This window comes from Mesorhizobium sp. L103C105A0 (assembly GCF_000502215.1).
GTDB lineage: Bacteria > Pseudomonadota > Alphaproteobacteria > Rhizobiales > Rhizobiaceae > Mesorhizobium.
This window is the reverse complement of the sequence record NZ_AYXF01000011.1, coordinates 1-54,413: the sequence shown is the minus strand read 5'-3', so window position 1 is coordinate 54,413 and position 54,413 is coordinate 1. Positions and strand designations below refer to the sequence as shown.

The window sequence follows — 54,413 nt, the reverse complement described above, 5'->3', positions numbered from 1 at the left end:
CGATCGCTGGAGCCTGATCATCCTGCGCGACATGATTTTTGGCGGCAAACGCCACTTTCGCGAACTGCTCAACGGCTCGATCGAGGGCATCGCTTCCAACATCCTGGCCGACCGGCTGAAGCGGCTGATGGAACTCGCCATGCTGACCAAGGCCGACGACCCCTCGCACAAGCAGAAGGCGATCTACAGCCTGACCGAGATGGCCATCACGCTGGTGCCGATCATGGCGCATCTCGGCGCTTGGGGCCGCGTCTGGCTGCCGGTGAGCGAGGAGCTTTCGATCCGCGCCGAACTGCTGGAGAAAGGCGGGCCGCCAATGTGGGAGCAGTTCATGGACGAGTTGCGCCACGACCATCTGGGCACGCCTGTCGCCACACCCGCGGGGCCTTCCGTCCGCGCTACATTGCAGGCCGGATATGAGGCGGTGGTCGCCCGCAAGGCGTCGAGCGGCATCGAGGCCCCGGCCGCTTGACCAACTTATTTCCCCATTATCAGGTCGGCTCTGCTATCAAGGGGCTGAAAAACATAATTTATGGGATTGGATAACGCTCTTGGTCGAGAACTCTAAGGATACTGCCCGCGCCCGGGCAGATATGCGTTTCAAGAAGCAGGAAGAGGCAGCCACGGTGCGGCAAAAGGCGATGGCGGAGTATGTCGCCGAGGCCGACGCCCGCCAGGCCAAGACCAACAAGCTCCGGGCATTGCGCCTTGCCAAGGAAGCGGAAGACCTCGCCAACGCACCCGCCGCTCCGGTCAAGAAAGCGGCCCGAGCCAAGAAAAAATAACGCGGTCTCTTCATCGACGCGCCATCTGGATGCCGGCGGATCGTATCCGCCATGTGCCACGATCAGCAATGCCCGCCATTTCCGCTTTCCCGCACGAAGCAATTTCAACCGCAACCGGGATTTCGCATCCCGCATGTCAGGTCGATGATTGACGCGTTTTGATCAGGAGACAGCCATGACCGCACTGACCCTCGAAAAAGCCAAGCACATCATCGACGCCGCCTTCGCCAAGGGCGCCGAGATGAAGCTCAAACCGCTCGGCGTTTCCGTGCTGGATGCCGGCGCGCATCTCGTCGCCTTCCAGCGTCAGGACGGCGCCTCGTTCCTGCGCCCGCAAATGTCGGCCGGCAAGGCCTATGGGGCGCTGGCCATCGGCATGGGTTCGCGCCGTGTCGAGGCTTTCGCCAAGGAGCGGCCGCATCTCGTCGCCGGCATTTCCGACGTCTCGGGTGGACGCGTATTGCCGGTCGTCGGCGGCGTGCTGATCCGCGACAAGGCAGGCGCCGTCATCGGCGCCGTCGGAATTTCGGGAGATACGTCGGACAATGACGAAGCCGCCGCCATCGCCGGCATCGAAGCGGCGGGCTTCACCGCCGATCCGGGCTGAGGGGGAGCTTCGTCATCCCAGGGCGAAGCAGGAGCGAAACTCCGTCGCGAAGACCCCGGGATCCATGCCGCGACCTTTGCCGCAAGTGTAAGCGGAGCAGAATTCTGAACCGTTGCAACGCCTTAGCTTCACGGAATGGATCCCAGGGTCTGCGCCGCGTCGCTTCGCTCCTGCTTCGCCCCAGGATGACGACCAGAAAGAGCAGCCACGCCAATCGCGAACGGATGCGACCATCCAACGAAGGCGGCTAGTTCAAATTTATGTCTCTACTCGCCGACCGCATCGACACCGAAAACCCGGCCAGCACATCGAACAGGGCGATCACCATCAGCGTGAAGAAGACGGAGTGCGCCGCGCCCTTCACCAGCAGGAACTCGACCAGGAACGCCACGAAGACCAGCGTCGACAACAGATGGTCCATGATCGAGGCGTTCGTGGTGCGCACCGACTTCACCATTTCGAGGAACAGGAAGATCAGCCCGATCACCACCATCAGGTCGCCGAGCGTCATCGAGAACACCCCGCCCGACATCATGCTGAACGAGAAGATCTCGGTCGCCCACGGATCGTCGCCGCTGCCGAATATTCCGAGGAGTCCGAGATTGTAGGCCACGAAGGGCACGATCAGCAGCGGGATGGCACCGAACATCAGGCGTCTCCTCTAGCAATTCCAGGAAAGCGGTTTCCCAAGGAATTGCCTAAACAATGGGGCACCTTCTGTAGAATGCCCCGCAGGCACGCCGTCAAGATTTTTCGCTAGCGCCCGCAAACACGGAAAAAGACCGCGCGAAACAACCCTGTCAGCCACAGTTGCCCCGGCTGACCACCGACACGCCGGGATTCAGCGCTTGAACTGGCCTGTCCGCACGGCGGCGCCGATAGCGTTGAGGATGAAAAGGCCGGCGGTCATCGAGGTGATCTCGTTGACGTCGCGCGCCGGCGCGATCTCGACGATGTCGATGCCGACGACACGTCCCTTGGCGAACAGCCCCTTGATCAGTTCGATCGTCTGCCGGTAGCTGATGCCGCCAGGCGCCGGCCCTTCGACCGCCGGCATGACAGCGGGATCGAGACCGTCGGCATCGATGGTCAGGTAATAGCGGCCACGGTCCGGGATGCGCTTGAGCAGCGCCGCCGTACCGATATCCTGCCATTCATTGGCGGTGACGATGTTGGAGCCGTAGGCGCGGGCCGCCTCGACCTCCTCGAGCCGGGCGCTGCCCTGGCCGCGGATGCCGAGCTGGAAAATCCCGGCTATATGCGCCATCTCCGAAGCGCGGCGGATGGGGCTGGAATAGCCTTCCCTGACCCCGTTGACATTGTCGCGCCAGTCGAGATGGGCATCGATCTGAACCAGGGTGATCGGCCCTTCGCCGTCAAGCGCCCGCAGGATCGGGATCGGAATGCCGTGATCGCCGCCAATGGTGATCGGCAAGGCGCCGGCGACGCGGATCTTGCGGATTGCCGTTTCGGCCAACCTGTAGTGGCTGCCGGCGGCATCGCCGGGGACATCGCCGACATCGACCACCTTGACGTCCTGCCCGTCGAACAGGGTTCCGCCAATGTTGAAATCATAGCGGTCGAGCCCGAGGCTGATGCGCTGCGAGGCGCGCCGCACCGCGGTCGGCGCGTTGGTCTGGTCGTTGACCAGCTCGTCGATCGTGTAGGGACTGCCGTAAGGCATGCCGATGATGGCGACATCCGCCTTCAGCGCATCGAGGTCCTCGACCAGCGGGAAGTTCATGAAGGTCTGGAAGATATCGCGGGGTGCTGTGGTGAGCTTGGTCATGCGGTCCCTCTGAAGCCGGTCGATCATCGCGCGGAAGCGCCGCGACAAGGCATGCGGACTCAATACAGCACCGCCGCCGCAGCTTGTATCGCCACGGACGCCCGGTCTTTGGCATAGTTGGTGGCGCGGCGCACCAAACGCAAAAAAACCGGCCAATGGCCGGTTCTTTTGGTATTCAAACCCTTCGAAAGCTGGTCTCAGCTTTCCTTGGGCGTCAGCACCTGGCGACCGCGATACATGCCGGTCTTCAGGTCGATATGGTGCGGGCGGCGCATTTCGCCGGAATTTTTGTCCTCGACATAGGTCGGGGCCTTGAGAGCGTCGGCCGAGCGGCGCATGCCGCGCTTGGACGGAGAGGTTTTTCGTTTCGGAACGGCCATGGATATGCTCCACTACATGGTCAAAATGCCCCGATAGCCCTCGTGAAAGGGCCGCGTCAGGGCCATAATCTGAGAAAGTCGGGTGCCTATACACGCCCTGCGCCGTTTTGGCCAGCACCGTGGCGATTTTTTTTGAGCCGGCAGCGGTTCGACCTAATCAAGACAACCGACATACGCGCCCGAACGGCCGGCGCGGCGTTCGATCAGCGACGCCAGGCGCCGCAGACCCGGACCGGGCTTGGCCGGATTGCGGGCGATCGGATTGGGCAGCGAGACGGCGAGCAGGGCCGCCTGCCGCCGCGACAGCTGTTTGGCCGAAACGCCGAAATGATGCTGCGCCGCCGCCTCGATGCCGTAAATGCCCGGCCCCCATTCGGCGATGTTGAGATAGATTTCCATGATCCGCCGTTTCGACATCACCGCGTCGAAATAGACGGCCAGCGGCAGTTCGACCACCTTGCGCACCGAGCCCAGCGGCCGCGACCACAGGAAAAGGTTCTTCACCGTCTGCATGGTGATGGTCGAGGCGCCGCGCGTCGCCTCGCCGGCCAGCGCATCGTCGACGACGCCGCGCAATTCGCCGAGATCGATGCCGCGATGGAAGCAGAATTGCCCGTCCTCCGACATGATCACCGAATTGGCCAGCACCGGGGACACATCGTCGATCGATACCCAGCGCCGGTCGTAGCCGGAGAAGGTCGCGAGGTCTTTGACCATCAAGGTCGATATCGGATGCACGAAGGACGGCAGATAGAGGAAGGTCAGCCCAACGGGTATCGCCGCCAACACGGCGGCGACGACCAGGCAACGCCGGGCGAGGCGCTTCAGACCGGCGCGGTTCACGCGCCTCGGTCGCGCCATCTCAAACCCCTCGGTTTCATGATCGACGATCGGTTCCGTCAAGCCGCCCCACCCGCGCCATTCTCCCGCCTCCGGCATAATGGCGCGAGGCTTCTTGCGCAACGTCTGAGTGTCGGCTACCGCTCCCGGCCATGACGAAAGACGAGCAATTGGCCTTTGAGGCCGCACTTCTGGGGCGGGCGGCGGCGATCGAGGCCGGGCTCAGGCTGCTGCTCGACGGCCGCACGCTTGCCGGCGAGATCGCCCGGCCGGAGCGTCTGATGGCGGCCATGCGCCATGGCGTGCTGAACGGCGGCAAGCGGCTGCGCCCCTTCCTGGTCATGGAAAGTGCCGCCCTTTTCGGCGCCGATGGCGAGGCGTCGCTTCGCGTGGCGACAGCGCTCGAATGCGTGCATTGCTATTCGCTGATCCATGACGATCTGCCTGCTATGGACGACGACGATCTGCGCCGCGGCCAGCCGACCGTGCACAAGGCCTTCGATGAAGCCACCGCTATCCTTGCCGGCGATGCGCTTCTGACGCTTGCCTTCGATGTCCTCGCCGATGAGGCGACGGCGCTGCCGGCGGATCGCAGGGCGGCACTGGTGCTGGCGCTGGCGCGCGCGGCTGGCACCGGGGGCATGGTTGGCGGGCAGACGCTCGACCTCGAAGCCGAGCGCAACAGGCCGGACGAGGCCGGCATCATCCGGCTGCAGGCGATGAAAACCGGCGCGCTGATCCGCTACGCCTGCGAAGCCGGCGCAATCATTGCCGGCGCTGCACCGCAGGACCGCGACCGGCTGGCCGAATTCGGCTCGGCGGTCGGGCTTGCCTTCCAGCTTGCCGACGACCTGCTCGACCTGACCGCCGATGCCAGCCAGATGGGCAAGGCGACCGGCAAGGACGCAGCCGCCGGCAAGGCGACGCTGGTCGCGCTGCATGGCGCGAACTGGGCGCGCAGCCAGCTCCATGGGCTGGTCAAGCAGGCCCATGAATTGCTTGAGCCTTACGGTGAACAGGCAGCCTTGCTGAAGGCAGCGGCAAGCTTCGTGGCAATCCGCAACAACTGAGGTTTGGGCAATCGGATGCCGAACCGTTTTCGGAATTTGTCGGCCTTGCGCTGCCTTGCTTGGTGTCTCTCAAATGCCCCAAAGCAACTGGGCGCGCTATCTGACCTTGACGACGACCTTGCCCTTGGCGCGTCCTGTTTCGACGTAAGCCAGCGCCTCATTGGTCGCTTCAAAAGGAAAGACCCTGTCGACGACCGGGCGAATCGCCCCATCTTCGATGAGGGACGTGATTTTGCTCAGCTGCTCACCTTGCGCCGACATGAACAGGAACGAAAATCCCACGCCCCGGCGCTTGGCTTTGGTCCTGATACCACGGCTCAGCAGCCGCAGCAGCAGCCTTAGCACCACGTTCAGTCCCTGTTTCCAGGCAAATTCGGGATCCGGAGGACCGGAAATCGAGATGAGCTTCCCACCCGGTTTCAGCACAGTCAGGGATTTCTCAAGCGTCTTGGCGTCCTGGCTGTTCAGGACGACGTCGTAGCCCGACAGGATTTTCTCGAAGTCGTCCTTCCTGTAGTCGACGACGACATCGGCGCCGAGATCCCTGACCAGATCGTTGCTTGCCGCGCCCGCTGTTGTCGCAACGATCGCGCCGAGGTGCTTTGCCAACTGGATGGCGAATGTCCCCACGCCGCCGGAGCCAGCCTGGATGAAGATCTTCTGGCCTGTCTTCAGACCCGCCCTCTCGATGAGAGCCTGCCAGGCGGTCAGACCGACCAGCGGGATCGAGGCCGCCTCTTCCATGCTGAGGTTCGCCGGCTTCAGCGCCACGTCGGCTTCATCGATTGCGATGAATTCGGCGAATGTGCCGATCCGGCCATCGCGCGGTCGCGCATAGACGGCGTCGCCGGGTTTGAATCTGCGGACTTTCGAGCCCACCCTGGCAACCCTCCCGGCCACGTCGTGACCGAGGATGAAGGGCCGGCGATAGGGAAGGATGAGTTTGAATTCGCCGGTTCTGATTTTGGAATCCAGCAGGTTCACCCCGGCGGCATGGACCTCGACCAGGACGTCATTGTCCAGCAGCTCCGGCTCCGGCATCTCGGCCAGCCGCAAAATGCCTTTCTTGCTATATTTATCGACAACGAATGCCTTCATGGCAGTGACTTTCTGAAAGTGTCTGTTGGCCTGCTGTCTGTGCGTGAAATTCTCCGTCCCACCGTTGTTCAGACCGGCAGGCGGAACTGCTTGCGCAAGGTCTTGTCGAACATCCCCGCGGGGGCGAAGCGGCGCAGCAGGCTGACCTGGCGCGCTGCCTTCCCTGCGGTATAGCGCCGTCGCGGACGGGCGTCCGTCGCTGCCTTGACGACCACATCCGCCACCACTTCCGGCCGATCGGCTTTGGGCATCACATCGGCAAGCAGCGCCTTGAGACCGGCGCGCGCCTGATCGTAGTCCTTCAACAGGGAATCCGGCTCGATGCCGTTCTGGTCGAAGACGGTGCGCACGAATGCCGGCTCGATGACCGAGACGCGAATGTTGAAGGCGCGAACCTCATGATCGAGCGATTCCGAATAGCCCTCCAGCGCGTGCTTGACCGCCGAGTAGTGCGCTGAGTATGGCGCGGGCACCAATCCTAGAATCGAGCCGATGTTGACGATGCGCCCTTGGCCGCGGCGCCGCATCGACGGCAACACCGCATTGGTCATGCGCATGACGCCGAACAGATTGACGTCGAACAGAGCCTGCACCTGTGCGACCGAAGATTCCTCGGCGCCGCCAAGCAGGCCGACACCGGCATTGTTCACCAGCAGATCGATACGACCGGTCTGGGCCAGCACGGTTGCAACGAGGGCGCTGACGGACTCCCCGTCGGTCACGTCGCAGGTCAGCATGGACACTTTAGCCGGGCCGTTGCCGGCCTTGCTGCGGCTTGTCCCGAAGACGGTATACCCCGCCCGCGCCAAGGCCTCGGCACTGGCGCGGCCGATGCCCGAAGAGGCTCCGGTCACGACTGCGGTTCTTTCCGAAAGGGTACTCATTTGATACTCCACAGACATGAGGGCTAGCTTTTTGCCGTTGATTGAATTATGATCATAATATCACATTACACCCATAATGCAATAGCAGAAAGGAAGAGCGCCATGCGCTACGAAAAGGGCCGAAAGGACGCCTCCCGCGATCGCATCGTCGAGGTCGCAGCCCAGCGTTTTCGCGGTGACGGCATCGCCGCGTCCGGACTGGCAGCCATTATGGGCGACGCCGGGCTGACGAACGGAGCCTTCTATCCGCATTTCCAATCCAAGGCGGAGCTTGTGCGTGAAAGCCTGGTAGCGGCGCTAGAGAGCCAAGTGCAGCAACTGCAAGAGGTATTGGCCGCCGGTGGTCCGGAGATGGGGATAGCGGCTTATCTGTCAGCCGGGCACCGGGACAATCCGGGAACGGGCTGCGCCAACGCCGCGCTGCTCCCGGAACTCGCGCGTCAGCCGCTCGAAACGCGCCAAGTCTACACCGAACGCTTGCTGGTTCTGGTGCGCCAGTTGTCTGCAGCGCTTCCGCAGGCCAGGGATCCGGAAGGCGTTGCCATGGGCGTCTTTGCGACCCTCATCGGCGCGCTTCAACTGGCCCGCGCGGTGGCAGGGACCGAATTGTCGGATCGCTTCCTTGCGGCAGGAGCAGATGCCGCGCGCAGGCTGATCCAGCCACGTGACGGGGAGAAGGCATCCTAATTTAGAGATAGAGCAGAAGCGGCAAAGAGCCCGACATCCTCATCATGGCGGGCCGCATTACAAGAAGGATCCGCTTTGCCTAAAAGTTGTCAGCCACTGCCAGCACGAGGCCATCTCAACCTGCATCAGGGAATGACCGCATTAGGGGCCGGAAGCGACTGGCAGCTTCAAGGCTCGGAATCGGACGGCCACCGCGACGAAGTCGTAAGGGATAAGTTGCGACGGAGGAATCGATTGGATGCCCGAAAATTGTGCTGATGAGGGAGGGATAACTCACTTTGCCAAGTTAGAGCGGCGTGTTTTCGCCCTTCCGTCACGCCTTGAGACGGAGTGCCTCCACAAGAAGAGCGAACGCTGCAGTGTGCTGGCGTCGGCTGGGATAATAGAGGTGATAGCCCGGGAAGGGTTGGCACCAGTCTTCCAGCACCCGGATCAGGCGTCCGTCTGCGATGAACGGAGCGACCTGGCTTTCAAAGGTGTATGCTAATCCGATCCCGTCGAGGGCCGCAGCCTCCAGCATTTCCCCGTCATTGATAATGAGTGGGCCATTCATCCTGACTTCAAGTTCCTCACCGCCTTTTTCGAACTCCCAGGCAAAGAGCCCGCCGCCGGTCTTCTGACGGTAGCTGATGCCTTTGTGTTCCCCAAGTTCGCGCGGTGTCTTTGGAACCGTTCGGGTTGCAAAATACGACGGTGATCCAACCACCGCCATACGCAGGTCCGGGCCGATCCTTACTGCCACCATGTCCTTCTGGACCTGCTCGCCGATCCGGATACCGGCGTCGAATTTGCTTGCAACGATGTCAACCAGACCTTCGTCCAGGCTCAATTCTACTTCGATATCCGGATACTCCAGAAGGAGTCTGGCGATGACGGGCCACAGTACTGATTTGGCAGCATACCGGAATGTCGTCAGGCGAATGAGGCCAGTGGGCTTGTCGCGCAGGGCGGCGACGGCGGCGATCTCGCTTTCGATGTGATCGAAGGCCGGTCGCAGGCTTCGCAGCAAGCGCTCTCCAGCTACCGTCACGGACAGGCTGCGGGTGGTGCGTGAGATCAGCCGGACTCCCATGCGCTGTTCCAGCGTTCTGACAGCGTAGCTGAGCGCCGACTGCGATAGACCAAGCTTTGCTGCGGCGCGCGTGAAGCTGCCCGCCTCTGCTACGGCGATGAAGACTGCCAGGTCGCTGAAATCTCCGCGCCTCATTTATCAATCCCATTTCTAACTTCATGCAGATTATAGAGGCTAATCGTATCGAGTCCTATTCCCTATGTCACCTGGCCGACAACGAAACGCTGAGACGGACGTGCCAAGCCAACGCGCCATAAACTGAAAGATACCGACCAGGAAGGATACGACTATGAGTAGAGTATGGATGATCACCGGCGCAGGGCGAGGCATGGGCCTCGACTTTGCCAAAGCGGTCCTGGCCATCGGCGATAAGGTCGTTGCGACGGGTCGTAACCCAGATCGGGTCGCCAAGGCGATCGGGCAGTCGGACAATCTTCTGGTCGTCACGTTGGACGTGACCAAGCCGGCCGACGCCGACGCCGCGGTGAAGGCAACCCTGGACCGCTTTGGTCGCCTCGACGTGCTCGTCAACAATGCCGCGGGCTTCTATGCCGGCTATTTCGAGGACCTGACTCCGGCCCATATCGAACTTCAGCTCGCGTCCACCCTGACCGGCGCCATGAACGTCACCCGCGCAGTCCTGCCGGTCATGCGCGCGCAGGGTTCTGGCAAGGTCATTGCCATCTCATCGACGGCCGGCCTGGTCGGCTTTGAGTTCTGTTCTGCATACGCCGCGGCAAAGTTCGGCGTTGATGGCTGGATCGAAGCCGAGGTGGCGCCGTTCGGCATTGAAACGATGATCGTGAACCCCGGGTTTTTCCGCACGGAGCTGCTGACGGACGAATCCACTCAATATGCTCCGTCATTCGTCAGCGATTACAGCGAACGTCGCGCCCAGCAGATAACGGGCTGGAAAGCCGCGAACGGCCAGCAAGTCGGCGACCCCGCCAAACTCGCGCAGGTGTTGATCACTCTGGTCGACAAGCCGGAGCTGCCCCGTCGATTCATCGCCGGTGCCGATGCTCTTGCAATGGTCAGGCAGAAACTCGCTCTGCTGCAGGAGCAGGTCGATGCCCATGAGGAGCTAGCCGGCTCACTGGCCTTCGACAGCTGAACGTCGCATCCAGCACTGCCGTCGTCGCAGGTCTATTTATGAGCGCCATCGATAGGCTCATGCGAATTCTGGGGGCTAATCCGAATGTCGCGCCCGTGCTCTCCTGAGGGTTGACCGTTGGGCAACCGGCCAACGACCGAACTTCGGAATGGACGTTCCCTTTCCCACTGATGCCGCCAGGCGTCGTCGGTCCGATTAGCTTCGCGTCCTATATCCCGCCCGCCACTCGAGGAGACGACATGCCAGAGCCCCGACAGCTAGCCTTGGACATCAACAGCCGGCGCCACCAGTTCAATCTTGATGTACGCGTGACTCTGCTGGATGCACTACGCGAGCATGCCAACCTGCCCGGCACGAAAAAAGGCTGTGATCATGGGCAGTGCGGCGCCTGTACCGTCCACGTCGACGGCGAGCGGGTATTGAGCTGCCTGACGCTGGCGGCCCAGGTCGAAGGCCGTCAGGTCACGACGATCGAGGGCCTCCAGGCTGCCGACGGCGTGATGCACGCAGTCCAGACCGCGTTCATCGAGCACGATGCATTCCAGTGCGGCTATTGCACCCCCGGTCAGATCATGTCGGCCGTTGCATGCATTCGTGAGGGCCACGCCGATACGGACGAGGACATCCGCGAATACATGAGCGGCAACATCTGCCGGTGCGGCGCTTACCCCCATATCGTCGCCGCGGTGCGCGATGCCGCCAGCCGCCTGAAGAAGGAGGCAGCACTATGAGACCTTTCGAGTATCTCCGCGCCAAAGATGCCGCGAGGGCGCTTGCCGAGGCTACCAAGCCAGAGACAAGATTTCTCGCCGGTGGGACCACGCTTCTTGACCTCATGAAGCTGAATGTCGAGCGTCCTGCGCGGGTGGTCGACATCACGCGCCTTCCCGGCCTGGACACGATCGAGGTATCGGCGGATGCCATTCGCATCGGTGCGCTCGCCAAGATGAGCAAGGTCGCCGACCACGCCGATATCAAGCAGGCTGCGCCGGTGCTTTCCGAAAGCCTGTGGCGCGCTGCCTCGGCACAGCTGCGCAACATGGCGTCCATCGGTGGAAACTTGATGCAGCGAACCCGTTGCACCTACTTCCGGGACCCCGGGCGCTTATTCGAACTGCAACAAGCGCAATCCAGGTTCCGGATGCGCTGCCCTTGGCGGCGTCAACCGCAACCACGCGGTGCTCGGCACGAGTGACGCGTGCATAGCAATCTACCCCGGAGATTTTGCGGTTTCCCTGGTGGCATTCGACGCCACGGTCATCATCCGGGGAGCTTCCGAACGCAAAATTCCCGCCGACGAATTCTTCCTGCTCCCTGGCGATACCGCACACCTTGAGCATAATCTGTCGCCCGGAGAGATGATCGTCGGGATCGAGATCCCGCGTTCGGCAGCCCTGGAACGCTCGCATTATCTCAAGGTCCGGGATCGCGCGTCGTACGAGTTCGCCGCGGCCAGCGCCGCTGTCGGAATCGAATTGGAAGCCGATGGCAAGACAATTCGCGAAGTACGCATTGCGGTCGGCGGCCTCGCCACCAAACCCTGGCGCCTGCGCGCCGTCGAAAATTTGCTCAAGGGAAAGACGCTCGACGAGGCGACGCTTCGTACTGCCGCGGCAGCCGCCGTCGACGGCGCGAAGTCGAGCGGACACAACGCATTCAAGATCGAGCTGGCACCGAAGGTTGTGGCACGCGCCCTGATGACGGTAGGAGATATCGTATGACACACGGTAACGCGTTCGAACTCAACCGCCGCACCGTCTTGAAGCTCGGCGCCGGCGTAGCCGCTGTCGCTGGCGCCGCTGTCGATCTCTCGTCAAAAGCCGTTGCGGCTGAGACCGTCCCCGCCAAGGCGCCAGCTCTCGGTGCCAGGCTTTCCCGCGCCGAAGGCCCGTTGAAAGTAACCGGGCAGGCTCGCTATGCGATCGAGCAGAAGCTGGAGAACCTGGCCTATGGCGTTACCGTCCAATCGACGCGGCCGGCAGGGCGTATCGTCAGTATCGATACGTCGGCCGCCAAGGCTCTACCGGGTGTCCTGGATGTCTACACCGCGCAGAATTCCCTGAAGCTCAACAAGCCGACCGTCTACAGCAAGGGCGGCGGAGCGACCGAGGAATTTACCCCAATTCAAGACGATGTGGTCCGTTTCAACGGCATGCATATCGCGCTCGTGGTCGGAGAAACCTTTGAGCAGGCAACGGAAGCGGCAAGTCTTCTCAAGATCGAATATGAGGACGGCGACCCTATTCTCGACATCAACGATCCCAAGGCAAAAGTGCAGCCCATCGATGAGATGGGTGCCGCGTGGGGCGATGCGGCGACAGCGTTGGCCAATGCCGAGGTCAAGGTAGACGTCACTTACACGACGTCACGCGAATGCAATGTGCCGATGGAGCCGCATGCGTGCATCGCTTCCTGGGACAACGGGAAAATCACCGTCTGGGAGCCCAGCCAGTGGGTTGGCGGGGCACGGAGCGTCGTGTCGGAATGGCTCGGCATCGACATCGAGAATGTACGGGTGATCTCGCCCTACGTCGGCGGTGGGTTCGGGTCCAAGATCGGGGCACATCCGCATGTGGGGCTGGCTTGCGCGGCCTCGCGGAAGCTGGGCAGGCCGATCAAGGTTTCTCTCACGCGGCCGCAGACGTTTACCGGCCTTGGCGGTCGGCCGGCGACACGGCAGACGCTCTCAATCGGAGCCTCTAAGGGCGGAAAGATAAGCTCGATCGTCCATGAGAGCTGGAACGAGACGGCGATTGACGAGGTCCATATCGAGGCTTGCAACAATGTGACGAAAATCATGTATGCGACGCCGAACTTCTCGTCACGTCTCAACGTCGTGCCGGTCAATACGGTCCAGCCCGGCTGGAAACGGGGCCCCGGCGAAAACCCCAGTGCCTATGCTGTGGAAAGCGCGATCGACGAGCTGGCGTACGCGCTCAGCATGGATCCGGTCACGCTGCGCCTTGCCAACTGGGCGGAGACGGATCCCAGCAATGGGATGAAGTGGAGCACTCGACAGTTACGCGAAGCCTATGCCGTGGGCGCGGAAGCCTTCGGCTGGTGGAACCGGAACCCGGCCCCTCGCTCGATGCGCGAAGGCCGCGAGTTGATCGGTTATGGAATGGCCGCCGGGTCATACCCCATGATCCGTACCGCGAGCGAAGCCAAGATCGTACTCCATGCCAGTGGACAGATCGAAGTCCTCAGCGCGGGCACCGACATGGGAACGGGGACCTATACCATTCTCGCCCAGACAGCGGCTGACGCATTGGGCGTTCCTGTTGAGACAGTCGCGGTGCGGCTGGGCGATACCCTCCTCCCCAGATCGGCGCTCGCAGGCGGTTCCCAGCAGGCCAACAACCTGACGGGAGCGGTGGACAAGGCGGCCAGGAATGCACGGGACGCCTTGCTGGCGCTTGCCGCATCCGATCCGAGGTCGCCGCTGGCAGCCTCGAAGGCGACTGACCTCACGTTCGAAAACGGCTCGGTGCAACCGACCCGACGGCCGAACGGCGGTATCGGCATCGCGGAACTCTTGAAGGCAGTGGGCAAAGACAAACTGGAAATCGAGGGTAACACCTTTGCTCCCGGCGCCACCGAGGAGATGAAGAACGGAGCTGACCGCAGTTTTGCACAGTTGAAGGGCGCTGTGGAAGGAGGCGTCTCGGCCCATAGCTGGTGTGCGCATTTCGTGGAAGTTCGGATCGATGAGGATTTTGGCACGATCCGCGTCAAGCGCATGGTCTCGGCATTCGATAGCGGCAGGATCTTCAATCCGAAGCTTGCGGAAAGCCAGTGGATCGGCGGTATGGTCATGGGTCTCGGGCAGGCTCTCCTGGAAGAAGGTTACGTCGACCAGCGAGACGGGCGCACCATCAACGCGAATTTTGCCGACTATGCCGTCCCGGTTAACGCCGATGTGCCCGACATCCAGGTGATTTCGGTTGGAATTCCGGACATGCAGGCAACCGCTCTTGGCGGCAAAGGCGTCGGCGAGATCGGTGTCGTAGGGGTCGCACCTGCGATCGGTAATGCCGTTTTCCACGCGACCGGCAAACGCATTCGAAGCCTTCCGATCACGCTGGAAAAGCTCGTTTGAGTTCGGTCGATGCGCCCTGGTGACCCTCAGGCTCGCAAATAGGCGAGCATGCAAAAACAACGATTCTAAACCCAAGGCAAAACTGGGTCGCTAATCCNCCCTCAGGCTCGCAAATAGGCGAGCATGCAAAAACAACGATTCTAAACCCAAGGCAAAACTGGGTCGCTAATCCCTGGTCGCCGCCTGTTGTAACGTCACCAAGCAACGCCGGGAAAGTGTGCAACGGTTTTCCCGGCGCGTTCAATCGTCTTTGATCAGCACGATCTTCGCCGGATCGAAATCGATCCCGACCATCGTCCCTTCCGCCACGGCGGGTGTGACATCAGGCGATGTCGCGAACAGTTCGACCGCCGGATCGCTGATCGCGATGCGGTATTCCATGTGGTCGCCGAGATACGAGCTCTTGACCACCCGGCCCTTCATGGTGCCCGCTGGCTGGCCGGGCAAGATGCGCACGGCATTCGGGCGCACAGCGAGCATCGCCGGTCCCGGAGCGTTACCGCGACCCGGCATGTCGAGCAGCAAGGGTCCGACCTTGACCCTCGCTCTGGTCGCATTGCTGGAAAGCACCTCGACGTCGAGCAGATTGGCGTCGCCCATGAAATCGGCGATGAAACGGTTGGTCGGCTCGTTGTAGAGGTCGCGCGGCGTACCGTCCTGGGCGACGCGAGCGGCGTTCATGACGATGATGCGGTCGGAGACGGCGAGCGCCTCTTCCTGGTCATGCGTGACATAGACCATGGTCAGCGCCAGATCTTGCTGCAGGCCGCGGATTTCGTCGCGCACCCGCCGGCGCAGCTTGGCGTCGAGATTGGACAGCGGCTCGTCGAACAGCAGCACCTTCGGCTCCAGCACGATGGCGCGCGCCACCGCGACGCGCTGCTGCTGGCCGCCGGACAATTCGCTCGGCTGGCGCTTCTCGTAGCCGGACAGGCCGACAAGCGACAGCTTTTCGGCGGCGCGCTCGGCTGCCTGCGCCTTGCCAAGCCCCATAGCCCGCAGGCCGTAGCTGACATTCTCCATCACGTTCATATGCGGAAACAGCGCATAGGACTGGAAAACCATGGAGACATCTCGCTCGGCGGCGGACAGCAAGGTGACATCCTTGTCGTCGATCAGGATGCGCCCGGTGCTGGTCTGTTCCAGCCCGGCGATCAGCCTGAGCGTCGTGGTCTTGCCGCAACCCGAGGGCCCGAGCAGCGTCACCAGGCTGGCCGGCGCGATGTCGAAGCTGACGTTGTCGACGGCGGTCACCGCGCCATATTTCTTGGTGACGCCCTCGAACCGCACCGCTGGCCTGTCCGTCGCAACCGGGGCAGCAGTCTTCGCCGTCTGATCCACGCCGCTTCTCCCCATCAGATTGCTGCCACAACGGCTTCCGGACCAGGCCGGCGCCGGCCGAGCCGGCGTTCGCCGACCAGCAGCTGGATGCCGATGAGGATGACCATCATGACAACGATCATCACCGCCGAATAGACAATCGCGATGCCGTATTCGCCGACATCTGCGCGCCCGACAATGTAGACCGTGGCGAGATTGAACCGGCCGCTCGCCAGGAAGATGACGGCGCTGACCGCCGTCACCGCGCGCACGAAACTGTAGATCATCGCGGTCACGATGGCCGGCTTCAGGATCGGCAGGATCACCCGCCGCAAGGTGGCGAAGGATCGCGCCCCAAGCGTCAGCGATGCCTCGTCCAGGCTCTTGTCGATCTGTCCGAGATTGGCGAGCCCGGCACGGATCGCCACCGGCATGTTGCGGAAGATGAAGGAGATCACGATGATCAGCCCGGTGCCGGTCAATTGCACCGGCGGCACGTTGAAGGCAAGGATATAGCTGACGCCGATCACCGTGCCGGGAATCGCGAAACTCATCATGGCCAGGAACTCGAACATGGTGCGCCCGGCGAAACGCTGCCGGTCGAGCAGATAGGCCGTCAGGATGCCGAGCGCCGCAGTGAACGGCATCGCCACCAGCGCCAGGCCGATGGTCATCAGCAGCGACGGCCAGGCCGAGCCGCTGAAAAACCAGCCATTGACGCCTTTCTCGATCGAAAAGGCGGTGAGGAAATATTCGAGCGTCGGCGTGTTGTCGCGCCCGATCGATTGCACGAAACCGCCGCCCAGGATGATGCCGTAGACCACGATGGTCAGAACCAGCCACGGAACGACGGCGGCGTAGCAGCCGATCCGCAAGGCCTTGGGCAGCGTCGCCGGTACGCCGCCATCGCCCTTGCCTGCGACGGTGACGTAGCTGCGGCTGCCGATCCAGCGGCGCTGGATGACGAAGGCTGCCAGCGTGAACATCAACAGCACGATCGCCAGCACCGCCGCGCGGCCCTGGTCGTGCGCCGCGCCGACCACTGCAAAGAAGATGTCGGTCGACAGCACGTTGAAATTGCCTCCCAGCACCAGCGGATTGGCGAAATCGGCCATGCTCTCGATGAACGAGATCAGGAAGGCGCTGGCCAGGCCCGGCCGGATCAACGGCCAGGTGACGGTGCGAAACGTCCGCCAGCGACTGGCGCGCAAGGTCTGCGACGCTTCCTCCATGCTTGGGCTGACCCCTTGCAGCACGCCGACCAGAACCAGGAAGGCGATCGGCGTGAAGGCCAGCACCTGCGCGATGGTGATGCCGGCCATGCCATAGATCCAGCGACTGCGCGGAATGCCGAGATGCACCGACATGAGGTTGGTGACGATGCCGGCGCGGCCGAAAAGCAGGATCAGCGCCAGGCCGATGACAAAGGGCGGCGTGATGATCGGCAGGATGGACAGGCCGCGCAGCAGCCATTTGGCCGGCAGCTTGGTGCGAAGCGCAATCAGCGCCAGGGCCAGGCCGAGCGCCGTGCAGAAAAAGCCGACGAGGACTGCGATCGCCACCGTGTTCCACGCCACGCCGCAGGAGCCCTCGCCATAGAGGCAGCGCAGGCTCCATATGTTGGCGCTGAAGATCTTTTCGAAGAACAGCGCCGGCACGACATTGCCGTCATTGTCCTTGATGGCCGAGGTGAGGATCGACAGCAGCGGATAGGCGACGAACAGGATCAGCGAAGCAATCACGATTGAGAGCGAGCCGACGACGAAACGGTCGCCCTTGCACCAGCCGCGCGCGGCGAGCGCCTCGGCGATGAACATCAGCATCGCCACGGCATAGAGCGCAGCGCCCCAGCCGAGCCCCGGCTGTATCGGTCCCGGCGTGCCGGCGATCTGGGTAAGCAAGCCAAATCCCCAGCCCGAATGGATGATGGAAAAGCCTTCGATGGCCAGCCACAGCAGGCCCGCCGCGCCTGCAACCGCAAGGCTCTTGGGGTTGTTGCGCGCCACCAGCCAGCTCGCCAGCAGAAGCGGCAGGACAAGCGGCAACAGCCAGGGCCGGCCACCAAGCGCCAGGATGATGGCCGGCGTCGCATCCGCCGGCTGTGCCAGCCAGTCGAACGACAAGAAGCCGCCTTCGACCTTGTACCAAGGCAAGAGAACGAAGCTCGCCCACGCGGCCATCACCCAGGCGAGCGCGCTGCGTCCAGGAGCGGAACTGACCATGGAACCGGCCGCGGCCATTCAATGTCTTTCTGTGCCAAAGGATGGTGCGCCGGCTGCCGCGAGGGGCAGCCGGCGATCAGATGCTAGAGTGAGCGCAAAAGAACGCGCTCAGCCGCCATTGCGGACCTCATCGGTGAACTTCTTCAACAGCCGCTTGCGTTCGGCCGACGAGCCGTATTTGGCGAAGTCGTAGTCGATCAGCTTGATCTTCGAGAGGTCCGGCGCCTCGGGCGGCACCGGCGTGGCGGTGTTCGACGGGATCTGGAAGCTGCCGTTCGGCGCCGCGAGCTTCTGCGCGTCCGGGCTCAGCGCCCAGTCGTAGAATTTCTGCGCCTCTTCGGCATGCTTGGCGCCCGTCACGATGCTCATCGAACCGATCTCGAAGCCGGTGCCTTCGCAAGGCGACACCACCTTCACGGCAGGGTTCTGTTTCGCGGCATTGATCACGTCGTGCTGGAAGGAGATGCCGATCAGCGTCTCGCCCTTGCCGACGGCGAGCGCCGGCGCGGCCCCTGCCTTGGTGTATTCGGCGATGTTCTTGTTGAGCTGCTTGAGATAGTCGAATGCCTTGTCCTCGCCCATCAGCTGGACGATGGTGGCAAGCATGGTCCAGGCCGTGCCCGATGAATTCGGGTCGGCCATCTCGATTTCGCCCTGGAATTCCGGCTTGACCAGATCGGCCCAGCACGCCGGCGCGGTCAGCCCGCGCTGCTTCAGATCTTCCTCATTATAGCCGTAGCCGAGTGCACCGAGATAAATGCCGACCGTGCGGTTCTTCGACCTGTCGGCCTGCTTCAGCGCCCAGTCGCGCAAGTTTGCCAGCTGCGGCGACTTGTATTCCTGGGTGAGGCCCTCTTCCGCCGCCTGCAGATGCGGGTCGCCGGTGCCGCCCCACCAGATATCGGCTTGTGGATTGTCCTTCTCGGCCCGGAGGCGGGCGTAGATTTCGCCGGCGCTCATGCGGGTCATGTCGACGCTGACGCCCGTCTCCTTCTGGTAGGTGGTCGCCATCGCCCGGCACCAGGCCTCGTCGACGGCGCAATACATTGTGAGGCTGCGATCGGCCGCCTGGGCGGCACTCGCCAATCCGAACAAGGCCAGCGCCGCGCCAAGGCCAAGCCAGGCGGCGCGCAAGCCTTGCTTACTGTCAAATGTCTTCATCGATATTCCTCCCTGTCTTCTCACTGGAAACGATCTACCCGTCGTCGAGCGGCACTCCGATCACCTGGGACAATGTCGCCGCAACGCCGGGTGCTGCCGCTAGCACGGGATTGCCCTTCGCCATTCCGTCGCCGTCGAGGAACCGGTTCACACGGCCGCCGGCCTCCTCCACCAGCAGCAATCCGGCCAGGCAGTCCCACGAATTGATGTGCAGCTCGGCATAGGCATCCGAGCGGCCGTCGGCCACATAGGCCAGCCCAAGCGCTCCGGAGCCGGAGCGCCGCACATTGGCGCCGAGTGCCCAGACAAGGCTCACCTTGTCCAGATAGTCGCGATTGGGAATCCTGGGCGACCAGCCGAACTCGACAAAGGCGCGGTCGAACGCTTGCGTCGGCGACACATGGATCGGCGCGCCATTGCGCGTCGCGCCTTGCCCGCGACGGGCAAAGTACGTTTCGCCGACGGCCGGATTGGCAATGCCGCCGATCTCGCTGCGGCCGTCCTCGACGAAAGCTATCGAAATGCAGAAATGCGGAATACCGCGCATGAAATTGGCGGTGCCGTCGATCGGGTCGACGACCCACATGCGGGCAGAGCCGATGCCGCCGCCTTCCTCGCCCAAAAACCCGTCCTGCGGAAAAGCCTCTGCGAGCGTCGCGCGGATGTGCTCCTCGACCTTGCCGTCGGTTTCAGTGAGAAAATCCTGCGGGCCTTTCATCGCCACCGGCTGGACGGCGCCCTGCCTGGCATAGCCTTCCATCGCCAGTTGCCCGGCCGTGACAAGCAGTTTCCGGCAGACCTCGGCACGCCTGTCCATCTCGGCCTCGGACAGCCGGTCCGCCTTCGGATGCGCCGCCGCCCTGCTCATGCAGCCGGTCCGGACAATCGCGCCCTCAATGCCGTCTTCGGCGAAATGGACAGGGTATTCCTCCGATGCCACTCTTGAGCCGGCTTGTATTGCACGGCTGTGCAAAGCTGTTGCATTCGGCCATGCCTGTCAAGTGCGGTGGGTGGCAATGGCAGAAGAGTTGCATTACATTGCACGGGCGTGCAAAGAATCACGAAAACAGCAGCGAGAGCGTTGGCTTGAAGGTTCCGAGAATCCGCACCGGTTTTTCCAGCGCCCAGCAGGTTGCCGACCTCGCCGGGGTTTCGCGCTCGGCCGTGTCACGTACCTTCACGCCCGGCGCTTCCGTTTCCGGGGAAACCCGCGAGCGGGTGATGCTGGCGGCCGAGCAACTCGGCTATCACGTCAACCATCTGGCTCGCGGCCTGATGCGGGCCTCGACCGGCATTGTCTGCCTCATCGTTGCCGATGGCGACACGCCCTATCATGCCCGCCTGCAGAAGGCGCTGACCCAACATCTGCGGGACGCCGGCAAAATGGCCATGGTGTTCAACACCTCCGGCCCCAGCCACCATGTCGACCAGGCGCTGCGCAACACGCTGAACTATCGCGCCGATGCGAGCATCGTTCTGTCCGGCTCGCCGCCGCAGTTGCTGATCCGCACCTGTCTTGAGAACGGCCAGCGGCTGGTGCTGATCAATCGCGATGACCGCTTCGACGGCCCGCACAATATCGGTGTCGACAACGCTGCAGCCGCAGAGGCAGCGCTGCATGCCTTCATCCGGGCCGGCTGTACCCGCCCCGCTCTGGTGACCTCGGCTGCCGGCACGCCCAGCCTGCTCTCCCGCGAAACCGCCTTCCTTACCGCCGCGCAGAAGGAAGGGCTGGAGGTGACCGTGTGGCGCGAGGGCCGCACCGGCTATGCCACCGGAGCCGATGGCGCTAGGCGACTCTTTTCCGGCCGGCAGCGGCCGGATGCGGCGTTCTGCGTGACCGACCTGATTGCGTGCGGCTTTCTCGATGCGGCCCGCCACGAGTTCGGCATCAACGTACCCCGCGATCTCTGCGTCATCGGCTTTGACGACATTGAACAGGCCGACTGGGCCTCTTACCGGCTGACGACGTTCTCGCCGCCGATCGAGGAGATCGCCAGGCGCGCCGTGCGGCTCGCGACCGGCGCGCGGGAGGAGGCTGGCAGCCGCCTGATCTGCCATGCGCCCATGGTCTGGCGCAGCACGGTGAGGCCGGGCCAGGGCTGATGCGAAACATGTGTCGGTCAAGACGGGAAACGTACTGATGTCCAAGAAAAAGGCCAGGAAGACCCGCCAGGCGGCAAGACCGGTGGAGATAGCTGTAGGCCCCGAAATCCGGAGCATGATGCGCAAGTTCGGCCTGACCGAGGAAGAAGCACTGCGCATGATGCGCGAATGCGATGCCACCCTCTATGGCGCCAACTCCGGGCACGTGCAGCCAGGATCTTGACGGCCCGCCAGGCGCGAACGGAATTTTAATGTAAATCAAGCGTAATCCCGACCGTTAAAATGATGCGTATGTGTTGGGGTTGCGCATGCCGGAATATTCTTTCTTCATCCGCTCGATCCGGATCCGCTACATCTCGGGATTGCTCATCTTTGCGCTGGCTTCCACCGCGGTGATGTTTGCGCTCAATCGCGTCAATTCCTTCCGCCACGACATCGACGCGCTGAGCAGCAATCTCGTCGTCTTCACCCGCGACCTGCGCAACGCCTCCAGCTTTGCCGAAACCGCCAGCACGACCTGGCGCACCGAAACCCGTGACGGCCTTGCCGCCGCCGCGCGCGGCCATTCGCAACGCCTGACCAGCGAGATCGAAACACTGTCCGCGGAGTTGGCCGCGATCAAGCCGAGCCTGTCGGCCAAAACGCTGGACGAACTCTCGTCGGCCGCCGTCAACGGCGACCTGTTCTGGTCGTCGCGCGACATCGTGCGCAACTTCAACCTGATGTCGGCGGCGCAACAGACCGACGAATGGAGTTCGCGCGAAATCCTCAACCAGAACGACCTGTTCGTCCAGCCGATGCTGGTGCGTGTGCGTACCGCCATGGATGGCGAACGCCATCTGGCCGACGCCTCCAGCGACAGGCTGCTGTTGTGGGCAAGCGGCCTTCTGTTCGCGGTTCTTGCCATCGTTGCCCTCTGGATCTTCCGGCCGATGGAAAAGGCGATCCGCCGCGCCTTCACCGAATCCGCCGCATCCTTGTTCAAGGCCGAAGCGGCCGACCGCGCCAAATCGGAATTCCTGGCCAATATGAGCCATGAGATCCGCACGCCGATGAATGGCGTGCTGGGCATGGCCGAACTGCTCGCCAAGACCGAGCTTAACGCGCGCCAGAAGACCTTCACCGAAGTCATCGTCAAGTCCGGCAATGCGCTGCTCACCATCATCAACGACATCCTCGATTTCTCCAAGATCAATGCCGGTCAGCTGACGCTCGATCCTGCACCCTTCCGGCTTGCCGAAGCGGTCGAGGACGTGGCCACACTGGTGTCGGCGCGCGTCGCCGAAAAGAACCTCGAGCTGATCGTGCGTGTCGACCCGCGCCTGCCTGCCCATGTCGTCGGCGATGCCGGACGGTTTCGTCAGATCGTCACCAATCTGCTCGGCAATGCGGTGAAGTTCACCGAGAAGGGCCATGTGCTGATCGATGTCGGCGGCGAGGTGGTCGACGGCATCGTCCAGCTCAAGGTCCGCGTCGAGGACACAGGCATCGGCATTCCTGCCGAGAAGCTCGAGAACGTGTTCGAGAAATTCGCGCAGGTCGACGGCTCGTCGACGCGCCGCCATGAAGGCACCGGCCTCGGCCTTGCCATCGCCGCCCGCCTCATCGACCTGATGGGCGGCAAGATCGGCGTCGAAAGCGAGATCGGCCGCGGCTCGGTGTTCTGGTTCGCCGTGCCGCTGCCGGCGCATCAGCAGGACACGCGCAACGAGATCGTGCCGGTCGATGTCACCGGCGCCCGCGTGCTGGTCATCGACGACAACCCGGTCAACCGCGAGATCTTGCTGGAGCAGCTCAGAAGCTGGAGCTTCGACTGCGCGGCCGCCGAAAGCGGCGCCGTCGGCCTCGCCTTTCTAGACCGGGCCAGCCAACTCGGTGCTGCGGTCGACTGCATCATCCTCGACTACCAGATGCCCGGCATGAACGGCGCCGATGTCGCCAAGGCGATTTCCGCCGACAGCCGTCTCTCCGCCATCCCGGTGGTGCTGCTGACCTCCGTCGACCAGGTCGATTTCGGCAAGATGGTCATCGATTTCGGCATCGCCGCGCATCTCACCAAGCCGGCGCGCTCGGCCATCCTGCTCGGCACCGTCATCTCGGCCATCCAGAAAGCGCGGGCCCAGATCGGCAAGGCCCAGTTCGTTCGCGAGCCGGTTGTCACGCAGGCCGCACCCACACCGCCTGCCTTCACCGTCATTCGCGGCCCGGTGATGCCCGTGGCCGCGACACTGGAATTGACTGTCACGGCAAACGGCCCGATCGATATTCTTATCGCCGAGGACAATGACGTGAACCAGCTGGTGTTCGGCCAGATCCTCAATGGGCTTGGCCTCAGCTACCGCATCGCCAGCAATGGCCGCACGGCCGTCGAGATGTACCGGGCGCTGCGGCCGAAGCTGATCCTCATGGACGTCTCCATGCCGGAGATGAACGGCTACGAGGCGACCCGCGCCATCCGGGCGGCGGAGGCAGCGAGTGGCAATCACACACCAATCATCGGCGTCACCGCGCACGCACTGAAGGGCGACCGCGACAAATGTATCGAGTCCGGAATGGACGACTATTTGCCCAAGCCGGTGTCGCCCGACCGTCTCGGCAGCAAGATCGGCACCTGGCTCAGCGAGACGGTGGCGGTAAAGAGGGCTTGATCAAATCGCCGCGTCCAGACGATAGCGGCTCATCCAGTCGAGGCTAATCTCGTCCGAGAGCTTGGCGACGCCAGGCTTTATGTCGGCGGCATTCGGCGCCGGAACACCCAGGGCCTTGCAGATGGATGCCAATGCCGCTGGCGGATCGGCTGACAGGCGCTTATAGCCGATTCGCAGCGGGACGATCCCCTGCTCCGCGAACCAGACGTTCCAGGCCGCGTCATAGGCTTCGAGTTCGGCAAGCTCGCGCTGGATCCGCTTGAAATCGTAGCGGGGTTCCTGCGGCGGTGCGACCCGTTCGATCTCGGTTCCGTCGGGCGCGATGTGCCAAAGCCCGGTCTGCTCGGCCTTGATCAGCGACACCGCCTGCGCCAGCTTGTTTTCGCGCGAAAGATGGATGTAGAGGACCCGCCCGAAGGCCTTTTCAAAGCGTGCTTTGTCCGATGGCAGGTCTGGGTAGATCCGGTCGAGGATGGCCGAGAGTTCACCCAGGTTCTCCCGCATCAGGCGCAAGCCGAAGACGGCTGTTCCGCCCTTTCCCGCGCTGATTGCCGCCTTGAGGTAGGCGACATCGAAGTCATGCGCGCTCATCGTATCGGGATGCGGCAATTTCCACTCTTCTGCCCATTCCGCCTTGTCCTGCCGCCGGTAGAACGAGTGCGGATCGCCGGCTGTTTTCGTCGAGGCCAGAAGGCCGCACAGCAAGGTGCTTCCGGTTCTCGGCGTGCCGCAGATTATGTAGCCGTCACGCATCTCGGGGCTCTGTCGCTTGTCATGGATTGGGCTAACCTCGCCAGGCGCGGTGACACGCGCGCTTCGCGAAGGACTCCAGTCTAGCCGCGCCGGAAGGGGTAGAGGAATTGCTGCCAGTATCCGTTCGGAACGGGATGTCCGTGAATGCCGTAGCCGTTCGGCCAGCGCCCTTCGGGCATATGGTGGGTACCGAACAGCCGGTCGAGCAGCGGGAAATGGATGGCGAAGTTTACGTCGATCGCTTCTTTCTCGAGGCCGTGATGCCAGTGGTGGTAACGCGGCGACACCAGCACCTTTTCGACTGGACCGAAACTGGTTCCGATGTTGGAATGGATGAAAGACGAATAGACGTAGACGATCAATATATACGTCTGGATAGCCGATTCATCGAACCCCAGCACGAACATCGGGGTGGCCGTCAGGCTGCGCAGCACGATGATTTCCAGGAAATGCATGCGCGCACCGGCAATCCAGTCCATCGACTTGGCGGAATGGTGCACGGCATGGAACTTCCACAGCCAGGGAATGCGATGGAAGGCCCGATGCACCCAATACTGGGCAAGGTCGGTCAGGAACATCACCGCCAGCAACTGCACCAGCCACGGCAAGTCGTGGACCCAGGCGCGCACCGAACCAAGGGCGCCCTGTGCATTGACGAAGTTGGACGGCGCCAAGGTCAGGTAGGTCAAAATCTGCACCAGCAGCGATGAGACCAGATAGTAGAACAGGTCCTCGCGCCATTCGTCGCGGAACACGGTCTGATCCTTGTTGCGCGCGAAAAGACGTTCGAGCGGAACGAACAGCACACCCATGAACAGAGCGTTCAGGATGAAGAAATCAAGCCCGAAGAACACCCCTTCGATGTGCAGTTGATGGCGCACCGGAAGCATGCCGACCAGCGACGCCAGCAGCACAGTGAACATCGCTGCCGCGCCGAGCGTCTTTTGCCTGCGCAGCGTCATGCTGAGGATCGCCAGGATATAGCCGGAGATGAGGACGAAATAGAGCACCGGCTTGAAGAACAGCATCTGGTGGATGGGGGCCAGATCCGGCATCGATGTAAGCGACGGGTAGCGCAGCACGATGACCATCAGCAGGGCGGTGACCCCGGCAAGCAAGCCAATCGAGCCGGACAGCCAGCCAGAACCGAACGGCCGTTTGGCGCGAGGCGTTTCAAGTTCACCGACGACGCGTCTAAGGAAATTTGTCACCGGCATGATGTTCCCCCGTTAACGGCCTTCAAAAGGTCTCGCCGGAAATTTCCACCCGTCTTACTACAGCAGGGCTCATAAATATTTAATCGACACGACTTTGCAGGCCAGAGACAGCTATCGGCTTTTGGGGCAATTGGTAAAAGCTGCGATCGTGTCAAAGACACCAGGCCACTATAGTCGGAACCTTTCCTGGATGCGAAGGGCGCATTCGAGCGGCGTCAGCCGGCTGGTGTCGACTTCGAGGTCGTAGTCCGTGCCTTTGTGGACGCGTCCATATTGCCAGCGCGCCAGGCCAGGCAGCCTGTCGGCGCGCGCGGCCTCGCGCGCTTCCAGCACCTCCAGCGGCGCCATGACGCCGACCAGATGCAGGTCAAAGCTCGACAGCAACTTGCGGTGCTCCGCTATCTCGTCATTGAAGATCACGTCGTCGACAATGAGATTGTTGCCTTGCCCGGCCATGGCGGCGATGGCATGGCGCATGCCGCGCATGGCTCGCGCGCCGACCGGCCCGCTCCTGATCACCACCGACGGCTTGCCGTCTTCCAGCACGGTCTCAAAGGAAAACCCGTCGGCATGATCCTGCAGCGCCGGCGGCAGCATGTCGATGAAAGCATCCATCTGGACATGCAGGAAGGGCTCGGTGGCGATTGTTTGCAGCGCCCTGGCGATCGAGCTTTTGCCGGCGCTGCCGACGCCATTAAGCAGGACGATTTTGGCCGTCATGTCGCCCCCTATCGGTTGCGCACGACGATACAGGCGCCGCCGACGCTTTGCAGTTTCTGGCAGATGACGTTGGCGGCGGCACGGTCGTCGACGCCGATCCTGACGGCGTAGATGCCGCGTCGGCCGATCGGCGTGCGCACCCGGCTGACCACCGGGTCACGACCGGAAAGCAGCGCCGGAAACCGGCTCCTGACCCTCAGCCACTGATTGATCGCAGCTCCCCTGCGGAAATTGCCGGCCACCTGGACGCCCCATGGCTTCACATTGATCGAGGCCATCGCCACGGTTCTGGACATGATCACCGGCAGCTTGCGGCAGGCGACGGGAAAGCTGGTTTTCGCGTCGAGCGGCTCGATCGTTCCGGCGTAGGCGCTGTCGGAGAACTTGTCGGCCGGTTCGCCCATGATGTCGAAGACGTAGCTCTCGGTCTCCATGGGCAAGAAGCCGCCCGAACCCAGCCAGCGCGAAACGCGGCTCTCGCCGGCATTGTAGGCAGCCGCCGCCAGGCCGAGATTGCCGAAGCCGGTCTTCATTTCGGCGAGATATTTCGCCGAAGCCGGGATCGCCTGGTCGATGTCGAAAGGATCGGCCAGCCCGCGCATCTTGGCGGTGCTCGGCATGAACTGGGCGATGCCTTCGGCACCGACCGGGCTCACCGCATTGGGGTCGAAGCGGCTTTCCTTCCAGATCAGCCGGGCGAAGTAATCCTTCGGCAGGCCGTTCCGCTCGGCATGCGTCTCGATCAGGTCACAGACACGGCCGATCAATCGTTTCGCCGCCGAGCGCGATTGCGGTGGATCGGCGAGCGCCTGTCCGGCACCCAGCCCGCAGAGCAGGATCACACCGGCTTTGAGCAGCCCCCGCATGGCTTATTCGGCCGCAGCCTTGCCGTGCTGGCCAAACCGCTGCTCGATATAGTCGGCAACCATTTTTTCGAAATCGGCGGCGATCGACGGACCGCGCAGCGTCGCCGACTTCTTGCCATCGACGAAGACGGGCGCGGTCGGCGTCTCGCCGGTGCCGGGCAGCGAGATGCCGATATCGGCGTGCTTGGATTCGCCGGGGCCGTTGACGATGCAGCCCATCACCGCGACCTTGAGGTTCTCGACGCCGGGATATTTCTCCCGCCAGACCGGCATGTTCTTGCGCAAATCGGCCTGGATGTTCTGGGCGAGTTCCTGGAACACGGTGGATGTCGTGCGGCCGCAGCCGGGGCAAGCGGCGACGATCGGCACGAACTGACGGAAGCCCATGGTCTGCAGCAGTTCCTGCGAGACCTGCACCTCGCGAGTGCGATCGCCATTCGGCTCCGGCGTCAGCGAGATGCGGATGGTGTCGCCAATGCCTTGCTGCAAGAGGATGCCCATGGCCGCCGACGAGGCGACGATGCCCTTGGAGCCCATGCCGGCTTCGGTGAGGCCGAGATGCAGCGCATGGTTGGAACGCGTGGCAAGCTCGGTGTAGACGGCGATCAAATCCTGCACGCCGCTGACCTTGGCCGACAGGATGATCTTTTCGCGGGCGAGGCCTATCTCTTCAGCCATTTCGGCCGACAGGATCGCCGACTGCACGATCGCCTCGCGGGTTACTTCCTGCGCCGTCAGCGGGAAGCCTTGGCGCTGGTTCTCGTCCATCAGCCGGGTGAGCAACTCCTGATCGAGCGACCCCCAATTGACGCCGATGCGCACCGGCTTGTCATGCCTGATCGCCATTTCGACGATCGCCGCGAACTGGCGGTCCCTCTTGTCCTTGAAGCCGACATTGCCGGGATTGATGCGGTATTTGGCCAGCGCCTCGGCGCAGTCCGGATGGTCGGCCAGCAGCTTGTGGCCGATATAGTGGAAGTCGCCGACCAGCGGCACATTGATGCCGAGCCGCTCGAGCCGTTCGCGGATGCGCGGCACGGCGGCGGCGCTCTCGTCACGATCGACGGTGATGCGCACGATCTCGGAGCCGGCGCGATGCAAAGCCGCAACCTGCGCGACGGTCTGGTCGATATCGGCCGTGTCGGTGTTGGTCATCGACTGCACGACGACCGGCGCGCCGCCGCCGACGACCACGCCGCCGACATCGACGCCGACCGATGTCCGGCGCCCAAAGGGGGAGGAAAAATACCCGGTCATGCCGGCAGCCTCTTGATCACCCGAGCGACACACGTCCACGTCGACGCACGCTCAATCAGCTATCAGCGCATAGCGCTGAGGTTCGGGCATGAGGTGGAGGAGCAAAGATGGCTTGTCAATGGCGACAGACAAGCAGAGCCGCCAAATCGCAGCAGCGCGGCGACCCCACAGACGGGTTTCGCCGGCCAACAGTATCGGAATCAGTAGCAAAAACAGGCCTCCGGCGGCATGTCGCCACCGGAGCGATAGTCACGCGCCAAGGCGGCGGGTCTAATCCTGGAAGGGCGTCAGTGTCTCGTCGGTTTCGCCTTCAGTTTTTCAATCTCGTCCTTGAGTGCCAGCTTGCGTCGCTTCAGATTCACGATTTCGAGGTCGTCGACCGATGGATGGTTCATCGCATCGTCGATCTCGCGTTCGATATCACCGTGTTTCCGCTGCAACTCATCAAGATGGGATGCAAGAGACATGATTGGTTCTCCCTTTCATGGTTTCCTCGATTGCAGCCGTCAAAGGCACGTCCACCGCAGGTCGCATCTGTGACGGCACCATGACAGTCTGCCACCATCCGGCTGCGATGTCGAATGCTGCGTGGTAGCATTCCACGACAATGTGATATGTGATATTGGCTGCGCGCCGGCGGCAATTGATGCCGCCCCCGCCCAATCATGCCCATTGCCGGGCGCCGCAGACATGCAGACGGTAGAGAATGTCCGACCAGGAAAAGGCCGATGTCCGCCTCGAATTTTCCCGCCTGAAGCAGGAGCATGCCGATTTCGACGCGGCCATCAATGCGATGATCGCCATGGGCTGCGACCCCTTGCAGATCCAGCGCATGAAGAAGAAGAAGCTTTTCCTCAAGGACCGGCTGATGGCGCTGGAAGACAAGATCATTCCGGACATCATCGCTTAGCCGACGGCCTCGGGGCCTAACTGCTCACCCCGCTATCGACAGCCGCGCCGCGCGATGGCGCAGCAACGTCAGCAATTCGTCGGTCTTCTCCGCTGAAGTGTCGATCGGCACCACCAGGCACATCGTCGCCTCGACCTTGCCGGCGGCCGCGAAGACAGGGGCGGCCAGGCATTTGGTGTAGGCGTCGACCAGCCCCGAAGTGATGCAATAGCCGGTCGTTCTGGCCGTCGCGATATCGGCAATGAAGTCGTCGAACTGCAGCCTGCGGCCGTCGGGCAGCAAAAGGTCGTCTTCCGAGACCATGTCCTGGATGGCGGCCCTTTCCAATCCGGCCAGAAGCAGCCGCCCCGATGCCGTCCATGGCAGCGGGATCTGCAGGCCAGTGGCCGAGCTGATGCGGAACGGCCTGGTGCCGGGGCTGGAATGGACGATGGTATAGCGCCCGCTTTGCAGCATGCACAATTCGGAGGTCTCGCCGGTCTCGCGCGACAGATTGTCGACCTCCTGCCGGCCCCGCCTAAGCAGGTCGTTGCCCCTGACATAGTCCATCCCATAGAGGTAGAGCTTCTTGCCGAAATAGACCCGGTTGCCGTCGCCCTCCATCTCCAGGAGACCCGCATCGACCAGCGAACGCACCAGCGTATAGGTGGTGGAGCGCGGCGCATTCACCCCCTTGGCTAGATCGCCAATGCCGATGGCGCGCTGGGTAACATGCAGGAAGTCCAGGATCTCCAGCACCCGGTTGAGGCCCTTCTCGCGCGAGCCGGAGGTCTTGTCGGGCGTCGGGCTCTCGGCTGGACCAAGCTCCGCCCGATCCGTGAGTCCATTGCTGTCTTGCATAACTGATTCCTGATGTTAGTATCTGTCTTGTACAGGATACATGTGTCTATTGTAAGAGACAATTCAGGTCGGCGACACGTGTGTCTGTAAGGGGAACTCAAACAACAGGAGGTCGCAGTGAACGACGCATCCAAGCGAGATTTTCTGAAACTGGGCATGGCCGGGCTTGCAACGGCGGGCGTGATGACCGCTGTCAGCGCCGAAAAGGCGGCGGCACAAGCCGCATCCGACAGCGTTCTGCGCACCGCGCTTGACCGCGGCAAGCTGATCGTCGGCACCGGCAGCACCAACGCGCCATGGCATTTCGAAAACGATGCCGGCGAGCTGGTCGGCATGGACATCACCATGGGCCGCATCCTGGCCAAGGGTCTGTTCGACGATCCGAGCAAGGTCGAGTTCGTCATGCAGGATCCGGCGCAGCGCATCCCCAATGTCACCACCAACAAGGTCGACATTACCATCCAGTTCATGACCATGACCGCGCAGCGCTCGCAGCTGATCCACTTCTCCAGGCCATACTATGTCGAGGGCGTCGCCCTGCTGACGCTGCCGACGGCGGAAAACAAGACCTTCGACAAGCTGCTCGCCGGCGGTTCGGCGACGCGCATCTCGATCCTGCAGAATGTCGATGCCGAAAGCTCGGTCCATTACGCCCTGCCGGAGGCGCAGGTGCTGCAGATCGACACCCAGGCCAATGTGCTGCAGGCACTGGAATCGAAACGCGCCGATGCCGCCGCTGTCGATCTTTCAACCGTGCGCTGGCTGGCCTCGCGCAACCCCGACAAATATTTCGATGCCGGCAAGAGCTGGTACTCGATGCTCTACGGCGCGGCGGTCAGGCAGGGCGACCTGGACTGGCTGACCTTCGTCAACCAGACCTTCACCATCGCCATGTTCGGCCATGAGACCGCACTCTACGACGCCGCCTTCAAGGACTATTTCGGCCAGGAGCCGCCGGCCCGCCATCCCGGTTTCCCGGTTGTCTGACAAGCGCTGGCGGAAGGGTTAGCCCTTCCGCCTTCTAGTTCGCATCGCCTTGGTTATTGCGGGAGACGCATGGGCTATACGCTCAACTTCAACCTGATCTGGCGCCATTTCGACAAGCTGTGGGGCGGCCTTCTGCTCAGCCTCGAGCTTGCCGTGATTTCGATTGCCATCGGCGTCGTCATCGGCCTGGTGCTGGCGGTCTGGTATGTCTCGGCCGGACGCGTGGTGCGCGCCATCATTGCGGCTTACGTCGAATTCATCCGCAACGTGCCGCTGATCCTGCTCGTCTATCTTGTCTTCTACGGCCTGCCGACGGTGATCGACGTCGCCTACGACGCGCCGACCTCGTTCGTGCTGACGCTGTCGGTCTATAGCGGCGCCTATCTGGTCGAGGTGTTCCGCTCCGGCCTGGAAGCCGTGCCGCGCGGCCAGCTCGATGCCGGCAAAGCCATCGGCCTGACGCCCTGGCAGCGGCTGGTTCATGTGCGCCTGCCGACCATGCTGCGCATCACGCTGCCGGCGCTGTCCAACACCTTCATCTCGCTGTTCAAGGACACGTCGATCGCCTCGGTGATCTCGGTGCCCGAGCTCACCTTCGGCGCCCAGTGGATCAACTTCAACACCTTCCGCATCGTCGAGGTCTATCTGGTGACGACGGCGATGTATCTGGTGACCGGTTACACCCTGCTCTTCGGGCTGCGGCTGGTCGAACGCCGGTTCAGGGCTGCGCGCTGACATGCTGAGCCAGATCCTCTACGCCGTACCGTTCCTCGCCCAGGGCTTCGCCATCACCTTGTGGGTGTCGCTGCTGGTCGTGGTGCTGTCGCTGATTGCCGGCGTCGCGCTCGGCGTCGGCCTGGTCTACGGCCCGGCGCCGGTGCGCTGGGCCGTGCGCATCTTCTCCGACACCATCCGCGGCATCCCGATCCTGGTGCTGATGTTCTTCGTCTATTACGGCCTGCCGGCCATCGGCCTGCATCTGCAATCCTTCTCGGCGGCGGTGTTGGCGCTCACCTTGTTCAAGACCGCGCAGGTCATTGAGTATCTCCGCGGCGCCGTCGGCTCCATTCCCAAAGGGCAGTCCGAGGCGGCGATGGCGATTGGGCTGACTTTTCGCCAGCGGCTCACCTACGTCATCTTTCCGCAGGCCTTCCGGCGCTTCCTGCCGCCCTGGATCAACGGCGTCACCGATGCGGTCAAGGGCAGCGCCCTGGTCTCGCTGCTCGGCATCACCGACCTGATGCAGGCGATCAACCAGGTCATCGGCCGCACCTATGAGGCGATGCCGCTCTACATCCTCGGCGCCTTGATCTATTTCGCCGTCAACTATGCGCTTTCCTACGCCAGCCGGCGGCTGGAACGGCGCTTTGCCTTCATCCGGGACTAGCACGATGGCCACAAGCTCGAACGACAATGCTGCCCTTCTCGACATTGCCGGGGTCTCGAAAGCCTTTGGTTCGGTCGAGGTGCTTCGCTCGGTCAGCCTCAAGGTGGACAGGGGCGAGGTGGTCACCGTCATCGGCCCTTCCGGCAGCGGCAAAACCACCCTGCTGCGCTGCGTCAACTTTCTCGAAAGCTACGACTCAGGCTCGATCCGCATCGACGGCAAGGAGGTCGGTTTTCGTGAGGCCGGCGCGCGCCAGCGGCGCAGCGAGCGCGACCTTGCCAAGCGCAGCGAGCGCGACCTTGCCAATATGCGCGCCGAAACCGGCATGGTGTTCCAGAGCTTCAACCTGTTTCCGCACCTCACCGCCGCCGGCAACATCATGCTCGGCCTCACCAAGGTGCGCGGCAAGAGCAAGGCCGAGGCGCGCCAGATCGCCGAGCATTGGCTGAGCCGCGTCGGCCTCGCCCACAAGGCCGACAGCCTGCCGGCGGAACTCTCCGGGGGCCAGCAGCAGCGCGTCGGCATAGCGCGGGCAGTCGCCATGGAGCCGAAGATCCTGCTGCTCGACGAGATCACCTCCGCGCTCGATCCCGAATTGGTCGGCGAGGTGCTGGCCGTTGTGCGCAGCCTGGCCGAAGACGGCATGACAATGGTGATGGTCACGCACGAGATGGCCTTTGCCCGCGACGCTTCGAGCCGCATTGTCTTCATGGCCGATGGCGGTGTCAGCGCTGTTGGCCCGCCGAAGGAGATCCTTGCCGAAGAGACCACCAATGAGCGCCTGCGCTCTTTCCTGGCGCGGTTCCGCGCCTCGCATTTCTGACATGGGCGGCCCAAAGCAATTCCAGGAAAAGTGTAAGCGGTTTTCCCGGGAAAAGCGCGAAGCGCTTTCCCTTGGGAATTGCGTAAAACAACAGGCCGGCCCAAGGAGAATTCTTCCATGACGCCTTACATCCGGCTCGCCGAGCTCGGCCTGACGCTGCCCGAGCCGCCGACGCCGATCGCCAATTTCGTCACCCATGCGGAAAGCGGCCGGCTGATCTTTCTTTCGGGTCAAGGGCCGCTGCGCGCCGACGGCACGCTGTGCACCGGCAAGGTCGGCGAGGACGTCACCGTCGAGCAGGCCTATGAGCATGCCCGCCTCACCGGCCTCAACCTGCTCGCCGTCATGCACGCCGCCGCCGGCGATCTCGGCCGCATCGTGCGCGTCGTCAAATTGCTCGGCTTCGTCAATGCGACGCCGACCTTCAGCGACCACCCGAAAGTGGTCAATGGCTGCTCGGACCTGTTCGCCAGCGTCTTCGACAAGATCGGCGGCCATGCCCGCTCGGCGATCGGGGTCGGCTCGCTGCCTGGAAACATCACCGTCGAAATCGAAGCGGTCGTCGAGATCGCCGCCTGACCGTCAAGGGATTGCTGAACATGAAAACCTATTCCGACACCGGCTCCAACACCACGATCCGTGAACGGCTGGGACTGCGGCCGATCATCAACGTCTCCGGCACGATGACGACGCTCGGCGCCTCGATCATCGTTCCCGAGGCGATCAGCGCCATGGCCGAGATCGCCTCGCAATGGGTGGAGATGGACGATCTGCAGCGCGCCGCAAGCGTGATCACCGCCCGCCTCACCGGCGGCGAGGCCGGCTTCATCACCGCCTGCTGCGCCTCAGGCATCACAATGGCGATCGCCGGGGCGATGACCGGCACCAATTTGCTGGCGATCGAACGGCTGCCCGACGATACCGAAGGGCTGAAGTCCGAAGTCGTCATCCAGCTCGGCCATATCGTCAATTACGGCGCACCGATCGACCAGTCGATCCGCGTCGCCGGCGCCAAGGTCATTCCGGCCGGCACGGTCAGCGTCACGCAGGATTATCATGTGCGCGAGGCTATCAACGAGCGCACGGCGGCGGCGCTCTACGTCGTGGCGCACCACACCGTGCAATACGGCATGCTTTCCATTGAGGAATTCTGCGATATCTGCCACGCCAGGGGCGTGCCGGTGATCGTCGACGCGGCTTCCGAATATGACCTGCGCAGCTTCCTGGCGCGCGGCGCCGACATCGTCGTCTACAGCGGCCACAAATTCCTTTCGGGGCCGACCAGCGGCATCGTCGCCGGCCGCAAGGATCTCGTCCGCGCCGCCTATCTGCAAAACCGTGGCGTCGCCCGCGCCATGAAGGTCGGCAAGGAAAGCATCGCCGGCACGATGGCGGCGCTCGAAGCCTGGGAAAAGCGCGACCATGCCGGCATCCGCCGACGCGAGGAAGCGGCGCTCCATCTGTGGAGGGATTCGCTGCAGGGAATACCCGGCATCGTCGCAAACATCATTCCCGACCCGACCGCCAATCCGCTCGACCGGCTGCAGATCTTCGTCTCCCCCGAAAGCCGCTTCAGTGCCGCCGGCCTCGCCTCGGCATTGGCGGCCGGATCGCCGCCCATCATCGTGCGCAACCACGAAGTCGAGCGTGGCCATTTCTTCCTCGACCCGTGCAACCTGCACCCAGGCGAGGCCGAGATCGTCGCCGAACGCCTCCGCGCCGTGCTCACCGCGGCCGACAGGCCGGCGGATGCGATGAGACAGCCGCGAAAGGATTCATCCGGCGCCCTGCGCTGGCCGGACTAGGCTGCGGCGGCCGCCATCCTTGCGGGCCAGCCCGAATTCCGCTAAGGCGCGCCTTTACCGCCGGGAGCATGCGCTTGACCGACCACCGCGCCGACGTCGCCATCATCATGGGCAGCCAGTCCGACTGGGCGACGATGCGCCACGCCGCCGAAACGCTGGAGGCGCTGGGCATTCCGCACAAGCGGCTGATCGTCTCCGCCCACCGCACCCCGGACCGCCTCTATGATTTCGCCAAAGGCGCCAAGGCGGCCGGCTACAAGGTGATCATCGCCGGCGCCGGCGGCGCCGCCCACCTGCCCGGCATGACGGCGGCGATGACGCCGCTGCCGGTGTTCGGCGTGCCGGTCGAATCGAAGGCGCTGTCCGGCCAGGATTCGCTGCTCTCCATCGTCCAGATGCCGGCCGGCATTCCGGTCGGCACGCTTGCCATCGGCAAGGCGGGTGCGGCCAACGCGGCCCTTCTGGCGGCCGCCGTGCTGGCGCTGCACGACGAAAAACTTGCCGCCCGCCTGGATGCCTGGCGCACCGCCCAAACCGCCAGGGTCGCCACCGAACCGACGGACGCGCCGTGAGCCTGCCCGCCGGATCGAGCATCGGCATCATCGGCGGCGGCCAGCTCGGCCGCACGCTGGCTGTTGCCGCAGCGCGCCTCGGCTACCGCACAATTATCCTCGAACCGCAGGCCGATTGCCCGGCGGCTCAGGTCGCCAACCGCCAGATCACCGCCGCCTATGACGATGCGGACGCCCTTGCCGAACTGGCGGCAGTCAGCGCCGTCGTCACCTACGAATTCGAGAATGTGCCGGTAGCGGCTGCCGGCGCGCTCGCCGCCAAGGTCCCGGTCTATCCGCCGCCCAGGGCGCTGGAAGTCGCCCAGGACCGGGTGGCGGAGAAGCTATTCCTGAACGGCATCGGCATCAGGACAGCGGATTTCCGCTCCGTCGACAATGACGACGAGCTGACGGCGGCGCTGAGAGAGTTCGGTGGCAGCGGCATCTTGAAAACCCGCCGCATGGGCTATGACGGCAAGGGCCAGCGCGTCTTCCGCAACATGGAGACGGGCGGCTTTGCCGGCACATGCGAGACCATGGGCAATGTGCCGCTGATCCTCGAATCCTTCGTCGCTTTCGAGCGCGAAATCTCGGTCATCGCCGCGCGCGGGTTGGACGGCGCGGTCGCCGCCTACGATCCGGCTGAGAACGTCCACCGCGACGGCATCCTGCATACCTCGACCCTGCCGGCCCAGATCAGGCTGGAGACGGCGGCGACGGCACAGGGGTCGGCAGCGAAAATCCTGGCGGCCCTCGACTATGTCGGCGTCATCGGCGTCGAGTTCTTCGTTCTTGCCGATGGCACGCTGCTGGCCAACGAAATGGCGCCGCGCGTGCACAATTCCGGCCACTGGACGGAAGCCGCCTGCATCGTTTCGCAATTCGAGCAGCATATCCGCGCCATTGCCGGCCTGCCGCTGGGCAACCCTGGCCGGCATTCAAACTGCATCATGGAAAACCTGATCGGCGACGATGTGCTGCGCGTACCCGCTTTGCTCGCCGAGCCCGATCTGATGCTGCATCTCTACGGCAAGGCGGAAGCGCGCCCAGGCCGCAAGATGGGCCATTTCACCCGCATCAGCCGCCGTAGCTAAGCCATTCCGGCACTTTGCGCGAGGGCGTGGATCGAGCCCTATTGCAGCTCGTCGTTCAGATCCCCGTCCTCGTCGGGGCTGGCGCAACTCGCATCGCCTTCCCTACAATTGGCGCCCGCGGTGAGCTGTTTGATGCGCTGGTCCGTCAGTTCGGTCAGGCATTGTGAAACCTCCATCGGATGGATGGAGCCGCCCTCGCTGTCTCTCGTCGTATAGGCGCATTCGGCGTCGCGGAAGGCGATCCAGGCGCGTTGCGCGACCTGCAGCAGCTTCCTGCCCTTGTCGTCGTTGCGACCGACGAGATCCTTGTAGGCCTGGTTGAGCTTGGCATCGGCGGCCCGATAGTCCTCGCCGGCGCAGATGTTCATCATCTGCTGGCTGTCGTCGTTGCGGTCGCATTCCTGCGCCTGCGCGATGGAGGCGGCTGCCAGAACGGCAAGGCTCGCGGACACAAACAACAGGCGCATAGAGGTCTCCAAATCGGCTTGCGGGTGCCGCACCATTCCAGCCCGCCTTCGGCCGCGCAATGGCGTGGAGCCGAGATGGCGGATATTTGATGGCCAAAGCCATTCTCGGCCTCTATCCAGCACGCTTGCGGTTGACACGGGCAAGGCTCCTCGTTTATGAGCCACCGCAAGTTCAAAGGCGCGCTTTTCAGGCGCGCCTTAATAATTCGGCCCGGACAGGGCCCAGACCGACGGGCAAGACCATGAAGATCAAGAATTCGCTCAAGGCGCTGAAGGCGCGTCACCGCGACAACCAGCTGGTTCGCCGCAAGGGCCGCGTCTACATCATCAACAAGACCGCTCCACGCTACAAGGCGCGCCAGGGCTGAGTGTTCGGCCGGAGGCTCGTTGCCTCCGTCCATATGATGGTAATTGCCTGGTTCCAGGCACTTTCACGCTAATTTCAGTTTGACGATCCGCCGTCCGGGGTTAGATTCCGGCGATGCGGATTCTTTTTGCATTTTTGGCCACCCTGTTTCTTTTCGGCGTCGCTCCGGCGTCGGCGGACGATCCGCCGGCAAAGCCGCCGGTTGCCCTGACCAGGGAAGCCAGGCTCGACCAACTGTTTGCCGAGCTGAAGCGCGAGCGCAACGAAAAGGCGGCCGAGCGCATCGCCGGGCGCATCTGGGGCGAATGGTTCCAGTCCGGCAGCGCCTCGATCGACCTGATGATGCAATGGTCGCAAAAGGCGATGGACGACCAGAAGTTCGACGTCGCCCTCGACTTCCTCGACCAGGTCGTCATCCTTCAGCCAAAATATGCCGAAGGCTGGAACCGGCGCGCCACCGTCCATTACATGATGAAGAATTTCGGGAAATCGATGTCCGACATCGACCAGACGCTGCAGCTGGAACCACGCCATTTCGGCGCGCTTTCCGGCCTGGCCCAGATCATGGCCGCCACCGGCCACAAGCAATCGGCGCTCGAAGCCTGGCAGAAGGTGCTTACCATCTATCCGATGATGCGCAGCGCCCAGGACCAGGTCGCGGCAATTTCGGAAGAGCTTGCCGGCGAAGGAATTTGATTAGGCAGTAGGAATTAGGGATTAGTCAGTAGTCAGTAGTCAGTAGTCAGTAGAGAAGATTGGTCGAGACGCCACCTCCCTACTCCCTACTCCCTACTCCCTACTCCCTACTCCCCACTCCCTACTCCCTACTCCCTAGAACTTATCCCCCTCCACCCCCGTATCTCCGCGCATGAACCTCATTTACGCCGCCTGTGCTTTGCTCCTCGCGCTCGTCTTTGCCCTGGCCGGCGTCACCCGCGCCGGCGCGTGGCTGATCGAGTGGCGAAACCCGCCGGCCGGCGAATTTGCCGACATCGGCGGCACCCGCATCCACTATGTCCACGTGCCGGCGCCTCAAAATGCCGAGCTGCCGGCCATCGTCTTCATCCACGGCGCCAGCGCCAATCTCAGGGATCAGATGCTGCCGATCAGGCCTTTGCTCGAAGGCCGCGCCGAGATGGTCTTCCTCGACCGGCCGGGCTTCGGCTGGTCGGCACGCGGCCCCGGCAATGAGAGCCCGTCGGCGCAGGCCGACACCATCGCCAGGCTGATGGACCGTCTCGGCATCCACAATGCGATCATGGTCGGCCATTCGTTTGGCGGCGTGATCACCGCCGCCTTTGGCCGCGAACACCCGGAGAAGACGCTCGGGCTGGTCTTTCTGTCGCCGGTCAGCCACCCCTGGCCGGGCGGCGCGACCGCCTGGTACTACAACCTGACCGCCACCCCCATCATCGGCTGGCTGTTCTCGGAGACATTGACCTATCCGGCAGGCACGCTGCAGATGGACAGCGCCACGGCCTGCGTGTTTTCTCCCAACAAGGTGCCGGAAGGCTATGTCGGCAATGCCTCGATTCCGCTGGTGCTGCGTCCCGGCGCTTTCCGCGCCAACGCCATCGATGTCGCCGGCCTCTACGACTATACGCTGAAGGCCGCGCCGCATTACCGCGACATCACAGCGCCGACCATTGTCATCTCGGGCGACCGCGACAAGGTGGTCTATGCCTCGATCCATTCCGTCGGCCTGGTCAGGGACATCCCCGGCGCCGAGCTGATCTGGGTCCACAATCTCGGCCACAAGCCGGACTGGATCGCCCCCGATCTCGTCATCGGCGCCATCGAAAAGGTCGCCGGCAAGGTCGTCGACCTGCAGGCAATGGCAAAAACCGTGGAAGCACGCATCGCCGGCGATGCGTACAATGAGGGGCGATGCCCCGACATCACCGTGCCCGACGCGGAACTGGCCCCGACCTGATCGCAATGTATGTCCTGAAACACGGCATCAAGGGAAACCCGGAGAAGCGATGGGCGTTGCCGGACCGCATCTTCTTCGGCTATGGCGCGTGCGCCATTCTTGCCGGCGCCTTTCTCGAGCGTGCTCCTCTGGACGGCTTTTACGGCGAACGGATCATTCCTGGCGAGGGCTTTTCCGGGAACCATATTTACGCGACGAACGGCGTGATCGCGTTCGACTACCACGGCTATTCCGCCCGCGAGCGGCTTTTGGAACACCACAAGAGGGGCTGGGCGTCGCGCAATCCCGGGTGGCACTGCACGATCGCCACGGTCGATTTCGATCTGCTCGACACAGTCGACCTCAACCGGCGAAAGAGGCTGGGGCCGGACCAGTATCTGCACGACCCCGTTCCCCGGGCACGCCGCTTCCTTCAGCGCATCGATCACGCCGAAGGTGCGGCAAGAGCGCTGCGAACTGTGATGAGTTGAAGCCTCTGTCAACCTATGTTGCGGGTGGCCTGCACGTCCGACCCGACATAGGCGATGCGCAGCATGTTGGTCGAACCCGGCGTCCTCAGCGGCACGCCCGCCGTGATGATGACGCGGTCGCCCGGCTGACCGAACCCCTCTTCGAAAGCGATGCGGCAGGCGCGGTCGACCATGTCGTCGAGGTCGCTGGCGTCGGGCGAGACGACGCAATGCGTGCCCCACAAAAGCGACAGCCGCCGCGCCGTGTTGAGGATCGGCGACAGGGCGATGATCGGCACTTGCGGCCGCTCGCGCGCGGCGCGCAGGCCGGTGGTGCCCGACGCCGTATAGGTGATGATCGCCGACAGTTTCAGCGTCTCGGCAATCTCTCGGGCCGCGAGCGAAATGGCGTCGGCACCGGTTGCTTCCGGTTCCGAGCGCTGCGCGTTGATGATGCCGGCATAGGTCGGGTCGGTTTCGACCTTGGTGGCGATGCGGTTCATCATCGCCACCGCCTCGACCGGATAGGCGCCGGCAGCGGATTCGGCTGAAAGCATGATGGCGTCGGCGCCCTCGAACACGGCGATCGACACGTCGGAGACCTCGGCGCGGGTCGGCACCGGCGCGGTGATCATCGATTCCAGCATCTGCGTGGCGACCACCACCGGCTTGCCGGCCCGGCGCGCGGCGCGCGTGATCTGCTTTTGGATGCCGGGCACCGCTTCCAGCGGCATTTCCACACCGAGATCGCCGCGGGCGACCATCAGCGCGTCGGAGAGTTCGATGATTTCGGCCAGCCGGGCTACCGCCTGCGGCTTTTCGATCTTGGCCATGATAAGCGCCCGGCCGCGCGCGATCTTGCGGGCTTCCGCCAAATCCTCCGGCCGCTGCACGAAGGACAGCGCCACCCAGTCGACGCTTTCCGCCAGCACCGCATCGAGGTCCTTACGGTCCTTTTCGGTCAGCGCACCGACCGGCAGGTCGGTGTCGGGCAGGCTGACGCCCTTCTTGTCGGAAATGGTGGTACCGGCGACGACCGCGCAGGTGATAGACTTGCCGTCGCTCTTCACCGCCCTGAGCTCCAGCTTGCCGTCATCGATCAAGAGACGGTGGCCGGCCTCGACCGAGCTCAGGATTTCGGGATGCGGCAGGTAGACCCGGGTCGACGTGCCGGGCTCGGGATTGTTGTCGAGGTTGAAGGTCTGGCCCGGCGTCAGAACCTCCTTGCCGTTGGCGAACTTGCCGACGCGCAGCTTCGGTCCCTGCAAATCGGCCAGGATGCCGATCGGACGGCCAACTTTCTCCTCGACCGCGCGGATGCGGCCGACCAGCGTGCGCATCAACTCGTGATCGGTGTGGCTCATATTGATGCGGAAGACATCGGCGCCGGCTTCGAACAGCTTCTGCAGCATCTCCTCGGACGAGGAGGCAGGACCGATGGTGGCGAGGATCTTGACCTTGCGGCTACGTCTCATTGACTGTTTGTTCCCGGGGCGGCTGGAGCGCCTCCCGTTGTGGACTCATCGGTCAGCTGGACCATCCAGCTTGCCTGCTCGCCCGTGTCATATTCCTGGAATCCGGCGCGCTGGAAGCCCCGGGCGACGCAATCGGTAACGCCGGCAATCTTGAATTCTTTTTCGGCCACGCACATGTTGATCGGGCCATCCCAGCGCCCGCCGCGCTCGGCGTCTTCTGCATAAAGATAGTAAAACCTCGATGACAGCGGACCTTCGATCAGCGTCTTGCAGCTCGATCCTTCGATGTGCCACCACCCCTCGGTGATCCAGCCTGCCTTGGCGCGGTAGCCGATGCCGACGCCGACCAGGTTCTGCGTGGCGTTGCAGACGCGGAAATCGGCGCGGGCAGGCGAGGCCGCGACCAGCGCGGTGAGCCCTAGCGTCAGGGTCAGGAGCGGCACGGCAAAGGCGGTGCACGCACGCGGCCTGCCGGCGGAACCCATCCCGAAACCCCTCAATAACGTCATCTGCATCTCTCAACGCCCCTTTTCGGAAAAGTCCGGGCGCATGTCAACGCGCCGTTCTGTCCAATTCCAATCGATTTAGAAAGGCCCCCGACACGCGATCTGCCGCGCGTCACAGGATTTTCGCAGAAACCGTGGCCAAACAACGGCATTGCGCAACAGTCCTCTTCGTGGGAATGACGATACCACCCTCCCCGGAAGCCAGCGAACAGACCTTTCCAGCCAATGACCCGATCCACAGTTTTTGCGCCTTTCGATATGGTCGAAGGCGACCGCAAGCGAGGCATCGTGCTTGTCGCTGACCATGCCCGCCGCGACCTGCCGGAGGAGTATGGCAGTCTAGGCCTGCCGGCGGCGGAACTCGATCGCCATATCGCCTACGACATCGGTGTCGAGACGGTGACGCGCGAACTGGCGGCAGCGCTCGACGTGCCGGCGGTGATTGCCAATTTTTCGCGGCTGCTGATCGATCCCAATCGCGGCGAGGACGACCCGACGCTGATCCGCCAGCTCTATGACGGCACTGTCGTGCCGGGAAACTATCCCATGGCACCGGCCGAACGCGAAAGGCGGCTCGACGGCTTCTACCGGCCTTATCAGGACGCGGTCGGCGCCATGATCGCGTCGGTGGCGCACGCCTCAGGCAAAGCGCCGTTCATCTTCTCCGTACACTCCTTCACCCCTGTCATGCAGGGCTTCATCCGCCCTTGGCATGTCGGCATATTGTGGGACCTCGACGACCGCGTGGCGCGGCCGCTGATCGACATGCTGGCGCAGGATAAAAACCTCGTCGTCGGCGACAATGAACCCTATGACGGCGCGTTGCGTGGCGACACCATGTTCAAGCACGCCATCGTCAACGGCTTTGCCCATGCGCTGATCGAGATCCGCCAGGACCTGATATCAGACAGCAAGGGGGCGCTGGCCTGGGCGCAACGGCTGGCGCCGATCGTTGACGCCATCGACCGCCGTCCCGATATACATCAGGTGAAGATGTTCGGCTCGCGCACCGGGCCGCTGTGAGGATCCAAGGCAATGACCGAACTCAGCGATGACCAGAAACGCGATTTCGAGGCCGCGGCCTTCCGCCGGCTGGTCGAGCATCTGCGCGAGCGCAGCGATGTGCAAAACATCGACCTGATGAACCTCGCCGGCTTCTGCCGCAACTGCCTGTCGAACTGGTACCGCGAAGCGGCCGAGGCTGAGGGCGTCGATCTCGGCAAGGACCAGTCGCGCGAAATCGTCTACGGCATGCCCTATGCGCAATGGCAGGCGCTGAACCAGACCGAGGCTTCGGACGCCAAGAAGGCGGAATTCGAGGCGAGGCGGCCGAGGGATCATTGACGATTGGCTAGGCCCTACGCGACTTCGTCATCCTAGGGTGGAGCAGTCGCGAAGCGACGTCGCGGAAACCGTAGGATGACGAAGAGAAAGGCGCTTGACGAGAAATTGAATCGATCTAATTTGCCGCGCAAAGCCATTCCTTGACCGGATTCGAACCATGGACGCGCAAGACACCATGCAGAGCGCCATTCGCGGGCGATGGGCCGTAGCCGCGATCTTCCTCGCCAACGGCTTCGTGACCGGCAGCTGGGCGCCGCAGATTCCGGTGTTCCTGACCCGGCTCGACATCTCGAAATTCACCCTCGGTCTGCTGATCCTTCTGTTCGGCGTCGGCGCGGTCGCGGCCATGAGCTGGTGCGGCCATCTGATCTCCAGGCATGGCTCGCGCACCGTGTTGCGCTGGTTCGGCCTGTGCGGCAGCCTCGGCCTGCTGGTCGTGGCGCTGACGCCCAACGTGCCGCTGGCGTCGATCGCCATGATCATCTTCGGCGGCTCGATCGGCGGCATGGATGTCGCCATGAACGCCAATGCGGTGGTGGTCGAGCGCCGGCTCTCCCGCGCCATCATGTCGTCGTCGCACGGCTTCTGGAGCCTCGGCGGTTTCGCCGGCGGCGGTCTGGGCGGTTACGCCATCCAGACTTACGGCCACCTCGCCCATGCGGCTGTAGTCACGGTCATTGCTTTTGCCGTCATTGCCGTGGCGGTCGGCTACCTCATCGCCGAGGACAAGCCGCAGGTCGCCGAGCATCATAAATTAACGCTGCCGGCCAACCCGCTGGTCTATCTTGTCGGGCTGATGGCGCTGCTGACGATGATTTCCGAGGGCGCCGTGCTCGACTGGGCAGCGCTTTATCTCCGGCAGGAGCTCGGCGCCGACCTCGCCATCGCCGGCCTTGCCTACGCCGCCTTCTCCGGCGTCATGGCTGTCATGCGCTTTTTCGGCGACGGCGTGCGCAACCGCTTCGGCGCGGTGGCGACGCTGCGCGGCTCGGCGGTGGTCGCCGCCGCCGGCATGCTGGTCGCCGGCCTGTCGCCTTCGCCCTGGATCGCCATCGCGGCTTTTGCTCTCTGCGGCTTCGGCATCGCCAATATGGTGCCGATCATCTTCTCGGCCGGCGGCAACCAGGAAGGCATGTCGTCGGGCACCGGCATGAGCGTCGTCACCACCATGGGCTATTCCGGCATATTGGTGGCGCCGTCGGCGATCGGCTTCGTCGCCGAGCATTCCAGCTTCGGGCCGATCTTCGTCGCCATGTCGGGGCTGTTGATCGTCGTGCTTTTGATGGCCGGGCTCGCTCACCGCGCCGAATTCGCGGCCGCCCCCGCCGAATAGCGCTTCAGCTCCTCGTAGAGGAAATCCGCTACGCGGCGGATGCGCACGCTGGTGCGCACGTCGCGATGCATGGCCAGCCACACCGGCAGGCTGGGCAGTGGCAGGCCGGGCAGCAGTTTCTCCAGCGACGGGTCGCTGTCGGCCAGCGGCTCCTGGCCAAGACCGACGCCGTTTCCCGCCCGCAGCGCTTCCCACAGAACGATCTGGTTGTCGGCCCTGAAGCGGAAGCTGCTTCGGGTGACGGGGATGCCGGCTTGGGTAAAGCCCCGGATCATCTCGTCGCTGCGGTCGAAGCCGATCAGCGGGTGGTCGAGAAGATCGGCGGGCTTGAGCGGGCGGCCGTGCTGGTCGAGATAGGATTTCGCCGCGCAGCAGCAGAGCTTGATATCGCAGACCTTGCGCGCCGTCAGCTCGTTCTGCGCCGGCTTGACGATGCGGATGGCGATGTCGGCATCCCTTCGCAGCAGGTTCTCGACCTGGTTCGAGGCGACGATCTCGACCTCGATGCCGGGCTCCTCGATGCCGAGCCGCGCCGTCATCTTCGGCAGCACATAGGCCGCCACCACCTCGCTGGCGGCAATGCGCACCGTGCCTTCGATCGCCTCGACCGAGCCCAATGCCAATAGTGCGAACGCGCTCGCCTGCTCGCTCACCGCTCTGCCGCGTTCGAACAGCGTGGCGCCTGCTTCCGTCAGCGCATAGCCGCGCCGCCCGCGCCGGAACAAGGTGACGCCCAACGCCTGTTCGAGCTCACCGATGTGACGCCCGAGCGTCGGTTGGCTGGCCGACAGTTTGCGCGCCGCGGCCGACAGGCTGCCGGTCTCCGCCACGGTGACGAAACTCTTGATCAGGTTCCAGTCGATGTCTTCCATTCATTTATGAATAACAAAGCTGCATTGATAGTCAATTTTCATTCGCATATGGAGGCATCATATTCGCCGTGCAAACACCAACACGGAGAAGAAAAATGACCAAGATCGCAATTCTGGGGGCCAATGGCCGGCTCGGCCGCGTGGTTGGCAAAGCCTTCATCGACGCCGGTTTCGACGTCCGCGCCGTCACCCGCAGCGGCAAGGTCCCAGCCGAACTCAAGGGCGCCACCGCCGTCGCCGGCGATGCGCTCGACCGCGAGGCGCTGATCCGCGCCACGCAAGGCGTCGACATCATCTTCAACGGCCTCAACCCGATCTACACCGACTGGGGCAAGTGTCTGCCAATGGCGGAGAACGTCATGGCCGCCTGCCATGCCAATGGCGCGCTGCATCTTTTCCCCGGCACTGTCTACAATTACGGCTCGCCGATGCCTGAGGTGGTCACCGAAGACACGCCATTCCGTCCGACCACCGAGAAGGGCCGCATCCGCTGCGCCATGGAAGCGCTGTTTCGCCGCGAGGCCGATGCCGGCCGCGTCCGCACCATCATCCTGCGCGCCGGCGATTTCTTCGGCGGCACCGGCAGCGGATCATGGTTCGACCTCGTCGTCGCCGCCAAGATGAGCAAGGGCGTCTACACCGCGCCTGGCCCTGCCAACCTCGTGCACGAATGGGCCTATTTGCCGGACTTCGCCATCGGCTTCGTCGGCCTGGCGCGCAATCAGGGCAAGCTCGGCTTCTTTGAGGCGCTCAACTTCCCCGGCCACGCCGTCACCGACATGGACATCAAGGCCGCGGCCGAGAAGGCGCTTGGCCGGCCGCTGAAACTGACCTTCATGCCGTGGTGGGTGCTGCGCGCCGGCAGCCCGTTCGTGGCGATGTGGCGCGAGATCGTCTCGATGTCCTATCTGCGCTTCGAACCGCACCGGCTCGTGTCCGACCGGCTGGCAAGCATCATCGGCGAAGTCCCGCACACGCCGCTGGACGAGGCCGTGGCCGAGGCATTGAAGGACATCGGCATCAGCCTCGACAATGCAAAAGACGCCGCTTAAATGCATGTCGCCCAGAAGTGTGCGCGGTTCTGGGACAACGACATGCATCAAAACAAAGACTTTAGACAAAAATCTCTCTCGCGGTGCTGGCCCAATCGCTGGAAATCAGCAACCGGATGGTCATTATGAGGAGACTGTTTATAACGGTCGGCGAGATCACCATCACCAAGGGGAGACGATGCGTTACATACGTCCGCTTTCAATCGAAGACGCCGTTGGCCTGCTGGCCGACGCTTCCGGCACATCAGCCATTCTCGCTGGAGGCAGTGACCTCCTCGTTCGGATGAAGGGCGGGTTTGTCGATCCCGACCTGATCGTCGACATCAAGGCGATCGAGGGCTTGAGCGAGATCAGGGAGACGGCCGACGGCTTCAGCATCGGCGCCACCGTCCCCTGCGCCGTCCTGGGCGAGAGCTCGGTTCTGAAGAAGGCCTGGCCCGGTGTCGTCGAAGCGTCGAAGCTGATCGGCTCGAAACAGGTCCAGGGCCGCTGCACCATCGTTGGCAATCTGTGCAACGCATCGCCGGCCGCCGACAGCGTCCCGGCCTTGGTGGCCGCCGCCGCCAAGGCCGTGGTTGCCGGCCCCTCGGGCAAGCGCACCATTCCTGTCGAGGCCGTGCCGATCGGGCCCGGCAAGACCTCGCTCACCAAGGGTGAGATCGTCGAGGCGATCCTGCTCGGCAAGCGGGAGCCGCGTTCGGGCGACGCCTATCTCAGGTTCATTCCGCGCACCGAGATGGACATCGCCGTGGTCAGCGCCGGCGTGAAGCTGTCGCTCGACGAGCATGGCGTCATCACGGCCGCGCGCGTCGCGCTGGGCGCCGCGGCCCCGACCGTGCTTCTGGTGGAAGAAGCAGCCGAGGCTCTCATCGGCAGGAAGCTGGACGAGGCGGCACTTGAGCGGCTCGCCAAGATCTGCGCTGGGGCCTGCCGCCCCATCGACGACAAGCGCGGCACCATCGAGTTCAGACGAAAAGTTGCGGGCGTGCTGGCCGGACGGGCCGCGACGACCGCCTACGCACGCGCAGGAGGCAAATGATGGCCGGTGTAGCAGTTTCAACGACAATCAACGGCGATCACGTCGAATACCTTTGCCAGCCCGACGAGACGTTGCTCGACGTCCTGCGCGATCGGCTCGGGCTGACCGGCGCCAAGGAAGGCTGCGGCACCGGCGACTGCGGCGCCTGCTCGATCATTCTCGACAATCGGCTGGTCTGCTCCTGCCTTGTGCTTGGCGCTGAAGCCGAAGGCCGGCATATCGAAACCGTCGAGGGCATGGCGCATGGCGATCAGTTGCATCCGCTGCAGCAGAAATTCCTCGAGCATGCAGCCTTGCAATGCGGCATCTGCACGCCGGGCTTCCTGATCGCGGCGAAGGACCTTTTGGCCAAGAACCCCGATCCGACCGAGGAAGAAATCCGCTTCGGCCTCGCCGGAAACCTCTGCCGCTGCACCGGCTACGACAAGATCGTGCGCGCGGTCCAGGATGCGGCCAATGTGATGAAGGGAGCGCACGCATGAACTTCGATCCACGCTTTTCGGGCCGCAAATTCTCCTCCGTCGGCACGCGGCCTATCCGTCCCGACGGCGTCGACAAGGTGACGGGACGCGCCCGTTACGGCGCCGACTTCAACATGGCGGGACAGCTGGTCGGGCGTGTCCTGCGCAGCCCGCATGCGCATGCCAGGATCCTCAAGATCGACACTTCGAAAGCGGAAAAGCTGGCCGGCGTGAAAGCGGTGATCACCGCCGCCGACCTGCCCGACCTCACCGATGGCGACGCCGCCATGTATGACGTCCTCGACAATTGCATGGCGCGCGGCAAGGCGCTCTATGACGGCCACGCCGTGGCCGCGGTCGCCGCCGTCGATGCCCGCACGGCCAGGCAGGCGCTGAAGCTCATCGAGGTCGAATACGAGCTGTTGCCGCATGTGACCGATGTCGACGAGGCGATGAAGCACACCGCCCCCTTGATCAACGACACGATCTTCACCGAGGGTCTCGAGGAAAAGCCGGCAAAGCCGTCCAACGTCACCAAGCGCAGCCAGTTTGGCCATGGCGATGTCCATCAGGGCTTTGGCCACGCCGATGTCATTGTCGAGCGCTCCTTCAAGACCGAGCAGACGCATCAGGGCTATATCGAGCCGCATGCCTGCGTGGCGAGCGTCTCGTCGGACGGCACCGCCGACCTCTGGGTCTGCACGCAGGGCCATTTCGTCTACCGCCAGCATTGTGCGCAACTGCTCGGGCTGGAAGCCTCGAAGCTGCGCGTCACCTCCTCGGAGATCGGCGGCGGCTTCGGCGGCAAGACCCATGTCTGGGCCGAGCCGGTGGCGCTGGCGCTGTCGCGCAAGGCCGGTCGGCCGGTCAAGCTCGTCATGACCCGCGACGAGGTGTTCCGCGCCTCGGGTCCGACCAGCGCCACCTCGATCGACGTGAAGATCGGCGCCCGCAAGGACGGCACCATCACTGCCGCCGAAGCGACGCTGCGCTACACCAGCGGTCCCTATGCCGGCACCTGGGCCGAGATCGGCGCCATGACGGCCTTCGCCTGCTACAAGCTCGATAACGTCCAGACCGTCGGCTTCGAAGTGCTGGTCAACCGGCCGAAGACCGCGGCCTATCGCGCGCCCTCCGCGCCGATGGCGGCGTTCGCGGTGGAAAGTGCAGTCGACGAGCTGGCCAAGGAACTCGGCATGGACCCGGTCGAGTTCCGCATCAAGAACGCCGCGCAGGAAGGCACCCGCTCCTCCTACGGTCCGGTCTACGGCCCGATCGGCATCGGCCCGACGCTGGAGGCGGCCAAGCACCATCCGCACATGAAGGCGCCGCTGAGCAAGAACCAGGGCCGCGGCATGGCCTGCGGCTTCTGGTTCAATTTCGGCGGCCAGACCTGCGTGGACCTGAACATCGGCATGGACGGCTCGGTGTCGCTGGCCGTCGGCACGGTGGACGTCGGCGGTTCGCGCGCGTCGCTGTCGCTGGTGGCGGCGGAGGAGCTCGGCATCGACTATGCCCAGCTCAAGGCGGTGGTCGCCGACACCTCCTCGCTCGGCTACAACGACATGACCGACGGCAGCCGCGGCACCTTCTCGTCCTCGATGGCGACCATCTCGGCCGCCCGCAACGCCATCAAGATCCTGCGTGAGCGCGCCGCCCAGACGTGGGACATCCCCGTCGACGACGTGGTCTGGGAAAACGGCCACGCCATCGCCAAGGGCGAGAAGTACGGCAATCTTGCAGCCCTCTCGCTGAAGGAGATCGCCGCCGCGTCCGGCAAGACCGGCGGGCCGATCGCCGGCCACAGCGAGCTCGTCGCCGACGGCGCCGGCGTCTCCTTCGCCACCCATATATGCGACATCGAGGTCGACCCCGATACCGGCTCGACCAGGGTGATCCGCTACACGGTGATCCAGGATGCCGGCAAGGCGGTGCACCCCACCTATGTCGAGGGCCAGTACCAGGGCGGCGCCGCGCAAGGCATCGGCTGGGCGCTCAACGAGGAGTACATCTACGGAAAGGACGGGCGTCTCCAGAACGCCGGCTTCCTCGACTACCGCATCCCGGTCTGCTCGGACCTGCCGATGATCGACACGCAGATCCTCGAGATACCCAATCCCAACCACCCCTATGGCGTGCGCGGCGTCGGCGAAACCTCGATCGTGCCGCCGCTGGCGGCGATCGCCAACGCGGTCTCCAACGCCGCCGGCGTGCGCATGACCCACATCCCGATGTCGCCGCCACGGGTTCTCGCCGCGATCGAGGCGGAACGGGGAGGCTAGGGCAAAAATGAGGTTCTTGCCCTAATGGTCGAAGTCACGCTCTGGGGCGCGCTGGGCCAGCTCGCCGGCGGCCAGAGCAAGATCGAGGTCGAGGCCAAGGACATAAGGGAGCTGTTCAGGAAGCTGGCTGAACAGTATCCCGGCATCGAGCCCTGGATCGAGAAGGGCATTGCGGTGGCGATCGACGGTACGATCTATCGCGATACCTGGTCGAAGGAACTGCCACAGGGAGCGGAGATTTTCCTGCTGCCGCGGTTGGCTGGGGGGTGAAGTGGGGTGTCGCCCTACGTCCCAGAGCGGACCGGCATCCTCGGTCTGCGAACTTCAAGTGCAATGTCGGTCCTCGCCTAGATGCCAGTTTTGCTGACCGCGTCTTATCGGCGGCGGGTTGGCCAACAATCCAGAGAACCTGATTCGCTGGATTACTATCGGCAAGGGACATCAGTCCGCACACGGCTCTGAAGTGACTCGAGCGGGTCACCGTTTGACGGACAACACCGGCCCCTTTCTGGAGAGGCCGGCTATCGTTGATCCAGGATCATCAAGCTAGGTTTGGCGCTGAGACGTATCGGAAATTCGTTCGCGCACGGCATGCTCGGTCTTGTCTGCTGTGGACTTCACGATCTCGCCGAGCTGATCGGCTATCGTGTCTGCTTCCATATCTTGCCGGCCAGCTTCCTGCTTGATGGTCTCATAGGCGTCGGCGGCGACCTGCTTGGCCTCATCGAGGCCCCTGTCGAGCAAAGTTTCGGCGGAATCGCGAAGCTTGTCGCCATAGGCGCCTAGTTGCTCGTCCTCCGTTGCGGTATGGGGCAGCATTGCACCTATGGCGGCGCCGATGGCGAGACCGACGGCCGCTACGGCCAAGGGTTGATCCTCCAACAGATCTTGCGCGGAGCGGCTGGCTTTCGCCGCCATGTCCCCAGCCGTCGAGCTTGCATTGGCAGCGCTTCCCGTCAGACTCGCCGCAGCGGCTCTTGCGGTGCTCGATATGGTGTCGCCGGCGCTGGCAGCGCTCGAGGAGAGCGATTCCGCGGCATNGGCATCGGAGAGCGTGCCGCCCAAGCCGCCGCGCTCCCCTGCTACATCATGTTGTCCGGGCGCTGAAGGCAATCGGTAGTCATCCGAACGTTGGATGGTGTTTGAGGTACCGCTGCCGAACATCAGCCAGGCCAGACCTGCGCCCACCATGGTGACCGGCAAAGGATTGTCTCGGACCTGCGTTCTGAGATTGCTGAGCATGGCCGCGCTCTCCCCTCCCGAGAACAGCCCGGTGAACTCATCCAGCAATTGTCCAGGCGTCATCTTGCCTCGAATGGATTCGGCGGTCTCCATCACCCGAGCGCGAGCCGCCTCGGCCTCGCGTTCAAGTTCGGCTGCGGATTTCTCGTTCATCTCACCTGTTCCTTAATCGCGCTCGCGTCGCGCTTGAGCTGTCCCTGGGTCCGGTCGGGGGTAAGTTCCGAAGGCGCCATGCTGGCCGTCCCGGTCCGCAGCAGGATGACGCCGAGGACCGCCACGACCACACCGACCAGCAGGGAAGACCACCCCGCGCCAAGCCCTGCCCGCGTCAGTGCGATAATGAGCGCCTGCAGCAACACCAAGAGCGCGGCGAGCAGGCAAATCGCGCCGCCCAGCACTTCCGCAGCACCTGCTCCGGCTTTGGTAAGCTTTTCAGAGAGCTCGGCCCGAAACAGCCTCGCCTCGGTTTGCACCAGAGTGGTGACATTCTGGGCCAAATCGGTGACTAGCCCGGCAAGGCTGGGATTGTCCTGGTTATTCATCTGTCCTGCTCCGCGATCTGCGTGGCGCCATCATCGCCGACCACGCCAAAATCTTGTGGACGATCAGCGGACCAACCCTGTGGCTGATCGGTGTGTGATCTGAGGCCTCCCGGAGCGGCCTCAGAATCGGGCCTTGCCGACGGAGAAGCCTTGATGAACCGCCCGAGAGCCAATCCGGCCAACACCGATCCCGCAAGCAGGACACCGGGATTTTGCCGGCCGAAGGACTGCACGTCATCAAGGACTTGGCTAAAGGGCTTCTGTTTCAAGGACGATGAAAGCCGCTCAAGGCCACTGGCAGCATCCAAAGCGAATTTCGATGCGTTCCTTTCATCGTTGCTGGCAAGGTGATCGCTGGCCGCTCGCAGTGCACCACCCAACGCCGCCAAGCTCGATCCGATGTCGCGCTGCGCCTCCTCCGCCTTGTCGGAGATGACCTGCGTGGCTTCAGATGCATAGTCGCCAGCCTTACGGGTCACCTCGTCCCGCGCGTCGTGAAGCAACTCGCTGGCACGCTCATTTTCCTGGCGAAGTCTGTCGGAGACGTCGCTTTTCGCCTTGTCGAAATCGGTGGGCTGTCCGCCCTGATCGTTCTCATGCTGCATGAGGCCACCTAGTGAAAACCGAGGAAGGAGAGGACCGCGAGCACGACAACGATAAGGCCGATAAGATAGATGACACTGTTCATGTGCACGTCCTCCGTAGCTTTCCAACTTCGACGAACCTGCGATGTTCCGTAAGTGAGAGCATTTATCTCAGCCGAAACGAAGAGCTTCGTCAGGCACGCACCCAGTCACCAGTGAGTTGCCCTGTCCCTCGTGCGGAGCGCCAGTTGCTCCGTACGAACGGGTGCGCCCGACCCTGCGGGAACGAGTGCCGGCTGCCTCCTCTATTGCAATCTTTGCCTATTCGGCGACCCCGCCTCGGCGTACCGGCGACCAAGGAGAACTCTCCCTTGCCATCAATTGATGGTCCATCGCTCCAACGGCCCCGCGCTGGTTCGGCACCTTCGACGAAGCAATGATGAAGGCATAGGATACGGCTTGAGGCGCAAAGCGGCCTGTCATGCATGCCTCAGCTAGGCTACTGGCGAACGCGTCTCCAAGGCCAAGTCTCTACTTTGCAGAACGCCTCCCTACGCCCCCAGCGTCGGCTCCGTGTTCACCTCCAGCGCCTCTTCCGCTTCATCCTCTTCACCCAGCACCTCGCCATGAACCCCCAGCGGCCGCCCGATCCAGATCGGATCGACCAGATGGTCGCGCTTGGGGTTGGTGGTGTTGGGGTGGATGAGGATGCTGAGGCCGCCGTGGTTCAGCATCAGCCAGGGGACCAGCGTGGCGAAAATCTCGGTGGCGAAGGAGACCTGGTACATGGCCTGTTCGTGCGGGCCGACCGGCTCGTCGCGCCAGTTGCCCAGGCGCACGCGGAAGCGTTCGCCGATGCGCAGGCGCAGCCATTCGGCGTGCTGCCGCTCGGCTTGCCCGTCATAGTAGATGTGGGCGTGATAGCTGGCGATCTCGGCGAGAGGCCTTGGCGGGTTGGCGGTGTTCACCTTGATGGCTCCCTCGGTGATTGTTGTGCGGGCAGCGTATACGCAAGGGAGCGGGGTGGCCAAGGGGGGCACAGCGTGTGCTCGTCATCTCGGGTTGTGTGCGTCAAGTTCTGCAAAATGGGGCGGCCATGATGCTGGTCATGCGGCTTGGCGCAGAGCGAGCTTCTTGTGCTCGCGCAGGTCGTCCATATTGATGTATCGGTTGGCCTCCATCCAGTTTTCATTGGTCTCGACGGCCAACGCCCTGACCAGGCGCAGGCAGCTTTCGGTATTGGGGAAGATGCGCACGACATAGGTGCGCCGGCGGATTTCCTCGTTGAGCCGCTCCAGTGGTGGATTTGAGATGCTTGTGGTGCTGTCTCGGCAGCCTGAAGAAGGTCAGGGTTTGTTCGATGGCATCCTCGG

General features: G+C 63.4%; 58 protein-coding genes and 2 pseudogenes (1 of these 60 running past the window's edge). 33 read left to right on the top strand and 27 right to left on the bottom strand.

The window, feature by feature from the left end; genetic code table 11:
- The 3 genes from X727_RS140670 to X727_RS140680 form a co-directional block, all read left to right on the top strand.
- On the top strand, window positions 1-472 hold the 3' portion of the coding sequence (locus X727_RS140670) for a helix-turn-helix domain-containing protein (RefSeq protein WP_023733047.1). It extends 56 nt beyond the left edge of the window; the window shows 472 of its 528 coding nt (coding positions 57-528); the start codon falls outside the window, past its left edge; its stop codon occupies window positions 470-472.
- Window positions 473-551: 79 nt separating this feature from the next.
- Complete coding sequence (locus tag X727_RS140675) at window positions 552-785, top strand: hypothetical protein (protein WP_023670152.1); 234 nt, start codon at window positions 552-554, stop codon at window positions 783-785.
- Between the two features lie 175 nt (window positions 786-960).
- Window positions 961-1,392: a heme-binding protein gene (locus X727_RS140680; RefSeq protein WP_023733046.1), complete on the top strand. Its 432-nt coding sequence runs from the start codon at window positions 961-963 to the stop codon at window positions 1,390-1,392.
- 247 nt (window positions 1,393-1,639) lie between these two features.
- On the opposite strand, the gene X727_RS140685 is transcribed toward X727_RS140680, so the two are convergent.
- From X727_RS140685 to X727_RS140700, 4 genes are all read right to left on the bottom strand, one after another.
- Window positions 1,640-2,041: a hypothetical protein gene (locus tag X727_RS140685; RefSeq protein ID WP_023670154.1), complete on the bottom strand. Its 402-nt coding sequence runs from the start codon at window positions 2,039-2,041 to the stop codon at window positions 1,640-1,642.
- Between the two features lie 192 nt (window positions 2,042-2,233).
- Complete coding sequence (locus tag X727_RS140690; protein WP_023834986.1) at window positions 2,234-3,181, bottom strand: agmatinase; 948 nt, start codon at window positions 3,179-3,181, stop codon at window positions 2,234-2,236.
- A gap of 197 nt (window positions 3,182-3,378) precedes the next feature.
- Window positions 3,379-3,561: a 50S ribosomal protein L32 gene (rpmF, locus tag X727_RS140695; protein WP_008834724.1), complete on the bottom strand. Its 183-nt coding sequence runs from the start codon at window positions 3,559-3,561 to the stop codon at window positions 3,379-3,381.
- A 153-nt stretch (window positions 3,562-3,714) separates the two neighbouring features.
- Window positions 3,715-4,422, bottom strand: coding sequence for a transglycosylase domain-containing protein (locus tag X727_RS140700; RefSeq protein WP_196815018.1), 708 nt, complete (start codon window positions 4,420-4,422; stop codon window positions 3,715-3,717).
- 131 nt (window positions 4,423-4,553) lie between these two features.
- Here X727_RS140700 and X727_RS140705 point away from each other — a divergent pair, with 131 nt between their 5' ends.
- Complete coding sequence (locus tag X727_RS140705) at window positions 4,554-5,471, top strand: polyprenyl synthetase family protein (RefSeq protein ID WP_023834984.1); 918 nt, start codon at window positions 4,554-4,556, stop codon at window positions 5,469-5,471.
- A gap of 96 nt (window positions 5,472-5,567) precedes the next feature.
- Here the strand turns inward: X727_RS140705 and X727_RS140710 are convergent, their stop codons facing one another.
- Together X727_RS140710 and X727_RS140715 are read right to left on the bottom strand one after the other, a co-directional pair.
- Window positions 5,568-6,569 (bottom strand): NADP-dependent oxidoreductase, encoded by a 1,002-nt coding sequence (locus tag X727_RS140710; RefSeq protein ID WP_023834983.1) that lies wholly within the window; start codon window positions 6,567-6,569, stop codon window positions 5,568-5,570.
- A 68-nt stretch (window positions 6,570-6,637) separates the two neighbouring features.
- The gene (locus X727_RS140715) at window positions 6,638-7,453 is read right to left on the bottom strand and encodes an oxidoreductase (protein ID WP_023834982.1); all 816 of its coding nucleotides are present in this window, start codon (window positions 7,451-7,453) and stop codon (window positions 6,638-6,640) included.
- 102 nt (window positions 7,454-7,555) lie between these two features.
- On the opposite strand from X727_RS140715, the gene X727_RS140720 reads away from it, so the two are divergent.
- The gene (locus X727_RS140720; RefSeq protein ID WP_023693653.1) at window positions 7,556-8,140 is read left to right on the top strand and encodes a TetR/AcrR family transcriptional regulator; all 585 of its coding nucleotides are present in this window, start codon (window positions 7,556-7,558) and stop codon (window positions 8,138-8,140) included.
- Window positions 8,141-8,453: 313 nt separating this feature from the next.
- On the opposite strand, the gene X727_RS140725 is transcribed toward X727_RS140720, so the two are convergent.
- Entirely contained in the window at window positions 8,454-9,347 is an 894-nt protein-coding gene (locus X727_RS140725) for a LysR family transcriptional regulator (RefSeq protein ID WP_023834981.1), read from the bottom strand.
- A 154-nt stretch (window positions 9,348-9,501) separates the two neighbouring features.
- Between X727_RS140725 and X727_RS140730 the strand changes: the two genes are divergently transcribed.
- The 4 genes and pseudogenes from X727_RS140730 to X727_RS140740 all read left to right on the top strand — a co-directional run bounded on the left by X727_RS140730 (window position 9,502) and on the right by X727_RS140740 (window position 14,425).
- Window positions 9,502-10,326: an SDR family oxidoreductase gene (locus X727_RS140730; protein ID WP_023834980.1), complete on the top strand. Its 825-nt coding sequence runs from the start codon at window positions 9,502-9,504 to the stop codon at window positions 10,324-10,326.
- A 239-nt stretch (window positions 10,327-10,565) separates the two neighbouring features.
- Window positions 10,566-11,057: a (2Fe-2S)-binding protein gene (locus X727_RS140735; protein WP_023730815.1), complete on the top strand. Its 492-nt coding sequence runs from the start codon at window positions 10,566-10,568 to the stop codon at window positions 11,055-11,057.
- Window positions 11,054-12,047: pseudogene (locus tag X727_RS01000000165000) on the top strand (xanthine dehydrogenase family protein subunit M). The gene X727_RS140735 and the pseudogene X727_RS01000000165000 overlap by 4 nt, the downstream one beginning before the upstream one ends.
- Window positions 12,044-14,425: a xanthine dehydrogenase family protein molybdopterin-binding subunit gene (locus tag X727_RS140740; RefSeq protein ID WP_023834979.1), complete on the top strand. Its 2,382-nt coding sequence runs from the start codon at window positions 12,044-12,046 to the stop codon at window positions 14,423-14,425. Before X727_RS01000000165000 ends, X727_RS140740 begins: the two are co-directional and overlap by 4 nt.
- Window positions 14,426-14,665: 240 nt before the next feature.
- Here X727_RS140740 and X727_RS140745 read toward each other — a convergent pair whose 3' ends face one another.
- From X727_RS140745 to X727_RS140760, 4 genes are all read right to left on the bottom strand, one after another.
- Window positions 14,666-15,766 carry an ABC transporter ATP-binding protein gene (locus X727_RS140745; RefSeq protein WP_023834978.1) on the bottom strand — a complete coding sequence of 367 codons (1,101 nt, stop codon included), beginning with the start codon at window positions 15,764-15,766 and terminating at the stop codon, window positions 14,666-14,668.
- A gap of 14 nt (window positions 15,767-15,780) precedes the next feature.
- Window positions 15,781-17,985, bottom strand: a complete 2,205-nt coding sequence (locus X727_RS140750) for an iron ABC transporter permease (protein ID WP_245274202.1) — start codon at window positions 17,983-17,985, stop codon at window positions 15,781-15,783.
- A 90-nt stretch (window positions 17,986-18,075) separates the two neighbouring features.
- A complete protein-coding gene (locus tag X727_RS140755; RefSeq protein WP_031204635.1) occupies window positions 18,076-19,128 on the bottom strand; it encodes an ABC transporter substrate-binding protein in 1,053 nt (350 codons plus the stop codon).
- 34 nt (window positions 19,129-19,162) lie between these two features.
- Window positions 19,163-19,996: an inositol monophosphatase gene (locus tag X727_RS140760; protein WP_050591319.1), complete on the bottom strand. Its 834-nt coding sequence runs from the start codon at window positions 19,994-19,996 to the stop codon at window positions 19,163-19,165.
- A 218-nt stretch (window positions 19,997-20,214) separates the two neighbouring features.
- On the opposite strand from X727_RS140760, the gene X727_RS140765 reads away from it, so the two are divergent.
- The 3 genes from X727_RS140765 to X727_RS140775 all read left to right on the top strand — a co-directional run bounded on the left by X727_RS140765 (window position 20,215) and on the right by X727_RS140775 (window position 23,882).
- Window positions 20,215-21,234: a substrate-binding domain-containing protein gene (locus tag X727_RS140765; protein ID WP_031204631.1), complete on the top strand. Its 1,020-nt coding sequence runs from the start codon at window positions 20,215-20,217 to the stop codon at window positions 21,232-21,234.
- A 37-nt stretch (window positions 21,235-21,271) separates the two neighbouring features.
- Complete coding sequence (locus tag X727_RS140770) at window positions 21,272-21,457, top strand: hypothetical protein (RefSeq protein ID WP_023684018.1); 186 nt, start codon at window positions 21,272-21,274, stop codon at window positions 21,455-21,457.
- A gap of 85 nt (window positions 21,458-21,542) precedes the next feature.
- Window positions 21,543-23,882 carry a response regulator gene (locus tag X727_RS140775; RefSeq protein WP_023834974.1) on the top strand — a complete coding sequence of 780 codons (2,340 nt, stop codon included), beginning with the start codon at window positions 21,543-21,545 and terminating at the stop codon, window positions 23,880-23,882.
- On the opposite strand, the gene X727_RS140780 is transcribed toward X727_RS140775, so the two are convergent.
- From X727_RS140780 to X727_RS140800, 6 genes are all read right to left on the bottom strand, one after another.
- Window positions 23,883-24,635 carry a Stf0 family sulfotransferase gene (locus X727_RS140780; protein ID WP_023834973.1) on the bottom strand — a complete coding sequence of 251 codons (753 nt, stop codon included), beginning with the start codon at window positions 24,633-24,635 and terminating at the stop codon, window positions 23,883-23,885.
- A gap of 80 nt (window positions 24,636-24,715) precedes the next feature.
- Window positions 24,716-25,852: a sterol desaturase family protein gene (locus tag X727_RS0134475; RefSeq protein ID WP_023702767.1), complete on the bottom strand. Its 1,137-nt coding sequence runs from the start codon at window positions 25,850-25,852 to the stop codon at window positions 24,716-24,718.
- Window positions 25,853-26,020: 168 nt separating this feature from the next.
- On the bottom strand, window positions 26,021-26,572 hold the full coding sequence (locus X727_RS140785) for a chloramphenicol phosphotransferase (RefSeq protein WP_023834972.1): 552 nt from the start codon (window positions 26,570-26,572) through the stop codon (window positions 26,021-26,023).
- An 8-nt stretch (window positions 26,573-26,580) separates the two neighbouring features.
- Entirely contained in the window at window positions 26,581-27,438 is an 858-nt protein-coding gene (locus tag X727_RS140790) for a lytic transglycosylase domain-containing protein (protein WP_023834971.1), read from the bottom strand.
- Between the two features lie 3 nt (window positions 27,439-27,441).
- On the bottom strand, window positions 27,442-28,695 hold the full coding sequence (ispG, locus tag X727_RS140795) for a flavodoxin-dependent (E)-4-hydroxy-3-methylbut-2-enyl-diphosphate synthase (RefSeq protein ID WP_023834970.1): 1,254 nt from the start codon (window positions 28,693-28,695) through the stop codon (window positions 27,442-27,444).
- Window positions 28,696-28,982: 287 nt separating this feature from the next.
- Complete coding sequence (locus X727_RS140800; RefSeq protein ID WP_023684024.1) at window positions 28,983-29,162, bottom strand: YdcH family protein; 180 nt, start codon at window positions 29,160-29,162, stop codon at window positions 28,983-28,985.
- A gap of 239 nt (window positions 29,163-29,401) precedes the next feature.
- On the opposite strand from X727_RS140800, the gene X727_RS140805 reads away from it, so the two are divergent.
- The gene (locus X727_RS140805; protein ID WP_023673103.1) at window positions 29,402-29,605 is read left to right on the top strand and encodes a YdcH family protein; all 204 of its coding nucleotides are present in this window, start codon (window positions 29,402-29,404) and stop codon (window positions 29,603-29,605) included.
- A 24-nt stretch (window positions 29,606-29,629) separates the two neighbouring features.
- Here X727_RS140805 and X727_RS140810 read toward each other — a convergent pair whose 3' ends face one another.
- Complete coding sequence (locus X727_RS140810) at window positions 29,630-30,445, bottom strand: IclR family transcriptional regulator (RefSeq protein ID WP_023684025.1); 816 nt, start codon at window positions 30,443-30,445, stop codon at window positions 29,630-29,632.
- 156 nt (window positions 30,446-30,601) lie between these two features.
- Here X727_RS140810 and X727_RS140815 point away from each other — a divergent pair, with 156 nt between their 5' ends.
- From X727_RS140815 to X727_RS140850, 8 genes are all read left to right on the top strand, one after another.
- On the top strand, window positions 30,602-31,432 hold the full coding sequence (locus X727_RS140815) for a transporter substrate-binding domain-containing protein (RefSeq protein ID WP_023673105.1): 831 nt from the start codon (window positions 30,602-30,604) through the stop codon (window positions 31,430-31,432).
- Window positions 31,433-31,501: 69 nt separating this feature from the next.
- A complete protein-coding gene (locus tag X727_RS140820) occupies window positions 31,502-32,167 on the top strand; it encodes an amino acid ABC transporter permease (protein ID WP_023693641.1) in 666 nt (221 codons plus the stop codon).
- A 1-nt stretch (window position 32,168) separates the two neighbouring features.
- Window positions 32,169-32,819: an amino acid ABC transporter permease gene (locus tag X727_RS140825; protein ID WP_023754124.1), complete on the top strand. Its 651-nt coding sequence runs from the start codon at window positions 32,169-32,171 to the stop codon at window positions 32,817-32,819.
- A gap of 4 nt (window positions 32,820-32,823) precedes the next feature.
- On the top strand, window positions 32,824-33,642 hold the full coding sequence (locus X727_RS140830; protein WP_023698474.1) for an amino acid ABC transporter ATP-binding protein: 819 nt from the start codon (window positions 32,824-32,826) through the stop codon (window positions 33,640-33,642).
- Between the two features lie 117 nt (window positions 33,643-33,759).
- Window positions 33,760-34,221, top strand: a complete 462-nt coding sequence (locus tag X727_RS140835; protein ID WP_023673109.1) for a RidA family protein — start codon at window positions 33,760-33,762, stop codon at window positions 34,219-34,221.
- A 20-nt stretch (window positions 34,222-34,241) separates the two neighbouring features.
- Complete coding sequence (locus X727_RS140840) at window positions 34,242-35,447, top strand: aminotransferase class V-fold PLP-dependent enzyme (RefSeq protein WP_031204629.1); 1,206 nt, start codon at window positions 34,242-34,244, stop codon at window positions 35,445-35,447.
- 74 nt (window positions 35,448-35,521) lie between these two features.
- A complete protein-coding gene (gene purE, locus X727_RS140845; RefSeq protein WP_023708578.1) occupies window positions 35,522-36,019 on the top strand; it encodes a 5-(carboxyamino)imidazole ribonucleotide mutase in 498 nt (165 codons plus the stop codon).
- Window positions 36,016-37,092, top strand: coding sequence for a 5-(carboxyamino)imidazole ribonucleotide synthase (locus X727_RS140850; RefSeq protein ID WP_023834968.1), 1,077 nt, complete (start codon window positions 36,016-36,018; stop codon window positions 37,090-37,092). The genes purE and X727_RS140850 overlap by 4 nt, the downstream gene beginning before the upstream one ends.
- A gap of 38 nt (window positions 37,093-37,130) precedes the next feature.
- Here X727_RS140850 and X727_RS140855 read toward each other — a convergent pair whose 3' ends face one another.
- Window positions 37,131-37,559, bottom strand: a complete 429-nt coding sequence (locus X727_RS140855) for a lysozyme inhibitor LprI family protein (protein ID WP_023834967.1) — start codon at window positions 37,557-37,559, stop codon at window positions 37,131-37,133.
- A 242-nt stretch (window positions 37,560-37,801) separates the two neighbouring features.
- On the opposite strand from X727_RS140855, the gene ykgO reads away from it, so the two are divergent.
- From ykgO to X727_RS140875, 4 genes are all read left to right on the top strand, one after another.
- Window positions 37,802-37,927: a type B 50S ribosomal protein L36 gene (gene ykgO, locus X727_RS140860; protein WP_006327841.1), complete on the top strand. Its 126-nt coding sequence runs from the start codon at window positions 37,802-37,804 to the stop codon at window positions 37,925-37,927.
- Window positions 37,928-38,040: 113 nt separating this feature from the next.
- Entirely contained in the window at window positions 38,041-38,622 is a 582-nt protein-coding gene (locus X727_RS140865; protein WP_023684032.1) for a hypothetical protein, read from the top strand.
- Window positions 38,623-38,794: 172 nt separating this feature from the next.
- Window positions 38,795-39,859: an alpha/beta hydrolase gene (locus X727_RS140870; RefSeq protein WP_023834966.1), complete on the top strand. Its 1,065-nt coding sequence runs from the start codon at window positions 38,795-38,797 to the stop codon at window positions 39,857-39,859.
- A 5-nt stretch (window positions 39,860-39,864) separates the two neighbouring features.
- Window positions 39,865-40,329, top strand: coding sequence for a hypothetical protein (locus X727_RS140875; RefSeq protein ID WP_023834965.1), 465 nt, complete (start codon window positions 39,865-39,867; stop codon window positions 40,327-40,329).
- Between the two features lie 8 nt (window positions 40,330-40,337).
- Here the strand turns inward: X727_RS140875 and pyk are convergent, their stop codons facing one another.
- Together pyk and X727_RS140885 are read right to left on the bottom strand one after the other, a co-directional pair.
- The gene (pyk, locus tag X727_RS140880) at window positions 40,338-41,783 is read right to left on the bottom strand and encodes a pyruvate kinase (RefSeq protein ID WP_023834964.1); all 1,446 of its coding nucleotides are present in this window, start codon (window positions 41,781-41,783) and stop codon (window positions 40,338-40,340) included.
- Complete coding sequence (locus X727_RS140885) at window positions 41,780-42,268, bottom strand: DUF1036 domain-containing protein (RefSeq protein WP_023832028.1); 489 nt, start codon at window positions 42,266-42,268, stop codon at window positions 41,780-41,782. Before X727_RS140885 ends, pyk begins: the two co-directional genes overlap by 4 nt.
- Window positions 42,269-42,514: 246 nt before the next feature.
- On the opposite strand from X727_RS140885, the gene X727_RS140890 reads away from it, so the two are divergent.
- From X727_RS140890 to X727_RS140900, 3 genes are all read left to right on the top strand, one after another.
- On the top strand, window positions 42,515-43,312 hold the full coding sequence (locus tag X727_RS140890; protein ID WP_023834963.1) for an N-formylglutamate amidohydrolase: 798 nt from the start codon (window positions 42,515-42,517) through the stop codon (window positions 43,310-43,312).
- A gap of 12 nt (window positions 43,313-43,324) precedes the next feature.
- Window positions 43,325-43,633: a DUF1244 domain-containing protein gene (locus tag X727_RS140895; RefSeq protein ID WP_023690051.1), complete on the top strand. Its 309-nt coding sequence runs from the start codon at window positions 43,325-43,327 to the stop codon at window positions 43,631-43,633.
- Between the two features lie 157 nt (window positions 43,634-43,790).
- The gene (locus X727_RS140900) at window positions 43,791-44,966 is read left to right on the top strand and encodes an MFS transporter (RefSeq protein ID WP_023834962.1); all 1,176 of its coding nucleotides are present in this window, start codon (window positions 43,791-43,793) and stop codon (window positions 44,964-44,966) included.
- Here X727_RS140900 and X727_RS140905 read toward each other — a convergent pair.
- Window positions 44,930-45,838, bottom strand: a complete 909-nt coding sequence (locus tag X727_RS140905; protein WP_023834961.1) for a LysR family transcriptional regulator — start codon at window positions 45,836-45,838, stop codon at window positions 44,930-44,932. The two genes, X727_RS140900 and X727_RS140905, sit on opposite strands and share 37 nt — an antisense overlap.
- A 95-nt stretch (window positions 45,839-45,933) precedes the next feature.
- Here X727_RS140905 and X727_RS140910 point away from each other — a divergent pair, with 95 nt between their 5' ends.
- From X727_RS140910 to X727_RS140930, 5 genes are all read left to right on the top strand, one after another.
- Window positions 45,934-46,890, top strand: coding sequence for an SDR family oxidoreductase (locus X727_RS140910; RefSeq protein ID WP_023834960.1), 957 nt, complete (start codon window positions 45,934-45,936; stop codon window positions 46,888-46,890).
- Between the two features lie 178 nt (window positions 46,891-47,068).
- Entirely contained in the window at window positions 47,069-47,929 is an 861-nt protein-coding gene (locus X727_RS140915) for a xanthine dehydrogenase family protein subunit M (RefSeq protein WP_023816392.1), read from the top strand.
- Window positions 47,929-48,411, top strand: a complete 483-nt coding sequence (locus tag X727_RS140920; protein ID WP_023684040.1) for a (2Fe-2S)-binding protein — start codon at window positions 47,929-47,931, stop codon at window positions 48,409-48,411. Before X727_RS140915 ends, X727_RS140920 begins: the two co-directional genes overlap by 1 nt.
- Entirely contained in the window at window positions 48,408-50,672 is a 2,265-nt protein-coding gene (locus X727_RS140925; protein ID WP_023690045.1) for a xanthine dehydrogenase family protein molybdopterin-binding subunit, read from the top strand. The genes X727_RS140920 and X727_RS140925 overlap by 4 nt, the downstream gene beginning before the upstream one ends.
- A gap of 24 nt (window positions 50,673-50,696) precedes the next feature.
- The gene (locus tag X727_RS140930; protein WP_023690044.1) at window positions 50,697-50,942 is read left to right on the top strand and encodes a MoaD/ThiS family protein; all 246 of its coding nucleotides are present in this window, start codon (window positions 50,697-50,699) and stop codon (window positions 50,940-50,942) included.
- A gap of 276 nt (window positions 50,943-51,218) precedes the next feature.
- On the opposite strand, the gene X727_RS140935 is transcribed toward X727_RS140930, so the two are convergent.
- The 5 genes and pseudogenes from X727_RS140935 to X727_RS1000000166980 form a co-directional block, all read right to left on the bottom strand.
- Complete coding sequence (locus X727_RS140935; protein ID WP_023834959.1) at window positions 51,219-52,067, bottom strand: DUF3618 domain-containing protein; 849 nt, start codon at window positions 52,065-52,067, stop codon at window positions 51,219-51,221.
- Window positions 52,064-52,456, bottom strand: coding sequence for a phage holin family protein (locus X727_RS140940; RefSeq protein ID WP_023693628.1), 393 nt, complete (start codon window positions 52,454-52,456; stop codon window positions 52,064-52,066). Before X727_RS140940 ends, X727_RS140935 begins: the two co-directional genes overlap by 4 nt.
- The gene (locus X727_RS140945; protein ID WP_023822303.1) at window positions 52,453-53,061 is read right to left on the bottom strand and encodes a hypothetical protein; all 609 of its coding nucleotides are present in this window, start codon (window positions 53,059-53,061) and stop codon (window positions 52,453-52,455) included. Before X727_RS140945 ends, X727_RS140940 begins: the two co-directional genes overlap by 4 nt.
- A gap of 530 nt (window positions 53,062-53,591) precedes the next feature.
- Entirely contained in the window at window positions 53,592-54,008 is a 417-nt protein-coding gene (locus X727_RS140950) for a DOPA 4,5-dioxygenase family protein (protein ID WP_023690511.1), read from the bottom strand.
- 138 nt (window positions 54,009-54,146) lie between these two features.
- Window positions 54,147-54,413: pseudogene (locus X727_RS1000000166980) on the bottom strand (transposase); the annotation flags it as partial.

Excerpts from the sequence above, each read along its gene's own strand:
- X727_RS140680 (WP_023733046.1), top strand. The coding sequence starts at position 961 with ATGACCGCACTGACCCTCGAAAAAGCCAAGCACATCATCGACGCCGCC.
- X727_RS140685 (WP_023670154.1), bottom strand. The coding sequence starts at position 2,041 with ATGTTCGGTGCCATCCCGCTGCTGATCGTGCCCTTCGTGGCCTACAAT.
- X727_RS140690 (WP_023834986.1), bottom strand. The coding sequence starts at position 3,181 with ATGACCAAGCTCACCACAGCACCCCGCGATATCTTCCAGACCTTCATG.
- rpmF (WP_008834724.1), bottom strand. The coding sequence starts at position 3,561 with ATGGCCGTTCCGAAACGAAAAACCTCTCCGTCCAAGCGCGGCATGCGC.
- X727_RS140700 (WP_196815018.1), bottom strand. The coding sequence starts at position 4,422 with ATGGCGCGACCGAGGCGCGTGAACCGCGCCGGTCTGAAGCGCCTCGCC.
- X727_RS140705 (WP_023834984.1), top strand. The coding sequence starts at position 4,554 with ATGACGAAAGACGAGCAATTGGCCTTTGAGGCCGCACTTCTGGGGCGG.
- X727_RS140710 (WP_023834983.1), bottom strand. The coding sequence starts at position 6,569 with ATGAAGGCATTCGTTGTCGATAAATATAGCAAGAAAGGCATTTTGCGG.
- X727_RS140715 (WP_023834982.1), bottom strand. The coding sequence starts at position 7,453 with ATGAGTACCCTTTCGGAAAGAACCGCAGTCGTGACCGGAGCCTCTTCG.
- X727_RS140720 (WP_023693653.1), top strand. The coding sequence starts at position 7,556 with ATGCGCTACGAAAAGGGCCGAAAGGACGCCTCCCGCGATCGCATCGTC.
- X727_RS140725 (WP_023834981.1), bottom strand. The coding sequence starts at position 9,347 with ATGAGGCGCGGAGATTTCAGCGACCTGGCAGTCTTCATCGCCGTAGCA.
- X727_RS140730 (WP_023834980.1), top strand. The coding sequence starts at position 9,502 with ATGAGTAGAGTATGGATGATCACCGGCGCAGGGCGAGGCATGGGCCTC.
- X727_RS140735 (WP_023730815.1), top strand. The coding sequence starts at position 10,566 with ATGCCAGAGCCCCGACAGCTAGCCTTGGACATCAACAGCCGGCGCCAC.
- X727_RS140740 (WP_023834979.1), top strand. The coding sequence starts at position 12,044 with ATGACACACGGTAACGCGTTCGAACTCAACCGCCGCACCGTCTTGAAG.
- X727_RS140750 (WP_245274202.1), bottom strand. The coding sequence starts at position 17,985 with ATGGCCGCGGCCGGTTCCATGGTCAGTTCCGCTCCTGGACGCAGCGCG.
- X727_RS140755 (WP_031204635.1), bottom strand. The coding sequence starts at position 19,128 with ATGAAGACATTTGACAGTAAGCAAGGCTTGCGCGCCGCCTGGCTTGGC.
- X727_RS140760 (WP_050591319.1), bottom strand. The coding sequence starts at position 19,996 with ATGAGCAGGGCGGCGGCGCATCCGAAGGCGGACCGGCTGTCCGAGGCC.
- X727_RS140770 (WP_023684018.1), top strand. The coding sequence starts at position 21,272 with ATGTCCAAGAAAAAGGCCAGGAAGACCCGCCAGGCGGCAAGACCGGTG.
- X727_RS140775 (WP_023834974.1), top strand. The coding sequence starts at position 21,543 with ATGCCGGAATATTCTTTCTTCATCCGCTCGATCCGGATCCGCTACATC.
- X727_RS140780 (WP_023834973.1), bottom strand. The coding sequence starts at position 24,635 with ATGCGTGACGGCTACATAATCTGCGGCACGCCGAGAACCGGAAGCACC.
- X727_RS0134475 (WP_023702767.1), bottom strand. The coding sequence starts at position 25,852 with ATGCCGGTGACAAATTTCCTTAGACGCGTCGTCGGTGAACTTGAAACG.
- X727_RS140785 (WP_023834972.1), bottom strand. The coding sequence starts at position 26,572 with ATGACGGCCAAAATCGTCCTGCTTAATGGCGTCGGCAGCGCCGGCAAA.
- X727_RS140790 (WP_023834971.1), bottom strand. The coding sequence starts at position 27,438 with ATGCGGGGGCTGCTCAAAGCCGGTGTGATCCTGCTCTGCGGGCTGGGT.
- ispG (WP_023834970.1), bottom strand. The coding sequence starts at position 28,695 with ATGACCGGGTATTTTTCCTCCCCCTTTGGGCGCCGGACATCGGTCGGC.
- X727_RS140800 (WP_023684024.1), bottom strand. The coding sequence starts at position 29,162 with ATGTCTCTTGCATCCCATCTTGATGAGTTGCAGCGGAAACACGGTGAT.
- X727_RS140805 (WP_023673103.1), top strand. The coding sequence starts at position 29,402 with ATGTCCGACCAGGAAAAGGCCGATGTCCGCCTCGAATTTTCCCGCCTG.
- X727_RS140810 (WP_023684025.1), bottom strand. The coding sequence starts at position 30,445 with ATGCAAGACAGCAATGGACTCACGGATCGGGCGGAGCTTGGTCCAGCC.
- X727_RS140815 (WP_023673105.1), top strand. The coding sequence starts at position 30,602 with ATGGCCGGGCTTGCAACGGCGGGCGTGATGACCGCTGTCAGCGCCGAA.
- X727_RS140820 (WP_023693641.1), top strand. The coding sequence starts at position 31,502 with ATGGGCTATACGCTCAACTTCAACCTGATCTGGCGCCATTTCGACAAG.
- X727_RS140825 (WP_023754124.1), top strand. The coding sequence starts at position 32,169 with ATGCTGAGCCAGATCCTCTACGCCGTACCGTTCCTCGCCCAGGGCTTC.
- X727_RS140830 (WP_023698474.1), top strand. The coding sequence starts at position 32,824 with ATGGCCACAAGCTCGAACGACAATGCTGCCCTTCTCGACATTGCCGGG.
- X727_RS140835 (WP_023673109.1), top strand. The coding sequence starts at position 33,760 with ATGACGCCTTACATCCGGCTCGCCGAGCTCGGCCTGACGCTGCCCGAG.
- X727_RS140840 (WP_031204629.1), top strand. The coding sequence starts at position 34,242 with ATGAAAACCTATTCCGACACCGGCTCCAACACCACGATCCGTGAACGG.
- X727_RS140855 (WP_023834967.1), bottom strand. The coding sequence starts at position 37,559 with ATGCGCCTGTTGTTTGTGTCCGCGAGCCTTGCCGTTCTGGCAGCCGCC.
- ykgO (WP_006327841.1), top strand. The coding sequence starts at position 37,802 with ATGAAGATCAAGAATTCGCTCAAGGCGCTGAAGGCGCGTCACCGCGAC.
- X727_RS140865 (WP_023684032.1), top strand. The coding sequence starts at position 38,041 with ATGCGGATTCTTTTTGCATTTTTGGCCACCCTGTTTCTTTTCGGCGTC.
- X727_RS140870 (WP_023834966.1), top strand. The coding sequence starts at position 38,795 with ATGAACCTCATTTACGCCGCCTGTGCTTTGCTCCTCGCGCTCGTCTTT.
- X727_RS140875 (WP_023834965.1), top strand. The coding sequence starts at position 39,865 with ATGTATGTCCTGAAACACGGCATCAAGGGAAACCCGGAGAAGCGATGG.
- pyk (WP_023834964.1), bottom strand. The coding sequence starts at position 41,783 with ATGAGACGTAGCCGCAAGGTCAAGATCCTCGCCACCATCGGTCCTGCC.
- X727_RS140885 (WP_023832028.1), bottom strand. The coding sequence starts at position 42,268 with ATGGGTTCCGCCGGCAGGCCGCGTGCGTGCACCGCCTTTGCCGTGCCG.
- X727_RS140890 (WP_023834963.1), top strand. The coding sequence starts at position 42,515 with ATGACCCGATCCACAGTTTTTGCGCCTTTCGATATGGTCGAAGGCGAC.
- X727_RS140895 (WP_023690051.1), top strand. The coding sequence starts at position 43,325 with ATGACCGAACTCAGCGATGACCAGAAACGCGATTTCGAGGCCGCGGCC.
- X727_RS140900 (WP_023834962.1), top strand. The coding sequence starts at position 43,791 with ATGGACGCGCAAGACACCATGCAGAGCGCCATTCGCGGGCGATGGGCC.
- X727_RS140905 (WP_023834961.1), bottom strand. The coding sequence starts at position 45,838 with ATGGAAGACATCGACTGGAACCTGATCAAGAGTTTCGTCACCGTGGCG.
- X727_RS140910 (WP_023834960.1), top strand. The coding sequence starts at position 45,934 with ATGACCAAGATCGCAATTCTGGGGGCCAATGGCCGGCTCGGCCGCGTG.
- X727_RS140915 (WP_023816392.1), top strand. The coding sequence starts at position 47,069 with ATGCGTTACATACGTCCGCTTTCAATCGAAGACGCCGTTGGCCTGCTG.
- X727_RS140920 (WP_023684040.1), top strand. The coding sequence starts at position 47,929 with ATGGCCGGTGTAGCAGTTTCAACGACAATCAACGGCGATCACGTCGAA.
- X727_RS140925 (WP_023690045.1), top strand. The coding sequence starts at position 48,408 with ATGAACTTCGATCCACGCTTTTCGGGCCGCAAATTCTCCTCCGTCGGC.
- X727_RS140930 (WP_023690044.1), top strand. The coding sequence starts at position 50,697 with ATGGTCGAAGTCACGCTCTGGGGCGCGCTGGGCCAGCTCGCCGGCGGC.
- X727_RS140940 (WP_023693628.1), bottom strand. The coding sequence starts at position 52,456 with ATGAATAACCAGGACAATCCCAGCCTTGCCGGGCTAGTCACCGATTTG.
- X727_RS140945 (WP_023822303.1), bottom strand. The coding sequence starts at position 53,061 with ATGCAGCATGAGAACGATCAGGGCGGACAGCCCACCGATTTCGACAAG.